Source organism: Streptacidiphilus sp. EB129 (assembly GCF_041262645.1).
Classification (GTDB): Bacteria; Actinomycetota; Actinomycetes; order Streptomycetales; family Streptomycetaceae; genus Streptacidiphilus.
In genome coordinates this window covers 1-57,523 of the sequence record NZ_JBGCCS010000008.1, presented here as the reverse complement: position 1 = coordinate 57,523, position 57,523 = coordinate 1, and the positions used below count along the sequence as shown (strand labels likewise).

Below are 57,523 nucleotides of genomic sequence, written 5' to 3'. Positions count from 1 at the left end.
GAGCCCGCCGACGAGCACTCCCAACCCGGTCGAGTCCAGGAAGTCCACGCCTTCCATGTCCACGATCAGGTGGTAGTGACCCTCGTTGACGAGCTCGACGAGCTGCTCTCGCAGCTTCGGGGCGGTGTACACATCGATCTCGCCCCCCACCTCGACGACCGTGCGGTCGCCAACGGTACGGGTCGACAGGGACAGGTCCACGGAACCTCCAGCACCTTGCTCTCGCTCCACCACGCCCCACCGGGACGGGGAGCGCGTTGCCGCGATGGCATCGTTGCGATTCTTGGCCGATGTCGAGGCTGGTACCTCGATGTACGGCCGCGATGGCATTCAACCACTTACGACCAGGGCAGCACGACGCCTTAGGGCGAATCTCCACCGCTCTGATGACAGACTGACTTCCGATGAAGCCGCGTCCGGACTCGCCCGCGACCGTTCTCAAGAGGCTCGCAGAAGCCCGAGGACGGCAAGATCGGCTCACTCATTCGGAGCATCTGCCCGCCCGTGCGGCCCGATTCGCGCCGTGGCCGGCCGGACTCAGGCCGGAGGTGCTGGCCGCCGTCGCGGCCGGTGGAATCGACCGGCCATGGACACATCAGGCAGAGGCGGCAAATCTGGCAAATCTCGGTAAACATGTGGTTATCGCCACGGGTACCGCCTCGGGCAAGTCGCTCGCCTACCTCGCCCCGGTCCTCAGCGCCCTGCTGGAGGGCACCGAGGCCGCCAACGGCCGCGGCGCGACCTGCCTGTACCTCTCGCCGACCAAGGCGCTGGCGGCCGACCAGCTGCGCCGTATCGGCGAGCTCCGCGCGGCGGAGGACGGCGCGCTGCAGCGGGTGCGCGCCGCCGCCTACGACGGCGACACCCCGTTCCAGCAACGCGAGTGGGTACGCCAGTACGCCTCGCTGGTGCTCACCAACCCGGACATGCTGCACCGGGGGATCCTGCCCGCCCATGCCCGCTGGGCCTCCTTCCTGCGCGCACTGCGCTTCGTGGTGATCGACGAGTGCCACACCTACCGGGGTGTCTTCGGCTCCCATGTCGCCCAGGTGCTGCGCCGGCTACGGCGGCTGTGTGCCCGCTACGGCGGCGAACCGGTGTTCCTGCTGGCGTCCGCCACCTCGGCGGATCCGGCGGTCTCAGCGGGGCGGCTGACCGGCCTGCCGGTCACCGCCGTGACCGACGACGGATCACCGCGCGGCGAGACGGTGTTCGCCCTGTGGGAACCGCCGCTGACCGAGCTCCAGGGCGAGCAGGGCGCGCCGGTACGCCGCTCGGCCACCGCCGAGGCCGCCGACCTGCTCACCGACCTCGTGCTGGACCGGATCCGCACGGTCGCCTTCGTCCGCTCCCGGCGCGGCGCCGAGCTGGTGGCGGTGATCGCGCAGGAGCGGCTCACCGAGGCGGCCGGTCCGGAGACCGCCCGCCGCGTCGCCGCCTACCGGGGCGGCTACCTGCCCGAGGAGCGCCGGGCCCTGGAACGGGCCCTGCACTCCGGCCGGCTGCTCGGCCTGGCCGCCACCAGCGCCCTGGAACTCGGCGTGGACGTGGCCGGTCTGGACGCGGTGCTGCTGACCGGCTACCCCGGGACCCGGGCCGGGCTGTGGCAACAGGCGGGACGCGCCGGACGCGCCGGGCAGGGCGCGCTGGCGGTGCTGATCGCCCGCGACGACCCGCTGGACACCTACCTGGTGCACCACCCCGACTCGCTGTTCCGGCAGCCGGTCGAGGCGACCGTGCTGGACCCCGACAACCCGCACGTACTCGCCCCGCACCTGTGCGCGGCGGCGTCCGAACTGCCGCTCACCGATTCGGACCTGGAGCTGTTCGGCCCCTCCACCGCGCCGCTGCTGCCGCAGTTGGAGCGGCGCGGGATGCTGCGCCGGCGCCCGGGCGGGTACTTCTGGACCCGGCGGGAGCGGGCCGCCGACCTGGTGGACATCCGCGGCAGCGGCGGGGCCCCGGTGCGGATCGTCGAAGCCGACACCGGCCGGCTGCTCGGCACGGTGGACGCGGGCTCCGCGCACACCGCCGTGCACACCGGGGCCATCCACCTGCACCAGGGCAGCAGCTACCGGGTCAGGGAACTGGACCTGGAGGAGTCCGTGGCCCTGGTCGAGGCGGCCGACCCGCCCTACAGCACGGTTGCCAGGGACACCACGTCGATCACCGTGCTGGCGACCGACCGGGCGGTCGCCTGGGGCGACGCCCGGCTCTGCTTCGGCTCGGTGGAGGTCACCAACCAGGTCGTCTCCTTCCTCAAACGCCGGCTGCTCACCGGGGAGATCCTCGGCGAGACCAAACTCGACCTGCCGCCGCGCACCCTCCGTACCCGCGCGGTGTGGTGGTGCGTGACGGACGATCAACTCGACGACGCCGGGCTGCTGCCCGAGGAGCTGCCCGGCGCGGCGCATGCCGCCGAGCACGCGTCCATCGGGCTGCTGCCGCTGTTCGCGACCTGCGACCGCTGGGACATCGGCGGCGTCTCCACCCCGCTGCACCCCGACACCGGACTGCCGACCGTGTTCGTCTACGACGGCCACCCCGGCGGTGCCGGTTTCGCCGAACGCGGGTTCCAGCGCGCCCGGGAGTGGCTTGGCGCGACCCTCGACGCGATCACCGCCTGCGAGTGCGAACGCGGCTGCCCCTCCTGTATCCAGTCACCCAAGTGCGGCAACGGCAACGAGCCGCTGGACAAGGCCGGTTCGATCCGCCTGCTGCGGCTGCTGCTCGGAACCGGCGGCCCGGAGGAGGCGGCGTCCGTGCCGGCAGTTGCGAAGGCGGCCGTTGCGAAGGCGGCCGGCTCGGCCCAGTCGCCCGAGCCCTCGGCGTAGACGGGGCCGGCCCTGGCTGCGGCGCGAGCCGGCGGCAGGGCGGCGAAGAGCACCCCGGCCATCCGCGCCTCCACGGTCACCTCGACCGCCTCCCCCTCCGGGCCCGGCCCGTGCCGGATCGAGCAGGAACTCAACCGCGTCCGCTCGGCCTCGGCGATCCGCGCGGCCTCCGCACAGGCGGTCTCGGGCTGCCAGAGCAGCCGACCCGCCGCCGCGAGCGCCGCCAGATCGGCGGCGGAGGCCGCCCGATGCCGCGCGGTGACCGCCGCGGCCAGGCCGAGCACCCCGACGAACAGGCAGCAGCCCAGCGACAGCAGCGCCACCAGCCAGATCGTCGCCGACCCGCGGTCGGTCCGGGCCGATCGCGCGCACCACCCGGCACCCCCGTCCGCCGCCCCGTCGGCGCAACCCGCACCGACGGAACCCGCACGGGGGATCATCGGGCTGCCTCCGGCTCGCGTACCGCCGTGGCGGAGCCCGATACCCGCAGCGACAGCAGACCGCCCAGCCCGCCGGGCCCGGTCGACACCGTCGACACCTCGACCCGCACCGTGCCGCCCTGTTCGCTGACGGCAACCGCCGCATCGCGCGGCGCCTCACGACGGGCGATGGCCAGCACCTGCCCGGCCGGGTCGCCCCGGGCCGCGGCCCGAGCCGCCTCCCGGGCCGCGTCCACGCAGCGCACCTGTGCGGCGCCGACCAGGACACCCCAGAGCAGCACCCCGGTGAGCAGCACCAGCACGGGCAGCGCCACCGCCGTCTCCGCCGTGACGTACCCGTGCTCACCGCCCCGGTCAGACCGCACCGAGCGCCCGACTGATCAGCCCGGACAGCGCGGCGGAGACGGCGCCGCTGGTGACAACCTTGTAGAGCAACGCGGCGAAACCACAGGCGGCAACAGTGCCGACGGCGTATTCGGCGGTGGTCATACCGGCGTCCGGGCGCCGCCTTCGGGCCAGGCGGCAACAGAGCAGATGCGAGAAGTGCAGCAGCCAGGCCTGGGCGACCACTGCGGCGAGCAACAGCACTGCCCGCACCCGGCGGCAGCACAGCTCGCTGATCGGCGCGGACCGGGGACGTGGACGGGAGTGCGGACGAGAGGTGAGGGTGCTCATCGAATGTCCTTGCCGGTGGGAGATGAGGGAAGTGATGGCTGTGCACGAGGGCACAGCTCTGCTGCGGCTGAGGTTGGGAGAACCGGGTCAGATCCGGACCAGGAATCCGCCGGCCAGGCCGGTGACCACCGGGACGACACCGACGAGCACGAACGCGGGCAGGAAGCAGAGCCCCAGCGGCGCGGTGGCGAGCACCCCGGCCCGCCGTACCCGGCTCTGGGCCGCGGTGGCCGCGGCCGTCCGGCAGCCCTCGGCGAGCCGGGCGAGGCCGGCGGCCGGGGGAGCGCCACTGGCCGAGGCCCGCACCAGGCAGCGGCCCAGCGGGGCGAGTACCGGGTCCGACGCGAAGCGGCCCCAGCCGTCCTCGGCGTCCGCGCCGGTACGGAGCTCGGCCGCGACGGTCGCCAGCCGGCTCGCCATCGGTTCGCCAACGGCATCGGCCACCGCTTCGGCGGCCTCCGCCGGCGAACACCAGGACGACAGACAACCGGCCAGCAGGTCGGCCGTGAGCGGAAGCTGCTCGCCCAGCGCCCGGCTCTCCTCCCGCGCGGCGCGGTGCTCGGCCGAGGGGGGATCGGGAAGCCAGCGGTAGCCGGCCGCCCCGGCCAGCACACCGAGGACCAGACCCCCGACACCGCCCGCGGACAGCGCCAGCCCCGCCCCGATCAGCAGTGCCGTCGCCGCCTTCAGCGCCTGCGGCGAGTGCCCCCGTCTCTGCGCCCAACTCCGCAACCGCGACCGCCGCGCGACGGGCCCGACCGGCAGTCCGGCGGCCCTCGCCCGTCTGCCCACCCTGCGTCTGTTCCGCGCGGCGAACGCGCCGACCAGCAACGTCGTCAGCCCGCTCGCCGACGCGGCGACCAGCCCCGACAGATCCATCTCCCGGCCTCCCCTCGGTCCACTCTCCTGGTAGTTCAGGCACTTCAGGCACTTCCGCGCCGCTACCGGACCGACTCCGCCCTGCGGGCGATCCGGGAGGTCCAGCTCAGGCCGCCCCACTCCAGCGCGGCGCCGAGGCCCAGGCAGGCCAGACCGCTCGGGGTGTGCAGCAGCATCCGCAGCGGATCCGCGCCGAGCGCCGCGCCGAGCAGCAGTCCGAACAGCGGCAGTGCCGCCAGCAGTGCCGCCGTGGAGCGCGGCCCGGCCAGTTCCGCCCGCACGTTCTCCTGCAGCGCCCGCTGGGCACGCAGCCCCTCGGCGACGCGGTCGAGCCCCGCCGCAAGCCCCGCCCCGCTGGACGACGCCACCTGCCAGCAAGCTGCGATGCCCGCTGCCCCCTCCGCCCCCGGCAGTTCCGCCAGTGCCCGGAAGGCTCCCGGGAGGCTCCCGCCGAAGCGTGCGGCAGCCAGCAGGACGGTGCAGTCCAGGGCCGTCCCGGCGACCGCGGCCCCCTCGGTGGCGAGGTACTCCCCCGCCGCCATCTCGACCGCCTGATGCGGGGTCGCGCCGGTGCGCAACTCCCCTGCCAGCGCGGCACACAGGCCCACCACCGCGGTCCGGCGCCGCTCGCGGAGAACGGCCGCCCGTCGCCTCCGGCGCAGCCGTATCGCCGGGACGACCGCCCCCGCGGCCGCGGCCGCCACCAGGGGGGACCGGGTCGGCCAGGCAGCCAGCAGCCCCAGCGGAAGCAGCAGCAGTTCCGGCGGCGGCAGCGTGCCTGCCGGCAGCCGTGCCCGCAGCCGGCTCAGTACCGTCGGCACCCCGCCGGCATCCCGGGACTCACCGGGAAAGAGCCGGCTCCGGCGGCGCAGGGTCACCTCCCGCGCCGAAAGCCGCCAGGCGGCCCAGCCCAGCAGGCAGAGTGCGAGCCCGGTCACCGTAGCCCGCAACACCGGCTCGGGCATTCGCAGCAGTTCCAGCAGCGCCATGGTCGTTCCTCCCTCGTAGCCAGCCGTCATGTCCCGTGCACCCCCTCGACCGCCGCGGACGCCGCCGTTCCGGCCGCCCGCCTCTGCGATATCCCGGCCACGGCGGTCGCGGCGACGCCGCAGCGTCGCACCAGCCACTCCCAGCCGTTGCCGTACCGGATCCGGCCCTCCGGGGTGAACAGGACCGCCGGTTCGGCGGCGACGAGTCCGTCCAAGCCCCGCCGCAGCATCCGGATCTCGGCGACCCGGCGCCGCCCGTCCCGCTCGCGGGTCATGTGGACGACCGCGTCCAGCGCCGCGCCCAACTGGCTGTGCAGGGCGTCGCGGCCCAGCCCCGTGGCTGAGGCCAGCGCCTCCAGCCGGGCCGGGACGTCCGCCGCGGTGTTCGCGTGGACCGTTCCACAGCCACCCTCGTGACCGGTGTTCAGCGCGGCCAGCAGGTCCAGGACTTCGCCGCCGCGTACCTCGCCGACCACCAGCCGGTCGGGTCGCATCCGCAGCGCCTGCCGGACCAGGTCCCGGAGGTCGACATTGCCCGCGCCCTCCTGGTTGGGCGGTCGAGCCTCCAGGCGCACCAGATGGGGATGGTCCGGGCGCAGTTCGGTCGAGTCCTCCACCACGACCAGCCGTTCGGTCGGGCCGACCAGGCCGAGCAGGGCCGCGAGCAGCGTCGTCTTCCCGGATCCGGTCCCGCCGCTGACCAGGTACGAGATCCTCGCCCGGACCATGGCCCGGAGCAGCACCGCGCCCGGCTCGGTGAGCGTTCCGGCGCCGACCAGTTCGGTGAGCGTGAACGGACGGGGCCGGCTGACCCGCAGTGAGATGTGGGTGCAGCCCACCGCGACCGGCGGCAGCACGGCATGCAGCCGGGTGCCGTCGGGGAGCCGGGCGTCGGCCCAGGGCCGGGCGTCGTCGAGGCGTCGGCCGGCCGCGGTGGCCAGGCGCTGCGCCAGCCGCCGTACCGCCTGCCGGTCCGGGAAGCGGACATCGGGCACCCGTTCGAGACCGGTGCCCCGGTCCACCCAGACCTCGGCCGGGCCGTTCACCAGGACGTCGGTGACGCACGGATCGGCGAGCAGCGGGTCCAGGGGCCCGGCGCCCACCATCTCGGACCGGAGCTGGCGCACCATGTCCAGGACCTCGGCGTCGCCGTACGGACGGCCCTGGGCCCGCAGCGCGGCCGCGACCCGGGTGGTGCTGGGCTCCGCCCCGGCTTCGGCCAGCCGCAGCCGTACCGCGTCCAGCAACGCGGCCCGCACCCCGCCCCGCTCGGACCGCCCCTGAGCCCCGCCGACGGCGCTCATGCGGCGAGCCCGGTCGCGCCCAGTGCCTCCGTCAGAAACGCCGCACAGAAGCGGCCGAGAGGCCCTCTGGGCCGTGCGCCCGGCGGTCGGCCCTGTTCCAGGTCGGCGGTCAGTCCCGGCTCGGCGGCGAGCTCGCCGGCCAGCGGCAGCCGCAGACCGCGGGCGATCTCCTCGCCCGCCATCCCACTCGGCGCGGGGCCGCGCACCACCGCCCGAAGGTCCGTCAGCCGCATCCGCAGCGCGGCGGCGACCCGGCTGGAGGCCGTCATCGCCCGCAGTTCCGCGGGCACCACCAGCAACCCCAGGTCCGCCTGGTCGAGTGCCTCTCCCGCCGCCTCGTCGAGCCGGCGCGGCAGGTCGAGGACGACCACGCCGCCCCGCCGCCGCGCGGCCCCCAGGACCGTACGCATGGCCTCCGGCGGGATGGCCAGGGCGTCGCCCCGGTCCCAGCTCAGGGCTGCGAGGGAGTGCAGCCGGGGCAGCGACTGCTCCAGCTCCACGGCGTTCACGCGGCCCCGCGCCCCGGCGAGATCGGGCCAGCGCAGACCCGCCGCGGTCTCGCCGCCCAGCAGTACGTCAAGGCCGCCGCCGAGCGGATCACCATCGACGATCATGGTGCGCCGGCCCTCGCGGGCGGCGGTGACCGCCAGCGCGCAGGCCAGTGTGGAAGCCCCGGCCCCGCCGCGGCCGCCGACCACCGCGACGGTCAGCGCCTGCGTACCGACGCCCTCCGCCGCGTCGGCGATCCGGTCGAGCAGCCAGGACTCGGCATCCGGCAGGAAGATCACATGACGGGCGCCGAGGACCACGCCGCGCCGCCAGACCTCGACGTCGTCCAGGTCCCGGCCGACCAGCAGCACGTTGTGGCGGCGGGGCAGCCCGGCCATCCGGTCCGCGACGTCGTCGCCGACCACGACCAGCGGGGCGGCCTCCCACGCCTGGCGCAACGGCGGCGCGCCGCAGACCACGTACGGGTCGGCGCCGGCGGCGGCGCAGATCCGCAGCAGCGTCTCGATCAGCTGCTCGTCCTCGGTGACCAGCAGCGGTCCGGCCAGCCCGGTCGGTCCGGTCGAGCCCACCGTCCCGGCCGCCCAGCCGCCGCCGACCGCGCCCTCCGCCCACGGGTCGACCGCCGGCCGCGCCGACTGCGGTGCCTGCACCGGCTGTTGTGGCGGTTGTGGCCGTGCCGACTGCTGTGGCTGTGGGGCTGGATGTGCTTGCTGCGTCAGGTATGGCTGATGTGCCTGTGGTGACTGACCGGCCCATCCAGCAGGTGGCTCTACGGACGACGTCCCCGTCATGACTGCCTCCCCGTACGACCGCGCCCCGGCTCAGGTGCTGCCCGGGTGCCGCGGTGAGACTGCGCTACACGGAAAACCCTGCCGCGCCACGGGAGGCGTGAGGTGCGATGGACGGCGGTCTGTGGACAAAGGAAGGGCTGTGGAAAAAGCGATCACTCGAAGAGGCGGTCACGGGCCCGCAGATTGACGGGGCCCGTCGGGAGCACGCGGGCAGAACACGGAAAGCCGCAGCAAAGTCACGCGGAGACGGTGCAGGCGCCTCCCCGGCACCGCATCGCGCCCCGGGCCGTGGCGACAGGTCCCGGACATGCGACGACCCCCGCCGGGGGGGAGAGCGGGGGTCGTCCTCCACAGTCCGACTCGGGGGGGAGGAGCCAGACCGGGGCAGCACGGTCGCGAACGATCCGTGACTTCCATGGTGTACCCGACACCCCTCTCAGGCAAACCCACGCGCCTGCGGCTTGGGCCGAATGGTGGGCGCATATCCTCGACCACGTGGACGACCACCGCCAGCCCCTGCCCGCGCCCGCACCGCACGCCCCCAGGGCGCCCCGGACGGCCGCGTTCTTCGACCTCGACAAGACCGTCATCGCCAAGTCCAGCGCGCTCGCCTTCAGCCGCCCGCTCTACCGGGGCGGTCTGATCAACCGTCGGGCGGTGCTGCGGAGCGCCTACGCGCAGTTCGTGTTCCTGGCCGGAGGCGCCGACCACGATCAGATGGAGAAGATGCGCGAGTACCTCTCCTCGCTCTGCCGTGGCTGGAACGTCCAACTGGTCCGGGAGATCGTCGCCGAGACCCTGCACGACCTGATCGACCCGCTGATCTACGACGAGGCGGCGTCGCTGATCGAGGACCACCACGCGGCCGGCCGCGACGTGGTCATCGTCAGCAGCTCCGGATCCGAACTCGTGGAGCCCATCGGCGACATGCTCGGCGCCGACCACGTCATCGCCACCCGGATGGCGGAGGCCGACGGCTGTTACACCGGCGAGATCGACTTCTACGCCTACGCCGCGAACAAGGCCAGCGCGATCCGCGAGCTGGCCCGGAGCGAGGGCTACGACCTGGAGCAGAGCTACGCCTACAGCGACTCGGTCACCGACCTGCCGCTGCTGGAGGCGGTGGGCCACCCGTACGCGGTGAACCCGGACCGCGCGCTGCGGCGCGAGGCGCAGTCCCGCGAGTGGCCGGTGCTGGTGTTCGACCGCCCGGTGCAGCTGAAACAACGGAGTTCGGCGCTGCGGGTGAGCAGCAGGCCGGTGCTGGCCGCCGCCGCGGTCGGTGCGGCGGCCACAGCGGCCGGAATCGTCTGGTACGCCGCGAAACGACGTGGAATGGCCACCTGACCTGCACAGACAGCTGGAAATCCGGCGCCCGCCCGGGCGCTGCCGAGGCGGCCCAAGGTAAAGAAAAGCGCCCCCCGGGTTCCGCTTACGGTCCAACCGCGCTACAAATGAAGAAGACGGCCCGCGAGACCGGATGGATCAGCAGTCGGGATCCATCAGAGTGTCAGGCCCCACGGACCGAGCACAGCGACTGAGCACCCACATGCAGCCGACCCGCGATCGGGCCGCCGCACCCGGACAACGGACATGGTTCCAGCCGGATGGGCAAAGAATGGCGCATGCACTGGTCACTTGGGATCTGTGCCAGCGGCGGCACCCCAGCGGTGCCGCCGCACTCATGTCAGGGCACCGTTCCCGGGCGCTCCGGTGGATCCGGACTCAGACCATCCCGCGCTGCATCGCCTCGCACACCGCGGTGCTCTCCCGGACGCCGAGGCGCAGCGCCCCGCCGCAGTGGGCGATCCACCCCGCCATGCCCTCCGCGGTCCCGGAGGCGTAGCCGCCCAGCGCGTTGCGGTAGGCGTCGGTGCCGAGTTCGGCCAGGCCGACCTCGATCGGGCAGATCGCCTGCGGGTCCATGCCCTCGGCGATCAGCACGATCCGCTGGGCGGCGCGCGCGACCAGACCGTTGTGGGCGGTGAAGGGCTGCAGCGTCAGCAGTTCGCCGTGCACCACGGCGGCCACGACCAGGGCCGGGGCGACCCGCTCGTTGGGGTGCTTCCGGCCGGGGCCGCCCGCGCCCCTGGCGATGATCATGCGGGCCAGGCCGTCCAGCCGGGCCGCCACCTCGTCGGCGCCGGGCGGGGGCGGCAGTTCGAACGACGGCACCCCGGTGGCGTCGAACCCGCCGACCTCCTCGGCCACCGGCAGGACCGCGCCGAAGCGCTCGGCCACCGCCTCGCCCGCCGCCCTCGGCCGTCCCGCGCTGCCCGCGCCACCGTCACCGCGCCCGCTGCCCTCACCGCCGGCGCTCTCGGTACCGCTGTCGCCGGAGGCCAGCAGATGCAGACGGGCCAGCACCTGGAGCGGCGAGTGCCGCCAGGTGCCCAGCAGTTGGCCGGCCTCGGCGTTCAGGCGCAGCGCGCCGCCGATGATGCGGGCCTCCGGGTCGGTGCCGAAGTCGGTGCGCCTGCGCACCTCCTCCAGCGGCCAGTCGGCTCCGTCGAGCGCGGCGGAGGCGCGGGCCCCGCGCAGCGCGGACTCGGAGGTGACCTCGGCGGCGCGGCGCCGCATGATCCGGTGCCCGTACAGCCGGTCGACGGCGCGCCGGGCGTCGGCGACGGCGTCGGCGACGCCCGGCAACTCGGCCAGAGCCGCCAGCGGGTCGGAGGACTGGGGTGCCGCGGAAGGTGTACTCACGGCACCGAGCGTACGTAATGCCAGGCGGGCGCCACGCCGCGGGGCGGGATCGACGGCAGTCTCACCCGAAAGGGTCAACAGAGTCCGGAAGCCGATCACCGATGACCCGTCAGTCGCTACCATGACCACTATCCGGTGACGATAACGATTACCAATAAGCTCGAACTCGCGTAGGGTCGAACTCGCGCCCCGACCCCGCCCCGGTATCACCGGGCGCCCCGGAATCACCATGCGGCAGTACCGCGCGCATGAACCACACTCGTGAACCATTCCCGGAGTCACCCATGAAGATCGCCTTCGTCGGCAAGGGCGGCAGCGGCAAGACCACCCTCTCCTCGCTGTTCGTCCGCCATCTCGCCGGCGCCGGACTACCGGTGCTCGCGGTGGACGCCGACATCAACCAGCACCTCGGCGCCGCACTGGGCCTGACGGAGGAGCAGGCGGCCGCGATGCCGTCGATGGGCGCGAACCTGCCGCAGATCAAGGAGTACCTGCGCGGCTGCAACCCGCGGATCCAGGACGCCGCGTCGATGATCAAGACGACTCCGCCCGGGCGCGGCTCGCGGCTGCTGCGGGTCGTCGAGGAGAACCCCGTCTACGCGTCGTGCGCACGGGAGTTCACCGTGGACGGATCACCGCTGCGGCTGATGGTGACCGGCACCTTCACCGAGGAGGACCTGGGCGTCGCCTGCTACCACTCCAAGGTCGGCGCGGTCGAGCTGTGCCTGAACCATCTGGTGGACGGCCCCCGGGAGTACGTGGTGGTGGACATGACGGCCGGCTCGGACTCCTTCGCCTCCGGCCTGTTCACCCGCTTCGACATGACCTTCCTGGTCGCCGAGCCGACCCGGAAGGCGGTCTCGGTCTACCGCCAGTACAAGGAGTACGCGGCCGACTTCGACGTCACCCTGCGGGTCGTCGGCAACAAGGTGCAGGGGCCGGACGACCTCGCCTATCTGCAGGAGGCCGTCGGCCAGGACCTGCTGGCGGTGTTCGGCCAGTCCGAGTGGGTCCGCCGCACCGAGCAGGGCCGCGCACCGCACCTCGGTGACCTGGAGGCCGACAACGACGCCGCGCTGCGGCTGATGCACCAGGCCGTGGACGGCGTCCACCCCTTGCGCGACTGGGACCGCTACACCCGCCAGATGATCGGCTTCCATCTGCGCAACGCGGAGAGCTGGGGCAACGCCAAGGCCGGCACCGACCTGGCCCTCCAGATCGACCCGGACTTCGTGCTGAGCGAGAGCGTCCGCGAGGAGGCGCTCGCGGTCTGACCTCCCCCGTGTGCGGGTATCGGCCGGGCGGGTGAACCTGCGCCTGCCATCCCTCCTCCAGGTAAAGGATTCATTACTCTTCATTTACCTATCCTTGAGGAGACGCGACCCATGCAGAGCACTGGCACGTCCTTCAGCTTTCTCGGCGGAGTGCGCGAGTTCCAGCGGCACACCGCACCGGGACTGCGACCCGAACTGGCCCGGCTGGCCCGCGAGGGCCAGTCGCCCACCCAGCTCTTCATCACCTGCGCCGACTCCCGGCTGGTCCCCAACGTGATCACCAGCAGCGGCCCCGGCGACCTGTTCACCGTCCGCAACATCGGCAACCTGGTCGCCCTGCCGGACGACTCGGTGGCCGCCGCCATCGAGTACGCCGTGGAGATCCTGCAGGTCCGGATGATCACCGTGTGCGGGCACTCCGGCTGCGGGGCGATGCAGTCGCTGCTGCACGGCGCGCACCGGCGGGACGGGCTGGCCCGTACCCCGCTGACGCGCTGGCTCCGGCACGGACAGGACTCGCTGCAGCGGGCCCGCAGCGCGCCGGCGCGACTGCGCGGTTCCGCGCCCTCGGCGGACCCGCTGGAACGGCTCTGCCTGACCAACGTCGTACAGCAGCTCGACAACCTGCGCGGGCACCCCTCGGTGCGGCGCGCGACGGACGCCGGCGCACTCCGACTCGTTGGGCTGTACTTCGACTTCGCCAGCGCGCAGACATACCTCTTGTCCCGGAACGGGCGTATCTTCGATCCCGTTCGACCATGCCTGGAGGACGCCGCCTGACCTGGACCTATGTTCGCCCGCAGGGGAATCGGGGTGCAAAAGACCAAAGGTCTACACCAATTCCGCGAAGGAGTCTTGTCAGCGCGCCTCCAGCCTGGTGAGCTAGGTCACGACATATCTGGGGCAGCGGGGCAAAACGGGTCACCCGCCGCCGAACACCTGATTGAGGAGTGCGCGTTGAGCAGCAATGAGAGTCTGGCCAACCTGCTCAAGGAAGAGCGTCGGTTCACGCCGCCTGCTGAGCTCGCCGCCGCCGCCAATGTCACCGCAGCCGCCTACGCCGAGGCGAAGGAGGACCGGCTCGCGTTCTGGGCGAAGCAGGCCCGCCGGCTGAGCTGGGCCACCGAGCCCACCGAGACCCTCGACTGGTCCAACCCGCCGTTCGCCAAGTGGTTCGCCGACGGCGAGATCAACGTCGCCTACAACTGCGTCGACCGCCATGTCGAGGCCGGCCACGGGGACCGGGTCGCCATCCACTTCGAGGGCGAGCCCGGCGACAGCCGCGCCATCACCTACGCCGAGCTCAAGGACCAGGTGTCGCAGGCCGCGAACGCGCTGACCGAGCTGGGCGTCGTCAAGGGCGACCGGGTCGCCGTCTACATGCCGATGATCCCCGAGGCGGCGGTGGCCATGCTGGCCTGCGCCCGGATCGGTGCCGCGCACTCGGTGGTCTTCGGCGGCTTCTCCGCCGAGGCCGTGGCCTCCCGGGTGCAGGACGCGGACGCCAAGCTGATCATCACCGCGGACGGCGGCTACCGCCGCGGCAAGCCCACCGCACTGAAGCCCGCCATCGACGAGGCGGTGCTCTCCTGCCCGACGGTCGAGCACGTGCTCGTCGTGCGCCGCACCGGCCAGGAGACGGCCTGGACCGAGGGCCGCGACGTGTGGTGGGAGGAGATCACGGGCCGTCAGTCCACCGAGCACGCCCCGCAGCCGCACAACGCCGAGCACCCGCTGTTCATCCTCTACACCTCGGGGACCACGGGTAAGCCCAAGGGGATCCTGCACACCACCGGCGGCTACCTCACCCAGGCCGCGTACACCCACCACGCCGTCTTCGACCTCAAGCCGGAGACCGACGTCTACTGGTGCACCGCGGACATCGGCTGGGTCACCGGCCACTCCTACATCGTCTACGGGCCACTCGCCAACGGCGCCACCCAGGTCATGTACGAGGGCACCCCGGACACCCCGCACCAGGGCCGCTTCTGGGAGATCATCCAGAAGTACGGCGTCACCCTCCTCTACACCGCGCCCACCGCTATCCGCACCTTCATGAAGTGGGGCGACGACATCCCGGCCAAGTTCGACCTGTCCTCGCTGCGGATCCTGGGCAGCGTCGGTGAGCCGATCAACCCCGAGGCGTGGATCTGGTACCGCGAGCACATCGGCGCCGGGAAGACCCCGATCGTGGACACCTGGTGGCAGACCGAGACCGGCGCCATGATGATCAGCCCGCTGCCCGGCGTCACCGCCACCAAGCCCGGCTCCGCGCAGACCCCGCTGCCCGGCATCTCGGCCACCGTCGTCGACGACGAGGCGCACGAGGTGCCCAACGGCGGCGGCGGATACCTGGTGCTGACCGAGCCGTGGCCGTCGATGCTGCGCACCATCTGGGGCGACGACCAGCGCTACATCGACACCTACTGGTCGCGCTTCGAGGGCAGGTACTTCGCCGGTGACGGCGCCAAGAAGGACGACGACGGCGACCTGTGGCTGCTGGGCCGGGTCGACGACGTGATGCTGGTGTCCGGCCACAACATCTCCACCACCGAGGTCGAGTCCGCCCTGGTCTCGCACCCCAAGGTGGCCGAGGCCGCCGTGGTCGGCGCCACCGACGCCACCACCGGCCAGGCCATCGCGGCCTTCGTGATCCTGCGCGGCACCGCCCACGACAGCGACGAGCTGGTCGGCGAACTGCGCAACCACGTGGCCAAGGTGCTGGGGCCGATCGCCAAGCCGAAGATGATCAAGATCGTCAGCGAGCTGCCGAAGACCCGCTCCGGCAAGATCATGCGCCGGCTGCTCCGCGACATCGCGGAGGGCCGCGAGGTCGGTGACACCACGACCCTCGCCGACTCCTCGGTCATGGACGTGATCCAGAGCCAGCTCCCGGCCGGAGAGTAGCCACGGAGTAGTCGCGACGTGGTTGCGGATCAGGGCGCGGGGAGCCGCTGACCGGACACCTCCACGGAGGTCCGGCCGGCGGCTCCCCGCGTCCCTGTGGCGTGGAATCTGGATACCATCTGACAAAGGGTGCAAACGATCAGTCAGACGGACGTCCGGAGGAGCCCCCCCGCGTGAGTGAGAGCCCCACGCCCCGCCGCCAGTTCCTGGGACGGCTGCCGCTCCCCGAACGGGCCTTCCTCGCGGACGCGCTGCGCGCGGAGACCGTGGGCGGGATCCTGCTGCTGGCCGCGGCCGTGGTCGCACTCGTCTGGGCGAACGTCTGGCCAGCCGCCTACCAGAGCGCGATCGACCAGACCGTCGGCCCGCACGGGCCGCTGCACCTGAACCTCAGCCTCAGCACCTGGGCGAACGACGGGCTGCTCGCCGTCTTCTTCTTCGTCGCCGGGATCGAGCTCAAGCGGGAGCTTGTGGCCGGGGAACTGCGCGACCCCAGGGCCGCGGCGCTGCCGGTGGTGGCCGCGCTGTGCGGGGTGGTGCTGCCCGCCGCGGTCTACTTCGTCGTCAACAGCGGGAGCGGCGGCAGCACGCACGGCTGGGCCATCCCCACCGCCACCGACATCGCCTTCGCCCTGGGCGTGCTCGCCGTCGTGGGTTCGCACCTGCCGTCCGCGCTGCGGGCCTTCCTGCTGACCCTGGCCGTCGTCGACGACCTGATCGCGATCCTGATCATCGCGATCTTCTACAGCCACGGCATCAAACTCTGGGCCCTGGGCCTGTCCGTCCTCGGACTGGTGGTCTTCTACGCGCTGCAGCGGCTGCGGGTGCGCGGCTGGTACCTCTACCTGCCGCTGGCCCTGGTGATCTGGGCGCTGATGCACGAGAGCGGGATCCACCCCACGGTGGCCGGCGTCGCGATGGGCCTGATGCTGCGCTGCACCAGGGATCCCGGCGAGAGCCACTCCCCCGCCGAGCACATCGAGCACCAGGTACGCCCCTTCTCGGCCGGCTTCTGCGTGCCCGTGTTCGCGCTGTTCGCGGCCGGGGTGTCGATCAGCCCGGAGGCGATCCGGCAGGTGTTCACCGAGGCCGCGCCGCTCGGGGTGGTGCTGGGGCTGCTGGTCGGCAAGACCGTCGGCGTCTTCGGCGGGGCCTTGGTCGCGGCACGGTTCACCCGGGCCGAGCTCAACCCCGAACTGGCGTGGGGCGACCTGTTCGGGGTCGCGGTGCTGGCCGGGATCGGCTTCACCGTCTCGCTGCTGATCTCGGACCTGGCCTTCGCCGGCGATCCCGCGCTGGTCGACCGGGCCAAGGCCGCGGTGCTGATCGGCTCGATGGTCTGCGCGGTGCTGGCCGCGGTGCTGCTGCGGCTGCGCAACCGCAGGTACCGGCAGCTCTGCGACGAGGAGGACGCCGAGAGCGCGCAGGCCGCGGGTGTCGGTGCCTGAGCGGTGAACGGGGCGCCGAGTGGTGCGGTCGCGGCGCCACGAGGCATGATCTGAGACAGTGACATGACGACACGACAGAACGCCGTGACCGGACCCACCGGAGGAGACGCCCCGATGTCAGCTGCGCACAGGTTCGAGCCCGCTGGAGCCGACCGCACGGTGGGTCAGCTCTTCGCCGCTGCCACCGCCGACCTGTCCGCGCTGGTGCACGACGAGATCGCGCTCGCCAAGCAGGAGATCAAGAAGGATGTGAAGCGGGGTTTCACCGGCAGCGTGGCCGGGGTGATCGCCGGGGTGATCGGGCTCGCCGCCATCCCCATGTTCAGCTTCGCGGCGGCCTACGGCATCCACGCCACCGGGCTCGGCCTGGCCTGGTCGTTCCTGATCGTCGCCGGCGCGTTCGTGCTGATCGCCGCGCTGGCCGCGCTGCTGGCCGTCCGCGCGTTCAAGAAGGTGTCACCGCCCGACCGGACCATCGCCTCGACCAAGGCCACCGTGGACGTGCTGAAGGGCGCGAAGCCGCACCCCGCCGTGCCCACCGAGGACCACAGGGCGCTGACCCGCTGACACCCGGCCTGCGAGGGCGCGGCCTGCGAGGAGCCGGACGCGCCGGGGCCGACCCGCGAACGGTCGGGGCCGGGCCGGGTGAGACTGTGACAGGCTCTCCTCATGTCGTCTGACCACACCCCCGGTGGGTCCCACCCCTCCACCGACTCCTCCTACACCTTCGATCCCCGGATCGAAGGACCGTGGACCCACCGCGACGTCGCCGCCAACGGCGGCCGCTTCCACATCGCCGAGGCCGGCGACGGCCCGCTGGTGCTGCTGGTGCACGGCTGGCCGCAGTTCTGGTGGACCTGGCGGCACCAGCTCACCGCGCTCGCCGAGGCGGGCTTCCGGGCCGTCGCGGTGGACCTGCGCGGTGTCGGCGGCAGCGACCGGACGCCCCGCGGCTACGACCCTGCCAACATGGCGCTGGACCTGACCGGTGTGATCCGCTCGCTGGGCGCCTCCGACGCGGCCCTGGTCGGGCACGACTGGGGCGGCTTCCTGGCCTGGACGGCGGCGGTGATGCGCCCCACGCTGGTGCGCCGGCTGGCCGTGGTGTCCAGCGCCCACCCGCGCCGGCTGCGCCGCGCGCTGCTGAGCGACCGCCGGCAGATCGGCGCGGCGGAGCACCTGCTCGGCTTCCAGCGGCCCTGGGTGCCGGAGCGTCAGCTCGTCGCCGACGACGCCAGGATCATCGCGGACTTCCTCATCGACTGGACCGCGCCCGGACACCGTCCGGACGAGAAGACCCTGCTGACCTACCGCCAGGCGATGCTGCTGTCCAACACCCGGCACTGCTCCATCGAGCCGTACCGGTGGCTGATGCGCTCCATGGGCCGCCCCGACGGCCTGCAGTACTCGCGCCGGATGCGGCGGGCCGTGAAGGTGCCCACGCTGCACCTGCACGGCGCCGCCGACCCGGTGCTGCTGGCTCGTACGGCGGCCGGCTCCGGCGAGTACGTGGAGGCCCCGTACCGGTGGCGGCTGCTGGACGGCATCGGGCACTTCCCGCAGGAGGAGGACCCGGACGGCTTCTCCCGCGAGCTCGTCGACTGGCTGCGGGATCCCGAACCCGACCGCTGAGGGCGTCAACCGTACTGCCACACCTACGGACTGACACCGTTGGACCGGATGGTTGGGCCGACACCAATGGTCTGAACAACCAGGATCTTGCCTGGGCCAAACGGAGGGTCGGCGAGGGATTACCGTGCCGTGCGGGCGGGCAGTGCTCTAGCTATGAGCTGGATGCACGACCGCGCCCACGCGCCACGATCCCGTCGCCGCTCGCCTCAGCAGACAGCGGCCGCGATCCCGCTCGGCGGCCCCACCGGGGCCGCCCCCGAAGGCTCCGCGGGCAGCGCGACGCTGCTCTCGCATGCCGGGATCCCGCACATCCTGACCCGCCGCGCGCGCTGGATGACCTCGCGGCTGCGCCAGCGCTGACGTCCTCCCCGAGCGGGTGTCCACCCCGTCGGGGCGTACACCCGCTCGGCGACCTGCGCGGGAGATGCCGGCCGGGCAAGGTTCCGGCAAAGTACCGCCCGCTCTACGGGCGTCGTGCGCACAACTCCCCGACATGCTCAATGCCCGGCGTTCACCTTCCCCATGTCCGGCCTTCGTGTCGCCGTGTCTGCCAGTCCGTCTGGAGACCGGACCGTCTCTCTCGGCCAGTGGCGTCGGGCGGGGACAAGGGAGCGCGGCATGGGGCAGACGAGATTCCTCATCGTCACAAGACCGGCCCGGGGCGGGACGGATGGCGCGGGCGCCCCCCGTACGGTGTGGCGCCTGCTCGGGGCCAACAACCGTGAACTGGGGCGCTGCCTCACCGACTTCCCCGACCAGGAGTCCTGCCGCCAGGCGGTGACCTTCCTCTGCGAGAACATCGAGCGGGCGAACCCGCTGATCATGCGTGCCCAGCCGGCCACCCTGTGGGTCTGGCGGCTGGAGGTGGACGAGGTCCCGCTGGCCCTCTCCGCGCGGGCCTACCGGCGCCAGCGTGAGTGCCTCTACAACCTGGCACTGTTCCGCGCCGCCGTGCTGAACACCGACACCACGAAGGTGCTGCCGCACCTGGTCCGCACGACGCTGCGGAACCGGGTCGAGCTGGCCGCCCAGTGAGCACTCCCACCGGCGCGCCGGACGCGCCCCACGAGACCGACCCGGAGACGACTACCCCGGAGACGACTCTGGAGACCATGGCGCAGACCGCCGCCGCGACGTCGGCCGGGACCGCGCCCGGTGCGGCTGCCCTGCCCGAACCGCCGGCCGTCCCCGGGCCGGTCCAGGACACGCCCCCGCCCGCCGACCGGGCCCGCAGGCTCCGGGCCAACCCCGGCCTGGCGGACCGTCTGTTCCTGCTGGGCGCCCGGGGCAGCGGGGCGACGGTGCTGGCGCTGATGCTCGCGGTCGGCAGCTTCCTGGCCTACCAGGGGATCAACGCGATGCGGGTCGGCGGCTTCGCCTTCCTGACCACCCCCACCTGGGAGCCCGACTCCGGTCGGGGCCACTTCGGCATCGAGGCGGTGCTCACCGGCACCGTGCTGATCGGCGTGGTCGCGGTCAGCCTCGCGCTGCCGATGGCGCTGGGGATGGCGCTCTACATCTCCGAGTACGCGCCGCAGCGGGCCAGGCAGACCCTGATCAGCCTGGTCGACCTGATGGCCGCGGTGCCCAGCGTGGTGTACGGGCTGTGGGGGTTCTTCTTCCTGGAGCAGTACATGACCGGGCTGGCCCGGTGGATCTCCACCTACTTCGGCTGGATCCCGCTGTTCAAGGTCGACGGGGTGTCGTCGAGCGACCCGCTGGCACCGGTCGCCACCTACACCTCGTCCACCTTCATCGCCGGGACCGTGGTCGCGTTCATGATCACGCCGATCATGTGCTCGGTGATGCGGGAGGTCTTCGGCCAGGCCCCGGCCGGCGAGCGGGAGGGCGCGTACGCGCTCGGCTCGACCCGCTGGGGCGTGATCCGCAGCGTGGTGCTCCCGTACGGGCGCGGCGGCATCATCGGCGGGACCATGCTCGGCCTGGGCCGGGCGCTCGGCGAGACGATCACCGTTTACATGATCATCTCCATGGTGTTCGCGGTCCAGCCGCACCTGCTGCAGAGCGGCGCCAGCACCGTGTCCGCGCTGATCGCCCTGCACTACGGGGACAGCTCGCCCTTCGGTCTCTCCGCCCTGATGGCCGCCGGACTCGCGCTCTTCCTGCTGACCCTGGCCGTGAACTTCCTCGCCTCGACCGTCGTCGCCCGCAGCCGCTCCGGAGCCAGCACATGAGCACCTCCACGCCCGTCGGGGCGTCCGCCGAACCGGCCCCGGCCGCACCCGCGACGCCGCCCGGCCCGGCACCGGCGGCCGGGGCCGCCCAGGCCACGCCCGTTCCCGCCGCGCGCACGGTGCTGCCCTCCCGCACCCAGGCCGCACCCGCGGGTCCGCCGCAGAGCCGGCGGCGGATCGAGGCCAACCGGGCCAGCGACCGCTACGCCGTGACCGGCGCGGCGGCCGGCTCGCTGGGGCTGACCAGCCTGCTGTTCTTCTACTTCACCCCGCTGAGCGGCGCGCTCGGCTTCGTGGTCACCTGGTGGGTGCTCAACCTGGTGTTCTACGGCGTGCTGGTGGCTCAGGACGAGAACAAGCTCGCGGTCCGCGACCGGCTGGCCTCCTCCGTGATCCACAGCCTGGCCGCACTGGTGCTCGCCGCGCTGATCATCGTGATCGGCTACACCCTGTTCAGGGGCTGGAGCGCACTGCCGCACGGCAACTTCTACACCCAGGACATGGGCCATGCCAGCGCGCTCACCCCGCTGACCGTCGGCGGAGTGCTGCACGCCCTGGTCGGCACCCTGGAGCAGATCTCCGCCGCGCTGGTCATCACCGTGCCGCTCGGGGTGAGCTGCGCGGTGTTCCTGACCGAGGTGCCGGGCGCCTTCGCACGCTTCGTCCGCACCATCGTCGAGGCGATGACCGCGCTGCCCTCGATCGTCGCCGGACTGTTCGTCTACGCCGTCATCCTGGTGCTCGGCGAGCAGCAGAGCGGCATCGCGGCCGCGTGCGCCCTCTCGGTGATGATGCTGCCGATCACCATCAGGGCCGCGGACGTGGTGCTGCGGCTGGTCCCGGCCTCGCTCAAGGAGGCCTCCTACGCGCTCGGTTCGAGCCGGCTGCGGACCATCTGGACGGTGGTCCTGCCCACCGCGAAGTCCGGGCTGGCGACCGCGGTGATCCTCGGCACCGCCCGGGGCATCGGCGAGACCTCACCGGTGCTGCTCACGGCCGGATACAACAAGGCGATGAACGCGGACCTGTTCCACGGCCCGCAGACCTCCCTGCCGCTGCTGGTGTTCACGCTGGTCAGGCTGCCCTCGCAGTGGCAGATCTCGCGCGGCTTCGGCGCGGCGGCGGTGCTGGTGGCGGTGGTGGTGCTGCTGTTCGCCGTCGCCCGGGTGCTCGGCGGCAAGGCGCCGGGCCAGCTGAGCCGCCGTCAGCAGCGGCGCAGAGCACGGGAGTCCCTGACGATCGCGATGCGCATCCTGCAGCGCTGGGCGGCCGAGAACCCGCCGCCGCCCGGCTCCGCACCGCCGGGATTCCCGCCGCCCGGGTTCCCGCCCCAACCGGGCTCGACACCGCCGGGCTTCGCGCCGCCGGGCTCGGTACCACCGGGCGGTATGCCGCCAGGCTCCCCGCCCCCCGGGTTCCCCCCGCCCGGGCCCCCGCCGCAGGGGGCCCTGCCGCCCGGGCCCCCGGCCCCCTGGTTCCCACCGCCGCCCGGGTTCCCGCCGCCCGGATCCCCGTCGCAGGCAGCCGTGCCGCCCGTGCCGCCCGTACCGCCGCCACCGGGGTCGCCGCCACCGGACGACCCGCCCGCTCCCGCTCCCCGCTCCGACCAGAAGGACACCACGGTGCGCCGCCGCAGCCTCACCTCCCTCCTCCACCGCGGGGTCGCCCCCGCCGCGGCGCTGCTCATGGTGTCCGCCGGCGTGCTGTTCGGCGGCACGCCCCGGGCCGCCGCCGCCGACTACGTGCCCATCTCCGGCGCGGGCTCCACCTGGAGCAGCAACGCCATGGACGCCTGGACCAGTGACGTGCTGGCCAACGGGATGAAGGTCAACTTCGCGGCCACCGGCTCCTCCGACGGCCGGCAGAAGTTCAAGAACCGGGCGGTGGACTTCGCGGTCTCCGAGATCCCCTACAACATCACCGACCAGGGCGTCACCGAGGCCCCGCCGTCGGACCCCTTCGCCTACATGCCGATCGTGGCCGGCGGCACCTCGTTCATGTACAACCTCAAGATCAACGGCCATATGGTGACCAACCTGCGGCTCTCCGGGCCCACCATCGTGGGGATCTTCACCGACACCATCACCCGCTGGAGCGACCCGGCGATCGCCGCCGACAACCCGGGGCTCACCCTCCCCAACGAGAAGATCGTGCCGGTGGTCCGCTCCGACGGCTCCGGCACCACGGCGCAGCTGACCACCTGGATGAGCGAGCGCTACCAGGCGCCCTGGGACGCCTACTGCGTGAAGGCCGGGCGGACGGCGCCGTGCGGGATCACCTCCTTCTACCCGACCGTTCCGAGCAGCGGCTTCATCTCGCTCAGCGGCTCCACCGGGGTCTCCGGCTTCGTGTCGCAGAACAACAACGAGGGCTCGATCACCTACGTCGAGTACTCCTACGCCCGGATCACCGGCTACCCGGTGGCCAAGATGCTCAACAAGGGCGGCTACTACGTCGAGCCGACCGCCGACAACGTGGCGGTCGCGCTGACCCAGGCCTCCATCGACCCGCACAACCTGACCCAGCAGCTCGGCAACGTCTACGACGACACCGACAAGCGGGCCTACCCGCTGTCGAGTTACAGCTACATGATCGTCCCGGTCGACTCGATCCCGGCGGCCTCGCACTTCACCACGGACAAGGGCCGGACGCTCGGCGCCTTCGCCTACTACTTCCTCTGCAAGGGCCAGTCGGAGGCGCCCGACCTGGGCTACTCGCCGCTGCCGGAGAACCTGGTGAAGTCGGCGCTGGCGGTGGTCGCCCGGATTCCGGGGGTCCAGCAGCAGAACATCCAGCTCTCCGGCTGCCAGAACCCGACGTTCTCCCCCGACGGCACCAACCTGCTGGCCAAGAACGCCCCCTACCCGCCGGCCTGTGACGCGAAGGGCGCTCCGGCGATCTGCACCACCGGCACCGGCGGCGCCTCGAAGACCCCGACCCAGGTGAACGGCTCGACCGCCAACGGCACCCCGATCGGGATCGGTACCGGCACGACGGGCGCGACCGGTTCCCCCGGCACCGGCACCGGCACCACCGCGGGAACCGGCTCCGGTACCGGTTCGGGTGCGGGCGGGGCCGGCGGCGGTGACCCGGGTCTGACCGGGGGCGGGGGCAGCAGCACCGGCGGCTCCAACGGGACCCCGGTGAACGCGGACCCGGTCGCGATCTCGGCCACCGCCGGCAGCGGTCTGCAGGACACGCTGATGGCGCTGGCCTGCCTGCTGCTGGCCTCGGTCGTGTTCGTTCCGCCGATCGTCGCCCGCCGCGCCGCCCGCCGGAAGGAGCTCAGCTGATGTTCCGCAGAACCCCGCCCCCCGCTACACCGGAAGGCTCCACGCCAGAGCCCTCCACGCCGGTACTACCGCTCCGGACGGGCCGCAGCCGGGCCACGTCCCGGGCGCTGCGCACCGCGCTGGCCGCGGGCGTGCTGCTCGCCGCGACCGCCGGGGTGCTGCTCTCCGGCGACCACCAGGCCCCGCTGAGCGCCTCGGCCACCGGGCCGAGCGCCACCCCGTCCATCGCGGTGGACCCGCTCACCGGCCCGGTCGGGATCGACCCCACCGGCCCGGCCGGCAGCGGCGGTTCGGGGACCGCCGGTTCGGCGTCCGGCCCGTCGGGCAGCGGGAGCGGCTCCGGCATCAGGACGCCTGCGGCGATGGCCGCCCTGCCCGGCCACCCGATGCTGGTCTCCGACGCCGCCGCGGGCTCCGCGGTCACCGTCCACGGCGGGCCCGCCTTCCCCAACCTGACCGTGACGGTCGCCCAGACCACCAACCTGGTCGACCAGGTGGTCCCGGTGACCTGGACCGGCGGCACGCCGACCACCCCGAACCCCAGCACCTTCGGCCAGAACTTCATGGAGCTGATGGAGTGCTGGGGCGACGCCCCGACCGGACCCGACCGGACCCAGTGCCAGTACGGCGCGTCCGTCGGCGACTCGCGCGGCGGCGCCTACATCGGCAGCCGGCAGCTCAACTACGGCTCGCTGGTGGACACCAAGGACCCCGCCCCGGCGACCAAGCCCGGCGTCAACGTCTACGTCCCGTTCGACAGCGTGCGCGGGACCGTCGACACCGGTTCCAGCAGCAAGTCCTTCGACGCCAGCTCCACCAACGAGGTCCCCTTCGCGCCGACCAGGGCCGACGGGACCGGGCAGGTCTTCTTCGAGACCGAGACCGCCGAGGAGGCCCAGGGCCTGGGCTGCGGCGCCGTCCCCGACTCGGTCAAGGGCGTGCCGAAGGAGGGGCGCCAGTGCTGGCTGGTGATCGTGCCGCGCGGCAACAAGGAGGTGGACGGCACCGTCCCCACCGCCAACTCCGGGATGCTGCAGTCCTCCCCGCTGTCCGCGAGCAACTGGGCGAGCCGCCTGGTGGTGCCGCTGCACTACAGCCCGCAGGGCGTGAACTGCCCGATCGGTGACACCGACCTGCACACCTACGGCACCGAGATGGCCGAGGAGGCCATGCTCCGCTGGTCTCCGGTGATGTGCCGGCAGACCACCACCAACTTCAGGTACACGAAGATCGACGACAACCTGGCCCGCGAGAAGATGAACACCGGCACCGACCCCGGCCTGGTCTTCGTCTCGGACCCGCAGCCGCCGAGCGCCGTGGCCCCCGGGCGCACCCCCGTCTACGCGCCGCTGGCGCTGTCCGGGGTGACCATCGGCTTCGACATCGAGAGCCAGTCCAACTCCCTGACGCCGCCGGACAAGCGCAGCAGGGATGGGCAGCGGATCACCACGCTGAACCTGACCCCGCGCCTGGTGGCCAAACTGCTGACCCAGACCTACCGCTACGCGGTCGACTACCGGGACTACAACGATCCCAACGACCCCACGAACCCGAACAACCCGAGCGTCCAGAAGGTCGACGACCACATCGCCGACAACCCGCTCGACCTCACCTCGGACCCGGACTTCCTGGCGCTGAACCCGGACTTCGCCGGCCTGTCCTTCCCCTCCCGGATCCCGGACATGATCGTCCCGCTCGGCCAGTCGGACGCGGCCCGGCACCTGTGGGCCTGGGTCGAGGCCGACCCGGACGCCCGTGCCTTCCTCAACGGGCAGAAGGACGCGGCGCAGGTCAACGCGTACTACACCACCCCGGGCGTGATGACCCTGCCCCGCGACGACTTCCCGAAGAGCGACCCGTACTGCAAGTTCCTCCCCACCGACCTGCACGGCAACGTGCCGCAGCTGTGCACCCTGGACGCCCATCCCTACGCCAACGACATGCACGACGCGGCCCGCTCCGCCTCCCGGGGCGACACCCTGGCGCGCACGGTGTGGGACCCGACCGCGACCCCGCCGCAGCTGACCAAGGGCGCGGCCCAGGCGCAGGGGCTGCGCGGCATCCTCACCGTGACCGACACCGCCACGGCCGCCCGCTACGGGCTGAACACCGCGAGCCTGTACAACGGCTCGGGCCGGTTCGTGGCCCCGACCACCGCCTCGCTGCTGGCCGGCGAGGCCGCCATGACCACGTTCCCCGGCACCACCGTGCGGACCCTGCAGCCGACCGCCAAGGGCGACGGCGTCTACCCGCTGACGATGCTGACCTACGCCGCCACCGCCCCGGCGCAGCTGCCGCGCATCGAGGCCACCTCGTACGCGTCGATGATCGGCTACGCGATGGGCGCCGGCCAGGTGGTCGGCTACGACAACGGGATGCTCAGCCCCGGCTACGTCCCGCTGCCGCAGAACCTGCGCACCGAGGCGCTGAGTGCGGCGAAGGCCATGGTCAGCGGCTCGTACCTGCCCTCGGCCACGCCCAGGCCGGGACACACCGGCGGCAGCGGCAGCACGACCACCCACAGCGGCGGAACGGCCGGCGGCACGGGCACCAGCTCCGGCTCGGGCGCCGGCTCCGGCTCCGGCTCCGGACCGGGCAGCGGCTCGGGCGCCGGAGCGGCGGCCTCGCCCGCCCACCAGGTGGTCACGGTCAACCCCGAGTCCCCCGCCCCGGTGGACGTCGCGCGGACCGCGGCGACGCCGGTCGGAGTGGCGCACTGGCTGCTGGCCGTGCTGCTCGGGGCCGGTGCGCTGGCCGCGCTGCTGGGGACGGTGCTGCCACCGCTGCTGCGGCGCCGTCCCCCCGCCTGACCCGGCCTCACCGCCCGGTCACCACAGACCTCTCCTTACCCCGTCCGGAACCCTCCGGCCGTGATCAGCTCCACAGTCGAAAGGGACACACCACCCTATGAACACCAAGCTCAAGGTCCTCGCGGGCGTTGCCGGTGTCGGACTGCTCGCGTTCGGTGCGGGCACGGCCTCCGCCGACCCGATCGGGAACCCGGCCGGGAACACCCGCCCGCTGATCGGCGTGGGTTCGGACACCACCCAGGGCGTCATGAACGCGATGTCGAACGCGGTCCTGGTGAACGGCCAGAAGGTCATCTCCTCCTGGGACGCGGTCGGCTCGACCACCATCGCCACCACCACCTCCCCCGCCTGTGCCGCCGTGGCCCGTCCGAACGGCTCCGGTGCCGGCCGCACCGCGCTGCTCAACTCGCTGGGCGCGGCCAACGGCTGCGTCACCTTCTCCCGCTCCTCCAGCCTGAACCTGGCCGCGGCCACCCCCGGCCTGACCTACGTCCCGTTCGCGGTCGACGCCGTGACCTTCGCGGTCACCCCGAACAGCGTCGTTCCGCGCACGCTGTCCATCGCCGACCTGCACGCCATCTACACCTGTGACCCGGGCTACGTGGGCACCGCGCCCAACTACACCATCCACCCGCTGCTCCCCCAGGCCGGCTCGGGCACCCGCGCCTTCTGGGAGACCACGGTCGGCATCACCGAGGCCGACGTGGTGGCCAGCAAGTACCCCTGCATCAGCGACACCAAGAACGGCAAGCCGATCGAGGAGCACGACGGCCGGGTGCTGGACGACACCTCCATCGCGCCGTTCTCCATCGCCCAGTACATCGCCCAGGGTGCCGGCACCCTGGCCGACCTGCGCGGCACCGCGGTGCTCGGCAGCATCGGCGGCACCCCGTCGCTGCTGCTCAACACCAGCTCCGCGGCCACCCGCGAGGTCTACAACGTGATCCCCAGCACCACCGTGGCCACCAGCCCGTACAGCGACGTCTTCGTCGGCCCGAACTCCGGCATCTGCCAGCAGCAGGCGCTGATCAAGACCTACGGCTTCGGCATCGACGCCAACTGCGGCGACACCTCGAAGACCACGGGCTGACCCTCCGGTCCACCCGCCAGGGCCGACCCACGCCCTGACAGCTCGTCACGCGGTCCGACCTGCTCTTCCCACTCCTGTCACAGAAGGCGAGTCCCACTCGTGTCAAAGAACCGCCTGCCGAAGCGCCTCGCGCTCGGCACCGCAACGCTGCTGGCCTCAGGTTTCGTGATGATCACCGGCGTCACCGCCGCGCACGCCGACGCCCCCGGCACCCTGACCGCCACCCCGGCGACCGGTCTCGACAACGACTCGATGAGCATGACCACCTCCGGCCCCTGCACCGGCGGAACCAACCTCATCATGAGCGTCACGGGCGCGGGCTTCCCCGCCACCGGCGCGAACGTGGTCGGCAACTCCCCGACCTCGATCTACTCGCAGAACGCCGCCGGCGGCTACATCGTGCCGCTGACCAACACCATGCGGGTGTTCGCCCAGCAGAACGGCATCACCGCGCTCGCCGGTCAGTACACCTTCACGCTGACCTGCAAGGCCGCGATCGGCGCCACCACCTTCAACACCTTCGTCGGCACCATCACGTTCACCGACCCGACGCACTACACCTCCGGTGTCACCCAGACCAGCACCACCCTGGCGATCACCCCGGCCACCGCCGCCCTGGGCGACGCCGTCACCCTCACCGCCACGGTCTCCCCGACCGCGGCCGGCACCGTCCAGTTCATGGACGGCACCACCCCGGTGGGCAGCCCGGTCGCCGTGGCCAACGGCGTCGCCGCCCTGACCACCTCCACCCTGGCCCAGGGCCCGCACCAGCTCAGCGCGGCGTTCACCTCCACCGACCCGACGTTCGGCAGCTCGGCCTCGACGGTCACCAGCTACACCGTCAGCCCGCCCAACGCGGTGAAGACCACCACCTCGCTCGCCGTCTCCCCGAGCGGTTCGGCCCCGGCCGGCACCGCCGTCACGCTGAGCTCGACGGTCACCCCGGCCGCCGCGGCCGGCACGGTGACCTTCACCAACGCCACCACCGGCACCGTCGTCGGCACCCAGCCCGTGTCCGGCGGCAGCGCCTCGCTGACGCTGAACAATCTGGCCCAGGGCGACTACTCGTTCACCGCCGCGTTCACCCCGACCGACTCCACCGCCTTCGCGGCCTCGTCGTCGACCGCGGTGCCCTTCACCGTCACCGCCGCGGGTGGCGGCGGTGGCGGTTCGGTGACCGGCACCGAGACCATCCACACCACGGTCGCCCCCGGTGCCCTGGCGCTCAGCGTGGCCGGTTCCAACGTGAACCTGCCCGCGCTGACCCTGAACACCACCAGCACCCTGTTCGCGGCGGCCGGTCCGATCCAGACCGTCACCGTCACCGACACCCGCGCCGGCGCCCCCGGCTGGGCGCTCAGCGGCCAGGTCGCCGACTTCACCTCCGGCACCAACGCCATCAGCGCCCAGAACCTCGGTTGGGCGCCGAACCTGGTGAACAAGGGCGACGGCCTCAAGGTCGCCCTCGGCGGCACGGTGGCCCCGGCCAACGCCGTGTCCCCGACCGACACCGGTGTGCTGGGCCTCAAGTCCTCCCGCACCCTGGCCACCGCCACCGGCCTGGGCACCGCCCAGATCGGCGCCGACCTCTCCCTGGTCGCGCCGACCAGCACGGTCGCCGGCTCCTACACCGGTGTGCTGACGCTGACCGTCATGTAACGATCCGTCACCGCCGGGGACCGGGGCCCGCCTCCGGTCCCCGGCACCCCGGCCACCGGTAGCCGGTGATCGGTGTCCATGCCCGCCGCGCGGCAGCCGGCCGCGCGGCAGGAACCGGACCCCGCAGGTGTTCCACCCGACTGCTCCGCTGCCCCGAAGGACGAGCCCGCGATGAGACGCACCGTTCCGATCCGGCCCCTCAGGGGCCTTGCCGCGCTCGGCGCGGCGCTGCTGCTCGGCCTCGGCGCGGCCTCCGGCGCCACGGCGGCAGTGGCACCGGCCCTTTCCCCGGCCCTCGCGCCGGCTGCCGCTCCGGCCTTCGCCTCAGCCCTCGCCCTGTCCGGGGCCCCCGCCCTCGCACCGGCCGGGACGCAGCAGCAGACCTTCGGCATCCAGCCCGCCACCGCGAGCGGACCGGACAGCCGCAACGCCTACTCCTACTCCGCCACCACCGGCGCGCAGGTCAAGGACTACGTCGCGGTCTGGAACTACGGCGACCAGCCTCTGAAGCTCAGCGTGTACGCGGCCGACGCCTTCAACACCGACACCAGCGGCTACGACGTCCTGCCCGCGGACAAGCCGTCCGTCGACGTCGGCGCCTGGGTGCACCTGGCCACTGAGACCGTCACCCTGCCGGGCCGCTCCCGGCAGATCGTCCCCTTCACCCTGGCCGTGCCGGCCACAGCCGGTCCCGGCGACCACTCCGGCGGCATCGTCCTGGCGCTGCGCCGCCAGACCCTCGACGCCAAGGGCAACGCCGTCGCCGTCGACCAGCGGGTCGGCGCCCGCATCCACGTCCGGGTCGCGGGGGCGCTGCGGCCCGAGCTCACCGTCGAGTCCGTGCACACCGCCTACCACGGCACCCTGAACCCCTTCGGCAGCGGCAGCACCACCACCAGCTACACCGTCCGCAACACCGGCAACATCCGGCTCGCCGGGCGGCAGGCGGTCCGGGTCCGCAACGTCTTCGGCAGCGTCGCCACCGCGGACGGGCCTGCGGCGCTGACCGAGCTGCTGCCCGGGAACACCGCGACCTACTCGGTGTCGGTGTCCGGTGTCTTCCCCACGCTGTGGTCCACCGCCTCGGTCACCATCGACCCGCAGGCGGTGCCCGGGGACGTCGACCCCGCGCTGCCCAGCGCCACCAGCAGCGTGAAGTACGCGACCATCCCGTGGACGCTGCTGGCGATCGTGCTGCCGCTGCTCGCGCTGGCCGCACTGGTCTGGGTCCAGCGCCGGCGCAACCGCCGTCCCGGCGCGGGCAGGCCGGGAGGCCCCGGCGGCTTCCCCCCGCCGCACACCCCTGCGGGCCCGACCGCCCCGGCCGCCTGGCCGAGCGACACGGCCGCCCCGGCCCCGACCGGCACCCAGGTCCCGGTACCCGTCCCGGCCCCCCGCACACCCGAACCCGCCTCGGCGACCGTCAGCGCGGCAGCAGTCCCCGTACCCGTCCCGACCGTGGGCAGCGCAGCGGCAGTACCCGTGCCCGTACCCGTACCGGCCGTAGGCGGCGCGGCTGCGGGAGAGGGGTCCGCGGACGGTGCGGCAGAGGCGGCGGCGGGCGACGGTGGGTCGAAGGGCGCCCCCGGCGGGGCCGCGGCTGCGACGGCCGTGCTGCTGCTGGCCGGACTGGTGGCGTTCGGCGGACTGACCGCCACCGCTCCGCGCGCCTACGCGGATCCGTCGGCGCCGGGCGGAGCGTCCGCCGCGCCCGCGACCGGGCCGGGGACGCTCGCGTTCGACTACGTCAACGGGCATGTGGACGACCCGATCGACGTGCTCACCTCCGGACCCTGCCCGCACGCCAGCGACTTCATGTCCGCCGACATCAAGGGCGCGGGCTTCCCCGCCGCCGGGGCCTCCGTGGTGGGGCTGTCGCCCGCGTCGATCTTCCCGCTCGCCGCCAACGGCGGCTACGTGGTGCCGCTGAGCAACAGCCTGCTGGCGATCGCTCACCAGAACGGCGTCAGCAGCCTGCGCGGCGGCTACGAGGTGGACGTGTTCTGCAAGGGCCGGTTCCTGCCCGCCCACTTCAAGGACTTCAGCGACACCCTCACGGTGGCCGCCGACGGCTCCTGGAAGGCCGGCGGCACCGCCGCCACCGTGCTGATCCACGGCAACGCCGCCACCCCCGCACCGCAGCGCCCGGCGCCCTCGCCGGCGCTGCCCACGGCGGCCCCGGCCGCCTCGGCGCAGGGCGGCGGGGGCATGCCCTCCGACTCGGTGGCGGCACTGGTCGCCGGCGGCGGGCTCCTGCTGCTCCTGGGCGGTTCGTACCTGCGCCGCCAGCGCGAGAAGGTCAAGGCGGTGCGGGGCAAGACCCCGGGCGCGACAAAGGCCCCCGCAGACAGCGCCACCACCGCGAAGGCCGGCACGGAGAAAGTCACTACGGCGAACGTCACTACGGCGAAGGTCACCGCGCCCGCCGCCAGCGCGAAGGCGGCCAAGGGATGACGCTCACCGCACCGCCGCCGCCGAACCCGTGGGCGGTCCCGCCGCCGCCCCCCGTCGCGCCACGGATCCCGTCGCCTCCCCCGCCACCGCCGCCGTCGCGCACGGGGATCGGCAGGCCGGACCTGGCCAGTGTGTACGGAACCGCGCTCTGCATCCTCGCCGCGATGCTCTTCGGCCTGCTGATGGACATCGGCCCGATCGGGGACCTGCTGCACGCCCGCGACCGGGAGACCGGCTACAAGGAACTGCGGCTCGAACTCGCCAAGGGCACCGTCCCGGTCGGGCAGACCGACTCCAACGGCGCCCTGCTGACCCTCGGTCAGCCCGTCGCGCTGCTCACCATCCCGGAGCTGGGCCTGCGCGAGGTGGTCCGTGAGGGCACCACCTCGGGCGTGCTGGAGTCCGGTCCTGGGCACCTGCGGAACAGTCCGATGCCCGGCCAGGCCGGCACCGCCGTGCTGATGGGCCGCCAGGCCGGTTTCGGCGGCCCCTTCGCGCACATCCGCCAGCTGCAGCCGTCGGAGACCTTCACCGTGGTCACCGGCCAGGGCACGCAGACCTTCCGGGTCCTGGACGTCCGCCGGGCCGGCGACCCGTTGCCGCCGCCCCCGGCGTCCGGGGCCGGGCGGCTGGAGCTGGTCACCGGCGTCGGCAACGCGTTCATGCCCACCGGCACCCTGCTGGTGGACGCCGACCTGACCAGCACGGTGCGGCCGGCCCCGGGCCGTCCGCTGGGCGACACCGTCAACCCGGCCGAGGCCGCGATGGGCACCGACCCGTCCGCCTGGGTGCCGTTGGTGCTGTGGGGCGAGGCGTTGCTGCTCGCCTCGGTGCTGCTGACCCTGTCCCGGGTCCGCTGGGGCCGCTGGCAGACCTGGATCGTGGGAATCCCGGTGCTGCTGGCGCTGGGACTGACGGTCTGCGACCAGGTCGTCCGCCTGCTGCCCAACCTGATCTGAACCGAACCGAAGTGCCGAAGTACTGGTGAGAGGTAGTCACATGTCCGTCATCGACAGCAGCGCAGCCACCGTCGCGATCCCGGTCCAGCGAACGGTCGGGGCGAGCCTCCCGGGCAGTCTGGAGGCCCGCGAGGTGTCGGCCTGGTTCGGCGACCACAAGGTGCTGGAGCGGGTCTCCCTCGGCATGCCGTCCGGTCAGGTCACCTCGCTGATCGGCCCCTCCGGCTGCGGCAAGTCCACCTTCCTGCGGATCCTCAACCGGATGCACGAACTGATCCCGGGCGCGTCGCTGGGCGGCGAGGTGCTGCTGGACGGCGCGGACGTCTACGCCCCGGACCGCAGGCTGACCGACGCCCGGCGGCGGATCGGGATGGTGTTCCAGAAGCCCAACCCCTTCCCGGCGATGTCCATCTACGACAACGTCACCGCGGGCCTCAAGCTCACCGGCATCCGCGCCTCCCGTACCGAGAAGGACCGGCTGGTCGAGGAGTGCCTGACCAAGGCCGGGCTGTGGATCGAGGTCAGGGACCGGCTGAAGCAGCCCGGCGGAGCGCTCTCCGGCGGCCAGCAGCAGCGTCTCTGCATCGCGCGCTCGCTCGCGGTCCGGCCCCAAGTGCTGCTCATGGACGAGCCGTGCTCCGCACTGGACCCCACCTCGACCCGGCGGATCGAGGAGACCATCCGGGAGCTGGTCGCGGACGTCACCATCGTCATCGTGACCCACAACATGCAGCAGGCGGCCCGGGTCTCGGACCAGTGCGCGTTCTTCCTCGCCGCACAGGGCGTCCCCGGCGGCATCGTCGAGTACGGGCCCACCGAGGCGATGTTCGGCGCACCCCAGGACCCGCGCACCGCCGACTACGTCAACGGCCGCTTCGGCTGAGCACAGGGGTTGATCAGGCGCGGCGGTGGAACCGGCGCGGCGTCAGAACGGGGTGGTGGGCGAGAGCGCGGTGAACCAGAGCAGGGCGACGGTGGCCACGCCCATGATCGGGACGAGTATCTCCGTCTCCAGCTTGTTGCCGCTGCTCTTGATCACGACGATCTCGTAGCGGTTCTTCAGCGGCCACAGCCACGGCGCGCCCTGCTTGGTGATGGAGTCCCCGAGCAGGTGCGCCAGGCAACCCAGGCCCACCGCGTAGGGGAGCCAACCGGGGGCGGAGGGAATGAACTTGGCGATCACGCCGGTGCCCAGCAGGGCCATGGCCACGATCGTGCCCCAGGCGGAGAATCCGTGGCCGGGCGGGCAGAGGTTCAGCGCCCGCACCGCCAGCGCCAGCAGGAAGAAGGTCACGCCGAGGGTGAACGGGCGGCCCAGGTGGCTGACCCCGGCCCAGGTCCCCAGCGTCATCAGCGCGATGAAGAGGACCGAGTGGGTCGCGTGCCGGTGGCCGCCGGAGATCCACGCCACAAAGCGGCACAGCAGCTTGGAGACCGGACCCAGGAAGTTGGCGATGGTGCCGTCGTGGTGGTCCAGGTCCGGCAGCAGCGCCGCGCCGGCGCACAGGACCGTGCCCATCAGCAGTTCCGCCGGGCTGAGGTGATGGTGCATCACCAGCGGTGGCAGGTACGGAGCGGTGGCCGCGAAGAGCAGCGCCCCACTCACCGCGTGCGAATGACCCATCATGGTGTGTCGTCCTCCCCCTCGTACGGCCCGGCGCCCTCGACCTCACGGCACCTTGATCCGTTCGGGTGAGCGCCACAGACGCTACCACTGGCTCCACCCTCCGCACCGCGTCGGCGCTCTGGCGCTCTTCCGGCCTCGCCCCGGACGGATTCGCGGGAAAATTTCTCGCGCGGTTGTCCGGCAGCTGTCCGGAAGGAGGCCTGCTGATCGTCACCATGGTGACCAGTCAGAGCGGCGGCCGTCGGAACGTGGCCGTCAGAAGCAGGGGAGAACGCAGCCATGAAGTACATGATGTTCGTCTGCAGCGACACCGAGCCGGACACCGACCCCGCCCCCACGACCGACATCGACGTGTGGGTGGACGAGCACGACGGTTCGGGCCGGCGCCTGCAGGGCATGGCGCTGGCACCGACGTCGACGGCGACCACGGTGCGCGTGCGCAACGGCCGGACGCTGGTCTCCGACGGGCCGTTCGCCGAGACGAAAGAGGTGATCCTGGGCTTCGACCTGCTGCAGTGCGCGGATCTCGACGAGGCGATCGAGGTGGCCCGCACGCATCCGATGGCCCGCCACGGACGCATCGAGATCCGCCCGTTGGCAGACTTCGAGCAGTGACCCACCCCACTGACGCCGGGGCCGGTCCGGAGGGGACCGACCGGGCACGGGTCGCGGCGGCGCAGGTCGCCGCGGCCACGGCCGCCGACACGTACCCGCGCATCGTGGCGGCCCTGATCCGGGTCACCGGGGACTGGACCCTGGCCGAGGACTGCGCACAGGAGGCCCTGGCCCAGGCGCTGGCCCGCTGGCCCGGCGACGGGGTGCCGGCGAACCCGGGCGGCTGGCTGATGACGGTGGCCCGCAACCGCGCCTTCGACGTGCTGCGGCGGGCCACCGTGGAGCGGCGCAAGCTCCGGGACCTGGCGGTGCTCGCCCTGACCGCCGCCACCGAGCAGCCGCCGGCCGAGGAACTCGTGGACGACCGGCTGCGGCTGGTCTTCACCTGTTGCCACCCGGCGCTGCCGCTGGAGGCCCGGGTCGCGCTGACGCTGCGGACCATCTGCGCGGTGCCGACCGCCGAGATCGCCCGGGCGTTCCTGGTCACGGAGTCCACCATGACCCGGCGGCTGACCCGGGCCAAGACGAAGATCACCGACGCCGGCATCCCCTACCGGGTGCCGAGCGGCGTCGCGCTGACCGAGCGTCTGCCCGGGGTCCTGGCCGTGCTCTACGTGCTGTTCACCCACGGCTACAACGCCGACGGGGAACCCGCCTTCGCCGAGGAGGCGATCCGGTTGGCGCGTCTGCTGGCCCGGCTGATGCCCGGCGAGGCGGAGGTGACGGCGCTGCTCGCGCTCTTCCTGCTGCAGCACTCCCGGCGCGACGCCCGCCGGGACGCCGAGGGCGAGCTGCTGACCCTGGACCGGCAGGACCGCACCCGCTGGGACCACGCCGCGATCGCCGAAGCCACGGCCCTGCTGTTCGACCTGACGCAGGTCGGCCCGTACGCGCTCCAGGCGAGGATCGCCGCCTGTCATGCCACCGCGACGTCCACCGAGGACACCGACTGGCACCGCATCGCCGACTGCTACGACCAGTTGGTCCGGCTGCAGCCCAGCCCGGTGATCGAGCTGAACCGCGCCGTCGCGCACGGGTACGCGCACGGGCCGACGACCGGGCTGGTGCTGCTCGCCCGGGCCCGGGCCGGCGGCGCCCTCGACGACTACCCGCTGGCCCTCGCCGCGGAGGCCGACCTCACCGCCCGGGACGGCGACCCCGGCCGCGCGGCCGTCCTGTTCCGGGAGGCCGCCGCCGGTACGCACAGCGAGTCCGAGCGGCGCGCGCTGCTCGCCCGCGCCGACGAGTTGTAGCGCGGGGCGTGACGGGGGCGCGCGGCGAAGCTCGTGCCGGGGCATACAGGCACGTGCGCGTGGGCGCAGGTGCGCCCAGGCACGTGCATGCGGGCATGAGCGCGCAGACGCGTCGCCAAGCGCAGACGCAGGGCGCGCAGGCGTCAGAGCGCGCAGGCGTCGCTGTTGACGCTCTGCGTCGCGGTCGACCCGCTGTCGGCGTCGCTGCGGATCTCGTCCACCGTGAGCGCGTAGCCGGTCTGCGCGTCGTCGAGCGACTTCGCGAAGACCACCCCGTACACCTGGCCGCTGGGGGTCAGCAGCGGGCCACCGGAGTTGCCCTGGCGGACCGTCGAGCGGATCGCGTAGATGTCCCGGGTGACCGTGCCGCGGTGGTAGATGTCCGGGCCGCTGGCCTGGAGCCGTCCCCTGACCCTGGCGGCCTGGACGTTGAACGGGCCGTTCTCCGGGAACCCGGCCACGATCGCGTCCGAGCTGGGCTGGGCCTGTCCGGCGAACGCCAGCGGGGTGGCCTGCAGGCTGGGGACGTCGAGGACGGCGATGTCCCGCTTCCAGTCGTACAGCACCACCTTCGCCTCGTACACCCGGTCGCCGAGCTGCACGGTGGGGGCGGTGACGCCGCCGACCACGTGCGCGTTGGTCATCACGCGCTGCGGCGCGTAGACGAAGCCGGTGCCCTCGATGACCTTGCCGCAGCTGGAGGCGGTGCCCTGGACCTTGACGATGCTGCGGTGCGCCTGGACCACCGAGGCGCTGCCGGCCAGTGCCGGGTCGGGGGCCGGGACGTCGGTGATCGGCTCGTTCTGGAACGGGTTGAACACCTGCGGGAACCCGTTGCGGGCCAGCACCGAGGTGAATTCGGAGAACCATTCCGGCGCGTCGGACGGCAGCGCCTGCTGGACCCCGCCGAGCACCTTGGAGGTCCGTACCTCGTGCGAGACCGTGGGCAGCGAGGTGCCCGCCAGCGCGGAGCCCAGCAGCCAGGCCACCAGCAGCATCGCAACCACGTTCACCACCGCGCCGCCGGCCGCGTCCAGGATCCTGGCCCTGCTGCGGTCGATCGGGCCGCGCAGCTTCCAGCCCCAGTGCGTGGTGAAGGCCTGCCCGACCGAGGCGAAGACGATCACCACGATCACCGCGACGACCGAGGACACGGTTCCCGCCGAAAGGTGCTGGAGCAGCAGCGGAAGCAGCTGGACCGCTATCAGGCCGCCTCCGAGGAAGCCGATCAGCGAGAGCACGCCCACGACGAAGCCCTGCCGGTAGCCGGACACGGCGAAACCGACGGCGGCGGCGAGCAGCAGGATGTCGAGAACGTTCACGGCATCTTCCCGGGCAGGTAGTGGGGCATCGGTCCACCTTCCCACGGGACAGGGGACAGCCCGCCCGTCAGGGGCGGGCTTGTCTTCTTCTCACCTTTTCTCACGATCCCGCAGGCCGGATCGGTTCCCGAATGCCCGGTCTACGACCGCCTCGGGTCGTTACCGGCCAGCAGCGCCGCCTCGTCCGAGAACTCGATCACGCGGCTGGTGTCCCAGGGCTGCTCCAGGCCGCTGTGGTGCAGGATCCTGTCGATCACCCCGGCCGTGAAGCCCCAGACCAGCCGTCCCTCCACCAGGAAGGCCGGGCCGCGGAACCCGCTGGGGTGCCGCAGTTTGGCCCGCCGCTCCGGGTCGGCCAGCTCGGCGAGCGGCACCCGGAACACGGCCGCCACCTCGGCGGGGTCGCCCGGACCGACCGGGCTGGGGGTGTGCCACCAGCCCAGCACCGGGGTGACCACGAAGTTGCTGACCGGGATGTAGAGGTCCGGCAGCACGCCGAAGACCTGGACGCCGGCCGGGTCGAGCCCGGTCTCCTCCCAGGCTTCGCGCAGGGCCGCGTTCACCGGTCCGGCACCGCTCGGGTCACCGTCCTCCGGATCCAGGGCGCCGCCGGGGAAGGAGGGCTGCCCGGCGTGGGAGCGCAGCGAGCGGGCCCGCTCGATCAGCAGCAGGTCCGGAACGCCGTCCCCGGCCTGGGCGGGGACGCGGTCCCCAGCGTGACCGGTGCCGGCGTGGGCGGTGCCGGTCTGATCGGTGCCGGTCTGATCGGCGGTGGCCTCACCGAACAGCACCAGTACGGCGGACCGCCGCCCGCCCTCGGCCGGCGGCAGGAACCGGCTGAGCTGCTGCGGCTCCAGCCGCTCGGCCGCGTCGCGGATCGGGAGCAGCCAGCTCGGCAGACCGTCCCGGCGGATCTGCCCCGCCCCCGCCGCGCCCCGGGCCGCCCGAGCAGCCGCCGCGCCGCCGGCCGCGTGCCCCGCCCCGGCTTCGCCGCCGGTGGCGCCGGCGTTGGCCGTGTCACCGGCGGAAGCCGATTCGCCGCCGGCGGCCGTGCCGCTCTCCGTGCCCTGCTCCGCTGCCGTCATGCTCAGCCCTCCCCGTTCCCGGACACGCCCGTGAGCCGGGCCGCCGCCTCGCCCGGGTAGTCCGCCGGGGGCTTCAACCGCTGGCCCGGCTGACCGCCCTTCTCGTACTTCAGCAGCTTCTCGGCCTTCACCGGGTCGATCTCGCCCTCGCCGTAGGAGGGGCACAGCTCGGCGATCGGGCACGCGCCACAGGCCGGCCGCCGGGAGTGACAGATCCGTCGGCCGTGGAAGACCACCCGGTGCGACAGCATCGTCCACTCGCTCTTCGGGATCAGCTCCGCGACCTGCTGCTCGACCACCACCGGATCCTCCGACTCGGTCCAGCCGAAGCGCCGGGCCAGCCGGCCGAAGTGCGTGTCCACCGTGATGCCGGGCACCCCGAACACGTTCCCCAGGACCACGTTGGCGGTCTTGCGGCCGACGCCGGGGAGGGTGACCAGCTGCTCCAGCGTCTTCGGCACCTCACCCCCGAAGTCGTCCCGCAGCGCGGCCGACAGGCCCAGCAGCGCCTTCGCCTTGTTCCGGAAGAACCCGGTGGGCCGGATGATCTCCTCCAGCTCCTCGGGGTTCGCCTCGGCCATCTCCTGCGGCGTCGGGTACTTCGCGAACAGCGCCGGCGTCGTCTGGTTCACCCGCAGGTCGGTCGTCTGCGCCGACAGCACCGTCGCCACCAGCAGCTCGAACGGGTTCTCGAAGTCCAGCTCCGGATGCGCGTACGGATACACCTCCGCCAGCGCCCGATTGATCTTCCTCGCCTGCCGCACCAGGCCCGTGTGCGTAGGCGGCACCTTCGCCTTCTTCAACCCCGGCCCACCAGCAGCCACCGCATCGCCACTCTTCGCCATACCGGCCAGCCTAAGGCCCACCACCGACACCCCGACGCCAGATCCCACAGCGCGCACGCCGCGGCGGCGGAAGGCCGGCGGGCTGGTGTCGTTGCCGGGCGGGGGCGTGCGGAGGCGGGGAGAATGGGCGCGGACCGTCGAAGAAGGAGGACGCGATGACCGTCACGCTGCGGCTCGCGCAGAACCCGGACGCCGACGCGCTGCTCAGTCGCAGCCCGCTGGCGGCGCTGATCGGCATGCTGCTGGACCAGCAGGTCCCGATGGAGTGGGCGTTCTCCGGCCCCTACACCGTGCTGCAGCGCCTCGGCGGCAGCGATCTGGACGCCAGGCTGATCGCCGGATACGACCCCGAGGCGTTCGCGGCCGTGCTCTCCGACAAGCCCGCCGTGCACCGCTATCCGGGCTCGATGGCCAAGCGGGTGCAGCAGCTGTGCCAGTACCTGGTCGAGCACTACGACGGCGACGCGAGTGCGGTGTGGGCGGATGCCGGCACCGGCGCCGAGCTGCTCGCGCGCCTGGTCGAGCTGCCGGGCTTCGGCAAGCAGAAGGCACAGATCTTCCTGGCCCTGCTCGGCAAACAGTTCGGTGTGCGGCCCAAGGGCTGGCGGGAGGCGGCCGGGGCGTACGGCGAGAAGGACAGCTTCCGCTCGGTCGCGGACATCACCGGCCCGGAGTCCCTGGACAAGGTCCGCGCCTACAAGCAGGAGACGAAGCGCGCGGCCAAGGCTGCCAAGGAGTCCAAGGAGTCCAAGGCCTGACCGGCGGGCGGCGAGCGGCGGGTCGCGTCACAGGAGGTGTACTGAGCATTTTCGGCGAGCCGCAACTGCTGACAAATCGTCACAATATAGGGTCGGGCCATGTCCCAGCGCCGTCGCCTGGCATCCCGGCCGAGTCTCGCCGTCACGCTGCTGGCCGCCGCGTTGCTCGCCGCCTCCCTGGCGGTCACTCCGGTCGGCCCGCATCGGGCAGCCGCGTCGCGACCGCCCCACAGCGACTCGGCACCCGACGGCTCGGCCCCCGGCAGCTCGGGACCGGGCAGCTCGGGTCCGGGCGACCCGGCGCGGGGCACCGCCGCGCGCCGGGACGACGACCCGACCGTACTGCCACCCCATCCGGTGCCCGCCGGCGCCTTCGTCGGCTCCACCGAGTCGGACGACCGACTGGTCCAGTTCGCGTCCTGGCTGCACCTGCCGGACGTGCAGGTCGGGCACACCTACCTGCCGGGCAACTACTGGAGCGACATCGAGGGCAGCGTCGAACTGCTCGGCCCCTGGGCGCGCTGGCGGCTGGCCCGGCCGGACCGGATGCTGGTACTCGGCGTCCCGATGCAGCAGGACAACGAGGGCGGCCTGGACGACGACACCGTGCGCAGCCTGCTCAGCCAGGGCGCGGACGGCGGCTTCGACGACCACTTCCAGGAGCTGGCCCGGCGGCTGGTGGCCCTGGGCGCCACCGACACCGTGATCACCCTCGGCTGGGAGATGAACGGCGACACCTACTCCAGCCGCTGCCACCCCGATCCGGCCGCCTGGCGGGCCTACTGGCGTCGCATCGTCACCGTCATACGCAGCGTCCCCGGCCAGGCCTTCCGCTTCGACTTCGACCCCACCAGGGGCCAGGACGACAACCCCTGGACCGAGTGCTACCCGGGCGACGACGTCACCGACGTGATCGGCATGGACAGCTACGACATGGACCCCGGGCAGAGCTTCGACGACTTCGTGAGCCAGCCGTACGGACTGGAGCAGCAGGTCACCTTCGCCGAGGCGCACCACAAGCCGGTCTCCTACCCGGAGTGGGGGATGTTCCGGTACGGGGACGACCCGGAGTACGTCCGGCGGATGCTGATGTGGATGGCGACCCACAACACGCTGTACGAGACCATCACCGACTACTGCCCGCACGGTGTGTGGGAGTGCTCGTCGAACCCGATGGCCAGCACGGTCTACCGGTCCCTGCTGCTCCCCCTGCTCACCCCGACACCCACGCCCACGCCCAGTCCCACCCCGACGCCGGTACCCACGCCCACACCGGTTCCGACGCCGACAGCGACCCCGACGCCCACTCCGAGGCCCGTGCCGGTCCCCGTGCCCGTCCCGATCCCCGTGCCCGTGCCCGTCCCCGTGCCGGTCCCCACGCCGCCGGCCTCGGCCGCGCCCGTGCCGCTGTCCCCGGGGCTGCCGCCGTGCCACCACCGCCGCTCCGCCTCGCCCTGTGTCGAGCCCTCGACACTGACGGGTGCGACTTCACGGGAAACGCCGGTGCCGACGCCCAGCCATGCCCGATCATGGCGATGAGCACCCCTGTGAGTGCCTTCGCACGCACCCGCGTGCGAAGGGCGTGGTTCGATGAGCCACAATTGTTGTGATTGATCGCACTGTTTCCCGGTCGGGCATGATGGGGATCGCACCTCAAGCCTGCACGGCCGACAAGGAGGACCGAGTGGACGACGTTCTGCGGCGCGCCCCGCTCTTCACTGCCCTGGACGACGAGCAGGCTTCCGAGCTGCGTGCCTCCATGACGGAGACCACGCTCGCGCGCGGCGAGTCCCTGTTCCACGAGGGCGACCCCGGCGACCGGCTCTACGTCATCGTCGAGGGCAAGGTGAAGCTGCACCGCACTTCGGCTGACGGACGCGAGAACATGCTGGCCGTGGTCGGCCCCAGCGAGATGATCGGCGAGCTGTCGCTGTTCGACCCGGGACCGCGCACCGCCACCGCCTCCGCGCTGACCGAGGTGAAGCTGCTGGGCCTGGGCCACGGCGACCTGCAGCCGTGGCTGACGACGCGTCCCGAGGTGGCGATCTCGCTGCTCCGGGCCATCGCCCGACGCCTGCGCCGCACCAACGACGTGATGTCGGACCTGGTGTTCTCGGACGTGCCCGGCCGCGTGGCCAAGGCCCTGCTGGACCTGTCGCGCCGCTTCGGCGTGCAGTCCGACGAGGGCATCCACGTGGTGCACGACCTCACCCAGGAGGAGCTGGCGCAGCTCGTCGGCGCCTCCCGGGAGACCGTCAACAAGGCGCTGGCCGACTTCGCCGGCCGCGGCTGGCTGCGGCTGGAGGCCCGCGCGGTCATCCTGCTCGACGTCGAACGCCTGGCCCGTCGCTCGCGCTGACTCTCGACCGACCGGCGGAGCATCGTCACCCGTACGAGTGCCTTCGCCGTTCTGGCGCCGGGAACGTCGCATTTCCCCGGTGCGTGGGCTTCCGCTCACGCACCGGGGAAGTGCGATGTCTCCTCCGGCTCAGATTCTCCGGCGGCTCAGACCAGCCCGTGCTCGCCCAGATAGTCCAGCTGCGCCCGCACCGACCACTCCGCGGCCGGCCACAGCGCCCGGTCCACATCCGCGTACACGTGCGCGACGATGTCGGTCGGCGTGCGGAACCCGGCCTCCACCGCCGTCTCGACCTGCGCCAGGCGGGACGCCCGGTGCGCCAGGTAGTACTCCACCGTGCCGAGCGCATCGGCCAGCACCGGGCCGTGACCCGGCAGCACGGTGGACACCTGGCGCTCGGCGGCCAGCGTGCGCAGCCGGCGGAGCGAGTCCAGGTAGTCGCCCAGTCGGCCGTCCGGGTGGGCCACCACGGTGGTCCCCCGGCCGAGCACCGTGTCGCCCGTCAGCACCGCCCGGTCGGCGGGCAGTTGGAAGCAGAGCGAGTCCGAGGTGTGGCCCGGGGTGCCGATGATCCGGACTTCCAGGCCGCCGATCTCCAGCACCTGGCCGTCCCGCAGCCCCTCGTCCCCCAGCCGCAGTCCCGGGTCGAGCGCGCGGACACCGCTGCCGGACAGCTCCGCGAAGCGGGCCGCGCCCTCGGCGTGGTCGGGGTGGCCGTGCGTCAGCAGCGTCGCCGCGACCCGGCGCCCGGTCTGCTCCACGTGGTCGAGCACCGCGCGCAGATGGCCCTCGTCCAACGGCCCCGGATCGACCACCACGGCCTGCTCGGAACCCGGCTCGGCCAGCACCCAGGTGTTGGTGCCGTCCAGGGTCATCATCGAGGCGTTGGGGGCGAGCACGCAGAACGCCCGCGCGGTGGCCTGGCCGGCGATGGAGCTCATCGCCCGCCCCGCATGGTCAGTTCCGGATGGCCCGGCCAGGTGACGTGGGCCCGTCCGTCCTCGATCCAGGCCTCGGCCATGATCGGCGAGACGGTCCGCTGCCGGGCCGCCGCCAGCGCGTCCGTGGTGGTGGGGTGCGGCGCCAGCTCGCGCAGGGTGGTGATGGTCGGCGGCAGCATCAGGAACTCGCCGCTCTCGGCCCGCCGCACCGCCGCCCCCGGCGCCAGCCACTCCACCCGGTCCGCCTCGCCCGGGACCTCCGCCGTCCGCTGCCCGTCCGGCACCGCCGCCACGAAGAACCAGGTGTCGTAGCGGCGCTCCTCGAACTCCGGGGTGATCCAGCGGGCCCAGCCGCCCAGCAGGTCACTGCGCAGCACCAGCCCACGCCGGGTCAGGAACTCGGCGAAGGTCAGCTCGTGCGCCTCCAGCGCCGCCCGGTCGGCGCGCCACTCGGCGCCGCTGACATCCGCGACCACCGACGTCTCGTCAGCGCCCGCCAGCAGCACGCCGGACTCCTCGAAGGTCTCCCGCACCGCCGCGCTGACCACGGCCCGCGCCGTATCCGGCGCGCAACCCAGCCGCTCGCCCCACTCCTCGGCCGTCGGCCCGGCCCACCCGGTGGCGACGGCGCCGTCCCGCGGGTCGACTCCCCCGCCCGGGAACGCGTACATCCCGCCGGCGAACGCCATCGTCGCCCGTCGGCGCAGCAGATACGCCGCGGTGCCCTCCGGCGTGTCCCGGAGCAGCACCACCGTGGCGGCCAGCCGCGGCTCCACCGGAGTCAGCTCACCGCTCCGCAGCGCGGCGATGCGCTCGGCCCAGGACGGCGGCAGCGAAACCTTCTGATCACCCATGCCCCGGATGGTACGGGGAGGCCCGCGACAGAACCACAGCACGCAGGGCCCCGGCAGGCAGGGGCGGGGGCTGAGCCCCCGCCCCTGCCTGCCGACGCGAGTGCGCTATTTGCCGCTTACGCGACAGTGTCACTCTCCGCTGACGCGACTGCGTTATTCGCCGCTGACGCGGACCTGGATCTCCACCTCGACCGGCGCGTCCAGCGGCAGCACCGCGACACCGACCGCGCTGCGAGCATGCACCCCGGCCGCGCCGAGGACCTCGCCCAGCAGCTCGCTCGCGCCGTTGACGACGCCGGGCTGGCCGGTGAAGTCGGGGGCGGAGGCGACGAAGCCGACGACCTTCACGACCTGCTCGATCCGGTCCAGGTCACCGATGACGGACTTCACCGCGGCGAGGGCGTTCAGCGCGCAGATCCGCGCCTGCGCCTTGGCCTCCTCGGCGGTGACCTCCGCACCGACCTTGCCGGTCAGGGTCAGCTTTCCGCCGACCATCGGCAGCTGGCCCGAGGTCAGGACGAACTCGCCCGAGCGCACGGCCGGGACGTAGACCGCCACCGGCGGCGCCACCGGCGGCAGTTCGAGGCCCAGCTCGGCGAGCCTGGCCTCCACCTTTCCGAGGCCGCCCATCAGGACTTCTCCCGCTTCAGGTAGGCGACGAGCTGCTCCGGGTTGTTCGGGCCCGGCACTACCTGGACGAGCTCCCAGCCGTCCTCGCCCCAGGTGTCCAGGATCTGCTTCGTCGCGTGCACCAGCAGCGGCACGGTCACGTATTCCCACTTGGTCATGGGTGGACTCTAACGGTTCGCCAGGGTGGGCACCCGCTTGTGATCTGCAACACAAAGGGGTGCAAACCGCTCCTCCGTGTCCGGCGACGCCCGACACCCGGCGCGGCTGCTGGTTACGCTCGCCAGAAGGCCCATCCGACTTTCCATCGATTCCGCCGGACCAGACCCGTCGGCCCCGGACACAGCAGACACGACACAGCGGACGGAGACGCATCCATGCCGGACTGGGAGGGCGTGCGACTGCACGTCGTCAGCGGCAAGGGCGGGACGGGGAAGACGACCGTCGCCGCCGCGCTGGCGATGGCGCTCGCCGCCGAGGGCAAGCGCACCCTGCTGATCGAGGTCGAGGAGCGGCAGGGCATCGCCGAGCTCTTCGGCATCTCCGCGCTGCCCTACGAGGAGCGCAAGGTCGCCAGTGTCGGCCCGGGAGCTCTCGGCCGCAGCATGTCCAAGCAGGGTGCCCGCGAGGGCGAGGTGTTCGCGCTCGCCATCGACATCGAGCAGGCCCTGCTCGAGTACCTGGAGATGTTCTACAAGCTCGGCCGCGCCGGGAAGGCGCTGCGCAAGGTCGGCTTCATCGACTTCGCCACCACCATCGCCCCCGGCCTGCGCGACGTCCTGCTGACCGGCAAGGCCTGCGAGGCGGTCCGCCGCAAGGGCCCTGACGGACGACGGGTGTACGACGCGGTGGTGATGGACGCGCCGCCGACCGGGCGGGTCAGCCGATTCCTCAACATCAACACCGAGGTCGCCGGGCTGGCCAGGTTCGGGCCGATCTTCACCCAGTCGCAGGCCGTCATGCGGGTGATCCAGTCCCCGGAGACCGCGGTCCACCTGGTGACGCTGCTGGAGGAGATGCCGGTGCAGGAGACCGTGGACGGCGTGGCCGAGCTGCGCGCCGCCGGGCTGCCGGTCGGCGGGGTGTTCGTCACCATGGTGCGTCCGCCGATGCTGGACGAGGCCGCGGTCCTCGCCGCCGACGGGGACGATCACCGTGAGGAGCTGGGCCTGCTGCTGGCCGAGGCGGGCGTGGGCGCCCGTCCCGGCAGCCGGGCCAGGAAGACCGTGCCCGCGGCGACCAGGAAGCTGGTCGAGCCGCTGCTGGAACAGGGCCGGGAGCATGCCGCGCGAGTGCTGCTGGAGCGCGAGCAGCGCACCGACGTCCTCGCGCTGGACCTGCCGACGTACGAACTGCCGCTGCTCAGCGGCGGGGTGGACCTGAGCGGGCTGTACCGTCTGGCGGCGGTGCTCAAGGAGGAGGGGGCCGCGTGACCACGGCGAAGAACGACGACCCGCTGGCCGCCGTCCGGCTGGACGTGGACGCGCTGATCGACGACCCGGCGACGGCGATCATCGTCTGCTGCGGCTCGGGCGGGGTCGGCAAGACCACCACGGCCGCGGCGCTCGGGCTGCGCGCCGCCGAGCGCGGACGGAAGGTGGTCGTGCTGACCATCGACCCGGCCCGACGGCTGGCGCAGTCGATGGGCCTGACCGAGCTGGACAACACCCCGCGCCTGGTCAAGGGCATCTCCTCGGCGCAGGGCGGCGGCGAGCTGCAGGCGATGATGCTGGATATGAAGCGGACCTTCGACGAGGTCGTGCTCGCCCACGCGGACCCGGAACGGGCCCGGCAGATCATGGAGAACCCGTTCTACCAATCGCTGTCCTCGGGCTTCGCGGGCACCCAGGAGTACATGGCGATGGAGAAGCTGGGCCAGCTCCAGGCCAGCGGCGACTGGGACCTGATCGTGGTGGACACCCCGCCGAGCCGCTCCGCCCTGGACTTCCTGGACGCCCCCAACCGGCTCGGCTCCTTCCTCGACGGGACGCTGATCCGGGTACTGATGGCGCCGGCGAAGGTCGGCGGGCGCAGCGCGATGCGGTTCCTGAACGTGGGGATGACCATGTTCACCGGCGTCCTCAGCAAGGTCCTCGGGGCGAACGTGCTGCGCGACGCCTCGACCTTCGTCGCGGCCATGGACTCGATGTTCGGGGGCTTCCGCGAGCGCGCGGACCGCACCTACCAGTTGCTGCAGGCCCCCGGGACGGCGTTCCTGGTGGTGGCGGCACCGGAGCGGGACGCACTGCGCGAGGCGGCCTACTTCGTGGACCGGCTGGAGACCGACCGGATGCCGCTGGCCGGCCTGGTGCTGAACCGGGTGCACCGGACCGGCGCTCCGCAGCTGACCGCCGAACGGGCGCTGGCGGCGGCGGAGACCCTGGAGAGCACCGACACGTCTGACGACGAGGCAGACACCACCGCCCTCGCGCCGGAGTCGGAGCTGCTCGCGGCGGGGCTGCTGCGGCTGCACGCCGACCGGATGCGGACGATCACGCACGAGCGGCGGATGCGCGACCGGTTCGTCTCGGTGTATCCGGACGTGCCGGTGGTGGAGGTGCCGGCGCTGGCCGGAGACGTGCACGACCTGGAGGGTCTGCGCGAGATCGGGGAGCGGCTCGGGGCAGGCTGACCACCGGGGTGAGCACGGGGCCTGCGGCGCAGCACGGGGTCCGCCGCGTAGCACGGCAGTCCGGTGCAGCGGTCCAGAACGGTGCAGCGGTCCAGCACAGCGACCCGGTCCATCACAGCGACCCGGTGCAGCGCTCCAGCGCGCAGGCCGGAGCGGCCCGCGGGTCCGGCCTGACCAAACTCAACGTGCGGCGAACTCACCAGAGGTGAACCCTCCGCACCGATGGCCGGATCGCGCGGGACGTGCTCGCGTCAACTATCTGCGTCGACCGCGCCTACTACGTCAACTTCGTTCCCAGTTCGCCCCCGCGGAGATTCAGCCCGCCTCGGCGAAGTCCGCAGCGGTGAGATCCGCGATCGAGAACGTCTGTTCGTACTCGGTCCGCGCGGTCTCCAGTAGCTTCCGCCAGGAGATCACCGTGGGCCGACGACGGAGCAGGGCTCTGCGCTCGCGCTCCGTCATCCCCCCCCACACGCCGAACTCCACGCGGTTGTCGAGGGCATCTGCCAGGCATTCCGTCCGCACCGGGCACCCGGTGCACACTGCCTTGGCGCGGTTCTGCGCCGCCCCCTGAACGAACAGTTCGTCCGGATCACTGGTGCGGCAGGCAGCCTGCGCACTCCAGTCGTCAACCCAGCCCATGCTGGTGCCGTCCTCTCCCGAATCGAGGCTCCCCCACGGCGGCAACGGCATATTCGCTGTTGCCAGTTGAGGACGTTACGGAAGAAGAGCAGGTTGCAACAGCCCCCTGGGGCCCAATCCTGTATGGCCCGTTCGGACTATGCGTGCGGAATAGATCACCCAGTGGAGTGACCGCAGGTAGGAGGGCTGGACAGGCTTCGGGGACCTGTGTTCCCTGGTTCCAGCGGCGCGAGTTCCTGGCATATGCCCGCGATCCGGACAGATCTCATCACCCACAAGAGTGAGATCAGGGAGCGCACAGCAACTTGTCGCAAGCTTGTGACAAGAGTAGGCGAACAGATGCCCGCCTGTCCGGCTAACGGCCACGTAAGGTTCTGCCCATGGCAGCGAAGCGCTCTGGTTCCCCCCTCCGCAATGTCGGCCTCGGTGTACGCCTGCTCGGCGCAAGCGTGCTGGCCGGCACCCTGGTCGCGGGGTTGTGCCTGCCCGCAGTCGGTGCTCTGGGGCTCAGCGCGAAGTCAGCGGCGAGCGACTTCAACAACATCCCGGACGACTTCACCGCGCCCCCGCTGTCGGAGGCCTCGACCATCTTCGACGCCAACGGCGGCGTGATCGCCAAGGTCTACTCGCGCGACCGCACCGTGGTCCCGCTGAGCCAGATCGCGCCGGTCATGCGCAGCGCACTCGTCGACATCGAGGACAACCGCTTCTACCAGCACGGCGCGATCGACCTGAAGGGCACGCTGCGCGCGCTCACCAAGAACGCCGGCTCCAGCGGCGTCTCCCAGGGCGGATCGACGCTGACCCAGCAGTACGTCAAGAACGTCTTCGTGGAGGAGGCCGGCAACGACCAGGCCAAGGTCCTCGAAGCGCAGCGGCAGACCTTCGGCCGCAAGATCCAGGAGCTGAAGTACGCGATCAAGCTTGAGGAGACGCTGTCGAAGGACCAGATCCTCACCGACTACCTGAACATCACGTTCTTCGGTGAGCAGGCCTACGGCATCGAGGCCGCCTCGGAGCGGTACTTCAGCGTCCACGCCAGCCAGCTGAGCATCCCGCAGGCGGCCCTGCTGGCCGGCATGGTGCAGTCGCCGACCGGCTACGACCCCATCGCGTTCCCGATCGCGGCGAAGACCCGCCGGGACCAGGTCCTCGACGACATGGCGAAGTACGGCACCATCACCGTCGACCAGGCCACCGCCGCGAAGGCCACCCCGCTGAACCTCAAGGTGAGCCGCCCGCAGGAGGGCTGCATCACCGCGAAGAACGGCGAGGGCTTCTTCTGCGACTACGTGCAGCACATCGTCCTCAACGACCCGGCCTTCGGCGCCACCGCGCAGGCGCGGCAGGCGCTCTGGGACCAGGGCGGCCTGGCGATCCACACCACGATCGACCCGAAGGACCAGGCGGCGCTGCAGAAGTCGGTCACCAATCACGTCTATGCGAGCGACAAGGCCGCGACGGCGATGACCATGGTCCAGCCGGGCACCGGCAAGATCCTGGCCATGGGCCAGAGCCGCCCCTACGGCCCCGGTGACCACCAGACCGAGCTGAACTACAACGTGGACCGCTCGATGGGCGGCGGCAACGGCTTCCCGACCGGCTCCAACTTCAAGCCGGTCACCGCCGCAGCGGCGCTGGAGAACGGCATCGGCATGGGCCAGGTCTACGCCTCGCCGTACCAGGACGACTACCCGGAGATGAAGGACTGCGCCGGGGAGACGGAAGCTCAGGTCTCCGGGGACCAGAACGACAGCGTCACGCTGCACGGCCCGTTCAACATGCCGACCGCCATGGCCAAGTCGGTGAACACCTACTTCGTCGCACTGGAGGCCCAGACCGGGCTCTGCAACGTGGTCCGGATGGCGCAGAAGCTGGGCCTGTCCAACACCGCCGTGATGGACGGCAAGACCGGCAAGCTGGTCCCGCTCAAGCAGGTCCAGTCGCTGACCCTGGGCGTCAACAACCTGACCCCGCTGCAGATGGCCAACGTCTACGCGACCTTCGCCGCCGACGGGCTCTACTGCTCGCCCACCGCGATCACCTCGGTCATGACCAGCTCGAACAAGAGCCTGCCGGTGCCCCAGGCCAACTGCAACCAGGCGATGTCGCAGACCACCGCCCAGTCCGTGACCAGCATGCTGAAGGGCGTGGTCTCGGACGGCGGTACCGCCAACAACATCAGCATCGGCTACGACGACGCCGGTAAGACCGGTACCACCGACTCGCACCTGCAGGTCTGGTTCACCGGCTTCACCAAGCAGATCTCCGCCTCCACCGTGGTCAGCGAGACCAAGGCCCCGCTGGAGTCGCTCAGCGGCCAGACCATCGGCGGCCAGTACGTCGGCACCGCCTTCGGCAGCACGCTGGCCGGTCCGATCTGGCAGGACGCGATGGCCGGGGCGCTGTCCGGCGCCTCCAACATCAACCTGGACACGGTCCCGCTGCCGGCGCCCGTCGCCGCCACCCCGGCCAAGGGCACCACCGGCGGCGCCACGGCCGGAGCCACCGCCGGTGCGGCCGGCGGCGCCAACGGCGGCCCCGGCAACCCGACGACCGGCGGCGGCATCATCGCCGGCCTGATCGGCGGCCCCGGCGGAGGCAAGGGCGGCAAGACCGGCGGCCACTGACGCCGCCGGCAGGTTCGCACAGCAGCAGACGGGAGGGGCGCGGGGCCAGGTTCGATGAACCCGGCCCCACGCCCCTCCCGTCTCATCCGCACCCACCCCGCGCGCACCGCGCCGCGTGCGGCACATCCGTCCGTACGAGCCCCATGCATCGCGCCGCGTGCGTCAGGTTCCGTCCGTACGCGCCGCTGCGCCGCACCGAAGGGCGGGCGCCGCGCGGCCCGTGCGCCGTCCCCCGGGCTTCCCGCTCCGGGCGGAGGCGGAGGCCCTACCCCGCCAGGGCCTGCTTCACCGCGGCGGCCACCCGGCCGCCCTCGGCCAGCCCGGCGACCTTCGGGTTCACCAGCTTCATGACCGCACCCATCGCCCGCGGCCCCTCGGCCCCGTCCGCCTTCGCGGTCGCGACCGCCTCCGCGACGATCGCGGTCAGCTCGTCGTCGGTCAGCTGCTTGGGCAGGTACGCGGCCAGGATCTCGCCCTCCGCGCGCTCCCGCGCCGCCGACTCCGGGCGACCGCCCTGCTCGAAGGCCTCAGCCGCCTCCCGGCGCTTCTTGGCCTCGCGGGTGATCACCTTGAGCACCTCCTCGTCGGAGAGCTGGCGCGCCACCTTGCCGGCCACCTCCTCGTTGGTGATCGCCGACAGGGTGAGCCGGATGGTGCCGGAGCGCAGTTCGTCCCTGGCCCGGATCGAGGCCGTGAGGTCCTCCTGCAGCTGCTTCTTGAGCGTCGTGGTCATGGGCGCAAGTCTCGCATCCCAGGTATCGCCGTGCCCGCCATTAACCCGCCCCCGGCCCGCCATCAACCCTCCCGCACCCACTCTGCGACGATGGTGCAATGCGACCGCTCTACGCCGTACCCCTGGGAATCGCCGCGACCGGCGCGGCTTGCGTGGCCTATGCCGCCGGATACGAGGTGCGGTCGTTCCGGCTGCGCCGGGTCAGCGTCCCGGTGCTGCCCGTCGGGGCGCGGCCGCTGCGGGTACTGCAGCTGTCGGACATTCACATGGTCAACGGCCAGGGCAAGAAGCAGCAGTGGCTGCGCGACCTCGCCGCGCTCCGGCCCGACCTGGTGATCAACACCGGCGACAACCTCTCCGACCCGGAGGCCGTCCCGCAGACCCTGGACGCTCTCGGGCCGCTGCTGGACTTCCCCGGCGCCTACGTCTTCGGCTCGAACGACTACTACGGCCCGGTACCGAAGAGCCCCACCCGCTACCTCGGCGCGATGCTGACCGGCGACCACGGCATGAACCGCGCGGACGGGACCGCCCGGCGCGGCGTCACCGGCGCGATCCACAACCCGTGGGAGGAACTGCGCGACGGCTTCGACCGGGCGGGCTGGCTGAACCTCACCAACGCCCGCGGCCGGCTCAAGATCGAGGACCTGGACCTGGACTTCGCCGGCGTGGACGACCCGCACATCCGCCGCGACCGCTACGCGGAGATCGCGGGCGGGCCCGACCAGGCCGCCGACGTCTCGATCGGCGTGGTCCACGCACCGTACCTGCGGGTGCTGGACGCGTTCACGGCCGACCGCTACCCACTGGTGCTGGCAGGCCACACGCACGGCGGGCAGCTGTGCGTCCCGTTCTACGGTGCGCTGGTGACCAACTGCGACATCGACCGACGCCGGGTCAAGGGCCTCTCCCGCCACTCGGCCGGCGGCCAGCGCTCGTACCTGCACGTCTCGGCCGGCTGCGGCACCAACCGCTACACCCCGATCCGCTTCGCCTGCCCGCCCGAGGCCACCCTGCTCACCCTCACCGCCCGCGAACGCTGAGCCCGGCGGGGCCGACCGGCCGGCCCCGCCGGTCGGTCCGCCCGCGCGGGCCGGTCGGGGCGACCGGGTCCCGCACCGCCGGGCCAAGCCCGCCCGCGGTCGGCGAACACACCGGCGGTCGCCAGACGCACCCCGCCCAGCACCGGAATCCCCGATCCCCTCCGCGCGGCTCAGCGCCGAGCGGCTCAGTTCCGAGCGGCTCAGCCCTGCGGCCGCAGCCAGCCGTGCTGGCCAGCGGTGTCCACCGCGACCTTCAGCAGGCGCTCGATCGCCGGCGACCGGTTCAGCCCGCGCGTGATCAGGTGCACCTCGACCGCCGCGGCCGGCTCCAGCGGCAGCCAGACCAGGCCGGCCGGAAGCCCGACCCGACCGGTCTCGCCGACGATGGTGACCGCCGCACCCGAGGCGACCGGGGTGTAGGAGGCGTCGAAGTCGAGTCCACGGACCAGAACCTCGGGCTTGGCCCCGGCCTGCGCGCAGATGTCCATCAGCTGGTCGTAGTGGCCGGGGTTGTGGTCCCTGGCGTGGAGCAGCAGCTTCAGACCGTCCAGGTCGGCGGGGTTCACCGACGTGGCGGACCCCTGCGCCAGCGGGTGGTCGCGGCCGACGATCACGCCCTGGCGCTCCAGCCTCAGCAGCGTGAGCGCCAGCTCCTGCTGCGGCGGAGCACAGCGCACCAGCCCGACGTCCAGGGTTCCGGCGGCGACCCCGTTGACGATGTCGGTGAAGGACATCACCCGTGCCGACACCTCGATCCCCGGCGCCTCCTCGCTCATGGCGAGCAGCAGCTGCGGGGCCGTGTCATAGCCCGCGCTCATGCCGTAGCCGAGGCTGACACTCCCGAGCCGGCCGTCCGCGAAGGCCCGCACGCCGCGCCAGAGGCTGTCCGCGGCCTCCAGCAGCGCCGGACCACGCTCCATCAGCATCCGCCCGGCCTCGGTGGGCTCCACCTTGTGGGTGGTACGGCTCAGCAGCTCCACCCCCAACTCCCGCTCCAACTCCCGAACCTGGCGGCTCAGAGCGGGCTGGGCGATGTGCAGCCGCTCGGCGGCGCGAGTGAAGTTCCGCTCCTCGGCGACGGCGAGGAAGTAACGCAGGCGACGCAGCTCCGACATGCGCCCATCCTAGGCGCGCGGTCATGCCGTGACGGCATGGACGGATGAGAAACAGGTCTTTCCCTCCACCGTGCACCCCTCGATAGATTTCCTGATGTCGGCAGAAATGGATGACACAAGGGGCGAGAAATGAACACCACGGAAATCAGCCGGACCGCTGCAGTCGAAACCGTCGTGCGGAACTACGTCGACGCGATCGCCGGAGGCCGCATCGAGGACGCGAAGGCGCTGTTCGCCACGGACGCGAGCTGGACGCTGATCGGCAGCCTGCCGATGTCCGGCACCTGGCACGGCCACAAGGGGATCTTCGAGGACTTCCTCGGCCTGGCCTTCGCCCGGATCGACGCCACCGACCTGGACCTGGTCACCACCAGCCTGATCGCCGCCGGGGACACGGTGGTGGTGGAGTGGGAGTCCCACGCCGGCGTGATCGGCGGCGGCCGCTACGACCAGCACTGCATCGGCGTCTTCACGGTCCGCGACGGGCTGATCACCTCCGTCCGCGAGTACTTCGACACCGACCACGCCCGCACCGTCCTCTTCCCCGCCGCCTGACCGCCCGAGTCCCGCACCGCAGGAATTCCACCCCACCAGCGCCGCCGATCGCGCCGCGGAATTCCCCACCCCACGGCTCCCCGCACCGCCGGAGCACGGACCGGCCATTCCCACCGCCCCAGCCCAGCCACCGGCACCCAGCCATCCCACCCCGGGAACCCGGGCCCCCGATGCCCGCCCGGCACCCACCTCACCCGTCCGCTCCTCCGCCGGACGCCGACGGCACACCGGCCAGCCCCCGGACGCCGCTCGCTCACCCCTCCCCCACCCCTGACCAGCACCACCTCCCACGCCCCAGCCGAAACCGGATTTCGTCCCACGGCTCGGGTCCGCTAGAGTAATCCTCGTTGCACCGGGGTGTGGCGCAGCTTGGTAGCGCGCTTCGTTCGGGACGAAGAGGCCGTGGGTTCAAATCCCGCCACCCCGACCCAGGTCAGGGCCCCTGTCGAGATCATCGACAGGGGCCCTGCTCGTTCCCGGGAGCCGAACGGGGAACCGTCGGGCTTTCGCTCAGCTCTCCAAGGTAGATCCAGTCGCCGTCGATGAACTCGGCGCAGCACTCCATGGGTGGTCTCCTAGGCTTCTTCAAGCAGCGGGATTGTTCAGGTTGGCATGAGGGCTGTTCAGGGCAGGCCTCTTGCAGTTGTGCTGTGGGAATGCCGCGCCCGGCGGCTAGGTTGTGGGGCCGGTGGCGCAGGCGTAGTGCCGCGCGGCGGGATTGGGGGCGCTATGGGCTCGGGATGGCTAGTACTGGCGGTCGAGGACGACGATCGGACGCACGGGAGCAACGGGGGTTACGACGACCAGCCGGACAGGCACTACAGCTGGGACAGCACGGTGCCGAACCACGCCAGGCTGGCGGCGGGGGACGTGATCGCCCTGTGGGACAAGCGGGCGCTGCTGGGGGTGTCCGTGATCGACTCGATCACTGTGGGCAACGCGGTCAAGGACCGGTACTCCTGCCCGGTATGCGGGAAGGCGGACATCAAACGGCGCAAGACCAGGCGGCCGGTCTACCGCTGCGACTGCGGGGCGGAGTTCGACCGGCCCGTCACCACACCGACGCCGGTGACGACCTATCGGTCGGACCACGAGGCCGCATGGGTTGACCTGGCCGGCGCCGTCGACGGTCCCACCCTGCGTGCCCTGTGCGACTCGCCCGACTCACAGCACAGCTTGCGCCCGATGCGCTGGGACCGGCTGCGCACTGCACTGGAGGACGCCGGCGCGGGCGTGCCGACGAGCATCGTCGAGAACACCCTGGCCCAGATCGTCGGCGGGCACCGCCTGGCCACCACCCGGGCCCGGATCGGGCAGGGCCAGTTCCGCCGACGGCTCCTGGCCGAGCAGGGCGAGGTCTGCGCGTTCACCGGGCCAGCCCCGGCCGCTGCCCTGGAGGCGGCGCACCTGTACAGCTATGCCTCCCTTGCCCAGCACGACCAGGACGGCGGCCTGCTGCTGCGCCGGGACGTCCACAGCCTGTTCGACCTGGGGTACCTCGCGGTGGACCCGCAGCCCCTGGTCCTGGACGTCGTGCCGCAGGTGCGGAACTTCCCGCTGTACGCGGGACTGCACGGAGCACCCGTGGCCGTCCGCCTCTCCAGGGGCCAGCGGGCATGGCTGGCAGACCACTGGGCCCTGCACCGCACCAGCACCGCCTGACCAGCAGCGGCCTTCTGCTCCACTCCTGGTCACGCTGCATCCATGAGGGTCAGCGTCCTGCACTACTCCCACCGCAATCGCCGTCTCCAACGGCCGGGCCACTGACAGGGTTTGCCCGGGGATATGCTCGCCGGCTATGGACTGGCTGGAGCGCGCCGCGCGGTTGAGGCAGTGGACCGGGAACGGGGTCCGGGCTCCGCACAAGCCTCTGTTGTTCCTCTACGCGCTTGGCTGTTTCCAGCGGGACCCCGACGGCGAACTGGCCTACAGCGCGGTGGAGCAGGACCTGAAGCAATTGCTCACCGAGTACGGCCCGACAAACCGCACGACTCCCGCCTACCCGTTCCACCACCTGCAGAGCGACGGCGTCTGGGAGGTGGACACGAATAGCGGTCCCGGCAGCCCCGGCAGCGGGGTCCTCGAACTGCGCGCCACCGGCGCGAAGGGTCGGCTCGCCGCAGACTTGAGATCGGCCATCCGGCGCGACCCTTTCCTGCTCGGGCGCCTGGCGAGGGTCCTCCTGGACCTGCACTTCCCACCTTCACTCCACGGTGAACTGTGCGACGCGGTGGGCCTGGAGCTGGAACTGACCGAGACGCCGCTACGACCGCACATGGCCGGGCGCCGGCGGCGGGACGGACGGATGCGGGAGCTGGTACTGACCGCCTACGAGTACCAGTGTGCCTTCTGCGGTTACGACGGCCGCATCGGGACTATGCCAGTCGGACTGGAAGCTGCCCACGTGCGCTGGTGGGCGTTCGAAGGCCCGGACGAGATCGACAACGCTCTTTGTCTGTGCTCGCTCCACCACAAGCTCTTCGACAAGGGTGTCCTCGGCCTCAACGCCGAGCACCGCATCATGGTCTCCCAACAGTTCGTCAGCCGCAGTCCGACCGCCGTCACGCAGGTGCTGTCGCTCACCGATCAACCGCTCACCGGACCGCAGCCCGGGATAAGCCCGATCTCGGCGCACCACCGCGCATGGCACACCAGCCAGGTCTTCCACGGCGCTCCACGGGTCAGGGTGGAGCGGTAGTCCACCTCTCCCGTTCAAGTGGGTAAGGAAGCTGGAGATAGGGCGTGCAAGGCAGCGATCGTGGCGTTTGATCTCGAATCGCCAACTCCCAGCCATGCGATCACCAGCGCCACACTAGTGACGTAGTGTTCGAACACCGAACACCCGAGCATCGTTGCTCAAGTGGGGAGACTTGATGTCCTCGTGGCTCTTGACCTGCAACCCTGCGGCCTTCAACATCACGAACTTCCGCAGAGACGGGCGTGGGGGCTTCCCCCCAATCGGTGGACATCACGGACACTGGATCTCGTGGATTCAGAGGAAGAGATGGCACCGATGGTGCACAAGTACTACTCAGCGG

Annotated in this window: 48 protein-coding genes, 1 tRNA gene and 2 pseudogenes (1 of these 51 cut by a window edge); 31 read left to right on the top strand and 20 right to left on the bottom strand. The window is 72.2% G+C overall.

Annotation, left to right across the window (positions count from 1 at the left end; genetic code table 11):
- Nucleotides 1-201: the 5' portion of an anti-sigma factor antagonist BldG gene (gene bldG / locus ABH925_RS12490; protein ID WP_030253930.1), read on the bottom strand. The gene continues 141 nt to the left of window position 1, outside the view; 201 of the gene's 342 nt are visible here — the first part of the coding sequence; its start codon is at nt 199-201; its stop codon lies off the left edge, out of view.
- 203 nt (nt 202-404) lie between these two features.
- On the opposite strand from bldG, the gene ABH925_RS12485 reads away from it, so the two are divergent.
- Entirely contained in the window at nt 405-2,834 is a 2,430-nt protein-coding gene (locus tag ABH925_RS12485; protein WP_370147499.1) for a DEAD/DEAH box helicase, read from the top strand.
- 62 nt (nt 2,835-2,896) lie between these two features.
- Here ABH925_RS12485 and ABH925_RS12480 read toward each other — a convergent pair.
- From ABH925_RS12480 to ssd, 7 genes and pseudogenes are all read right to left on the bottom strand, one after another.
- Nucleotides 2,897-3,274: pseudogene (locus ABH925_RS12480) on the bottom strand (Rv3654c family TadE-like protein); the annotation flags it as partial.
- The gene (locus ABH925_RS12475; RefSeq protein WP_370147498.1) at nt 3,271-3,639 is read right to left on the bottom strand and encodes a TadE family type IV pilus minor pilin; all 369 of its coding nucleotides are present in this window, start codon (nt 3,637-3,639) and stop codon (nt 3,271-3,273) included. The pseudogene ABH925_RS12480 and the gene ABH925_RS12475, both read right to left, overlap by 4 nt.
- Nucleotides 3,629-3,826, bottom strand: coding sequence for a DUF4244 domain-containing protein (locus tag ABH925_RS12470; RefSeq protein ID WP_370147725.1), 198 nt, complete (start codon nt 3,824-3,826; stop codon nt 3,629-3,631). The genes ABH925_RS12475 and ABH925_RS12470 overlap by 11 nt, the downstream gene beginning before the upstream one ends.
- A gap of 210 nt (nt 3,827-4,036) precedes the next feature.
- Nucleotides 4,037-4,828, bottom strand: coding sequence for a type II secretion system F family protein (locus tag ABH925_RS12465; RefSeq protein WP_370147497.1), 792 nt, complete (start codon nt 4,826-4,828; stop codon nt 4,037-4,039).
- A 62-nt stretch (nt 4,829-4,890) separates the two neighbouring features.
- The gene (locus tag ABH925_RS12460) at nt 4,891-5,847 is read right to left on the bottom strand and encodes a type II secretion system F family protein (protein WP_370147496.1); all 957 of its coding nucleotides are present in this window, start codon (nt 5,845-5,847) and stop codon (nt 4,891-4,893) included.
- A complete protein-coding gene (locus ABH925_RS12455; protein WP_370147495.1) occupies nt 5,844-7,121 on the bottom strand; it encodes a TadA family conjugal transfer-associated ATPase in 1,278 nt (425 codons plus the stop codon). Before ABH925_RS12455 ends, ABH925_RS12460 begins: the two co-directional genes overlap by 4 nt.
- Nucleotides 7,118-8,281 carry a septum site-determining protein Ssd gene (gene ssd / locus ABH925_RS12450; protein ID WP_370147494.1) on the bottom strand — a complete coding sequence of 388 codons (1,164 nt, stop codon included), beginning with the start codon at nt 8,279-8,281 and terminating at the stop codon, nt 7,118-7,120. The genes ABH925_RS12455 and ssd overlap by 4 nt, the downstream gene beginning before the upstream one ends.
- A 636-nt stretch (nt 8,282-8,917) precedes the next feature.
- Between ssd and ABH925_RS12445 the strand changes: the two genes are divergently transcribed.
- A complete protein-coding gene (locus tag ABH925_RS12445) occupies nt 8,918-9,769 on the top strand; it encodes an HAD family hydrolase (RefSeq protein WP_370147493.1) in 852 nt (283 codons plus the stop codon).
- Between the two features lie 378 nt (nt 9,770-10,147).
- On the opposite strand, the gene ABH925_RS12440 is transcribed toward ABH925_RS12445, so the two are convergent.
- A complete protein-coding gene (locus ABH925_RS12440) occupies nt 10,148-11,128 on the bottom strand; it encodes an oxidoreductase (RefSeq protein ID WP_370147492.1) in 981 nt (326 codons plus the stop codon).
- Between the two features lie 284 nt (nt 11,129-11,412).
- Between ABH925_RS12440 and ABH925_RS12435 the strand changes: the two genes are divergently transcribed.
- The 16 genes and pseudogenes from ABH925_RS12435 (at nt 11,413) to ABH925_RS12360 (ending at nt 33,732) form a co-directional block, all read left to right on the top strand.
- Nucleotides 11,413-12,402 carry an ATP-binding protein gene (locus tag ABH925_RS12435; RefSeq protein WP_370147491.1) on the top strand — a complete coding sequence of 330 codons (990 nt, stop codon included), beginning with the start codon at nt 11,413-11,415 and terminating at the stop codon, nt 12,400-12,402.
- Between the two features lie 147 nt (nt 12,403-12,549).
- A pseudogene (locus ABH925_RS12430) lies at nt 12,550-13,182 on the top strand (carbonic anhydrase); the annotation flags it as partial.
- Between the two features lie 177 nt (nt 13,183-13,359).
- Nucleotides 13,360-15,309, top strand: a complete 1,950-nt coding sequence (acs, locus tag ABH925_RS12425; RefSeq protein WP_370147490.1) for an acetate--CoA ligase — start codon at nt 13,360-13,362, stop codon at nt 15,307-15,309.
- 173 nt (nt 15,310-15,482) lie between these two features.
- Nucleotides 15,483-16,757, top strand: coding sequence for a Na+/H+ antiporter NhaA (nhaA, locus tag ABH925_RS12420; RefSeq protein ID WP_370147489.1), 1,275 nt, complete (start codon nt 15,483-15,485; stop codon nt 16,755-16,757).
- A 114-nt stretch (nt 16,758-16,871) separates the two neighbouring features.
- Nucleotides 16,872-17,324 (top strand): phage holin family protein, encoded by a 453-nt coding sequence (locus ABH925_RS12415; RefSeq protein ID WP_370147488.1) that lies wholly within the window; start codon nt 16,872-16,874, stop codon nt 17,322-17,324.
- A 102-nt stretch (nt 17,325-17,426) separates the two neighbouring features.
- The gene (locus ABH925_RS12410) at nt 17,427-18,389 is read left to right on the top strand and encodes an alpha/beta fold hydrolase (RefSeq protein WP_370147487.1); all 963 of its coding nucleotides are present in this window, start codon (nt 17,427-17,429) and stop codon (nt 18,387-18,389) included.
- A gap of 153 nt (nt 18,390-18,542) precedes the next feature.
- Nucleotides 18,543-18,749, top strand: coding sequence for a hypothetical protein (locus ABH925_RS12405; protein WP_370147486.1), 207 nt, complete (start codon nt 18,543-18,545; stop codon nt 18,747-18,749).
- A 258-nt stretch (nt 18,750-19,007) separates the two neighbouring features.
- Nucleotides 19,008-19,424: a hypothetical protein gene (locus ABH925_RS12400; RefSeq protein ID WP_370147485.1), complete on the top strand. Its 417-nt coding sequence runs from the start codon at nt 19,008-19,010 to the stop codon at nt 19,422-19,424.
- On the top strand, nt 19,421-20,584 hold the full coding sequence (gene pstC / locus ABH925_RS12395; RefSeq protein ID WP_370147484.1) for a phosphate ABC transporter permease subunit PstC: 1,164 nt from the start codon (nt 19,421-19,423) through the stop codon (nt 20,582-20,584). The genes ABH925_RS12400 and pstC overlap by 4 nt, the downstream gene beginning before the upstream one ends.
- Nucleotides 20,581-23,877, top strand: coding sequence for a phosphate ABC transporter permease PstA (pstA, locus tag ABH925_RS12390; RefSeq protein WP_370147483.1), 3,297 nt, complete (start codon nt 20,581-20,583; stop codon nt 23,875-23,877). Before pstC ends, pstA begins: the two co-directional genes overlap by 4 nt.
- Entirely contained in the window at nt 23,877-26,687 is a 2,811-nt protein-coding gene (locus ABH925_RS12385; RefSeq protein WP_370147482.1) for a hypothetical protein, read from the top strand. Before pstA ends, ABH925_RS12385 begins: the two co-directional genes overlap by 1 nt.
- 97 nt (nt 26,688-26,784) lie before the next feature.
- Nucleotides 26,785-27,777, top strand: a complete 993-nt coding sequence (locus tag ABH925_RS12380) for a substrate-binding domain-containing protein (protein WP_370147481.1) — start codon at nt 26,785-26,787, stop codon at nt 27,775-27,777.
- Between the two features lie 99 nt (nt 27,778-27,876).
- Nucleotides 27,877-29,436, top strand: coding sequence for an Ig-like domain repeat protein (locus tag ABH925_RS12375; protein WP_370147480.1), 1,560 nt, complete (start codon nt 27,877-27,879; stop codon nt 29,434-29,436).
- Nucleotides 29,437-29,607: 171 nt separating this feature from the next.
- Nucleotides 29,608-31,890 carry a hypothetical protein gene (locus ABH925_RS12370; RefSeq protein ID WP_370147479.1) on the top strand — a complete coding sequence of 761 codons (2,283 nt, stop codon included), beginning with the start codon at nt 29,608-29,610 and terminating at the stop codon, nt 31,888-31,890.
- Nucleotides 31,891-32,021: 131 nt separating this feature from the next.
- Complete coding sequence (locus ABH925_RS12365) at nt 32,022-32,849, top strand: sortase domain-bontaining protein (RefSeq protein ID WP_370147478.1); 828 nt, start codon at nt 32,022-32,024, stop codon at nt 32,847-32,849.
- Between the two features lie 40 nt (nt 32,850-32,889).
- Nucleotides 32,890-33,732, top strand: a complete 843-nt coding sequence (locus tag ABH925_RS12360) for a phosphate ABC transporter ATP-binding protein (RefSeq protein WP_370147477.1) — start codon at nt 32,890-32,892, stop codon at nt 33,730-33,732.
- Between the two features lie 42 nt (nt 33,733-33,774).
- On the opposite strand, the gene ABH925_RS12355 is transcribed toward ABH925_RS12360, so the two are convergent.
- Nucleotides 33,775-34,476, bottom strand: coding sequence for a metal-dependent hydrolase (locus ABH925_RS12355; protein ID WP_370147476.1), 702 nt, complete (start codon nt 34,474-34,476; stop codon nt 33,775-33,777).
- A gap of 279 nt (nt 34,477-34,755) precedes the next feature.
- On the opposite strand from ABH925_RS12355, the gene ABH925_RS12350 reads away from it, so the two are divergent.
- Complete coding sequence (locus ABH925_RS12350) at nt 34,756-35,091, top strand: YciI family protein (RefSeq protein WP_370147475.1); 336 nt, start codon at nt 34,756-34,758, stop codon at nt 35,089-35,091.
- Nucleotides 35,088-36,344 (top strand): RNA polymerase sigma factor, encoded by a 1,257-nt coding sequence (locus tag ABH925_RS12345; RefSeq protein ID WP_370147474.1) that lies wholly within the window; start codon nt 35,088-35,090, stop codon nt 36,342-36,344. The genes ABH925_RS12350 and ABH925_RS12345 overlap by 4 nt, the downstream gene beginning before the upstream one ends.
- 143 nt (nt 36,345-36,487) lie before the next feature.
- On the opposite strand, the gene ABH925_RS12340 is transcribed toward ABH925_RS12345, so the two are convergent.
- From ABH925_RS12340 to nth, 3 genes are all read right to left on the bottom strand, one after another.
- Nucleotides 36,488-37,666 carry a MarP family serine protease gene (locus ABH925_RS12340; RefSeq protein ID WP_370147473.1) on the bottom strand — a complete coding sequence of 393 codons (1,179 nt, stop codon included), beginning with the start codon at nt 37,664-37,666 and terminating at the stop codon, nt 36,488-36,490.
- Nucleotides 37,667-37,806: 140 nt separating this feature from the next.
- Nucleotides 37,807-38,751: a CoA pyrophosphatase gene (locus tag ABH925_RS12335; protein ID WP_370147472.1), complete on the bottom strand. Its 945-nt coding sequence runs from the start codon at nt 38,749-38,751 to the stop codon at nt 37,807-37,809.
- Nucleotides 38,752-38,753: 2 nt separating this feature from the next.
- On the bottom strand, nt 38,754-39,596 hold the full coding sequence (gene nth, locus ABH925_RS12330) for an endonuclease III (RefSeq protein ID WP_370147471.1): 843 nt from the start codon (nt 39,594-39,596) through the stop codon (nt 38,754-38,756).
- A gap of 155 nt (nt 39,597-39,751) precedes the next feature.
- Between nth and ABH925_RS12325 the strand changes: the two genes are divergently transcribed.
- From ABH925_RS12325 to ABH925_RS12315, 3 genes are all read left to right on the top strand, one after another.
- Entirely contained in the window at nt 39,752-40,354 is a 603-nt protein-coding gene (locus ABH925_RS12325; protein WP_370147470.1) for an HhH-GPD-type base excision DNA repair protein, read from the top strand.
- Nucleotides 40,355-40,453: 99 nt separating this feature from the next.
- Nucleotides 40,454-41,893 carry a glycoside hydrolase family 26 protein gene (locus tag ABH925_RS12320; protein ID WP_370147469.1) on the top strand — a complete coding sequence of 480 codons (1,440 nt, stop codon included), beginning with the start codon at nt 40,454-40,456 and terminating at the stop codon, nt 41,891-41,893.
- A gap of 145 nt (nt 41,894-42,038) precedes the next feature.
- On the top strand, nt 42,039-42,713 hold the full coding sequence (locus ABH925_RS12315; protein ID WP_370147467.1) for a Crp/Fnr family transcriptional regulator: 675 nt from the start codon (nt 42,039-42,041) through the stop codon (nt 42,711-42,713).
- Nucleotides 42,714-42,859: 146 nt separating this feature from the next.
- Here ABH925_RS12315 and ABH925_RS12310 read toward each other — a convergent pair whose 3' ends face one another.
- The 4 genes from ABH925_RS12310 to ABH925_RS12295 form a co-directional block, all read right to left on the bottom strand.
- Entirely contained in the window at nt 42,860-43,654 is a 795-nt protein-coding gene (locus ABH925_RS12310; RefSeq protein ID WP_370147466.1) for an MBL fold metallo-hydrolase, read from the bottom strand.
- Nucleotides 43,651-44,508: an NUDIX hydrolase gene (locus ABH925_RS12305; RefSeq protein WP_370147465.1), complete on the bottom strand. Its 858-nt coding sequence runs from the start codon at nt 44,506-44,508 to the stop codon at nt 43,651-43,653. Before ABH925_RS12305 ends, ABH925_RS12310 begins: the two co-directional genes overlap by 4 nt.
- A 153-nt stretch (nt 44,509-44,661) precedes the next feature.
- Nucleotides 44,662-45,138, bottom strand: coding sequence for a RidA family protein (locus ABH925_RS12300; protein WP_370147464.1), 477 nt, complete (start codon nt 45,136-45,138; stop codon nt 44,662-44,664).
- The gene (locus ABH925_RS12295; RefSeq protein ID WP_095874066.1) at nt 45,138-45,296 is read right to left on the bottom strand and encodes a DUF4177 domain-containing protein; all 159 of its coding nucleotides are present in this window, start codon (nt 45,294-45,296) and stop codon (nt 45,138-45,140) included. Before ABH925_RS12295 ends, ABH925_RS12300 begins: the two co-directional genes overlap by 1 nt.
- A 216-nt stretch (nt 45,297-45,512) precedes the next feature.
- On the opposite strand from ABH925_RS12295, the gene ABH925_RS12290 reads away from it, so the two are divergent.
- Together ABH925_RS12290 and ABH925_RS12285 are read left to right on the top strand one after the other, a co-directional pair.
- Nucleotides 45,513-46,568, top strand: a complete 1,056-nt coding sequence (locus tag ABH925_RS12290) for an ArsA-related P-loop ATPase (RefSeq protein ID WP_370147462.1) — start codon at nt 45,513-45,515, stop codon at nt 46,566-46,568.
- On the top strand, nt 46,565-47,767 hold the full coding sequence (locus tag ABH925_RS12285) for an ArsA family ATPase (RefSeq protein ID WP_370147460.1): 1,203 nt from the start codon (nt 46,565-46,567) through the stop codon (nt 47,765-47,767). Before ABH925_RS12290 ends, ABH925_RS12285 begins: the two co-directional genes overlap by 4 nt.
- Before the next feature lie 315 nt (nt 47,768-48,082).
- Here ABH925_RS12285 and ABH925_RS12280 read toward each other — a convergent pair whose 3' ends face one another.
- Nucleotides 48,083-48,409 (bottom strand): WhiB family transcriptional regulator, encoded by a 327-nt coding sequence (locus tag ABH925_RS12280; protein ID WP_370147724.1) that lies wholly within the window; start codon nt 48,407-48,409, stop codon nt 48,083-48,085.
- Between the two features lie 380 nt (nt 48,410-48,789).
- Between ABH925_RS12280 and ABH925_RS12275 the strand changes: the two genes are divergently transcribed.
- The gene (locus tag ABH925_RS12275; protein WP_370147459.1) at nt 48,790-51,039 is read left to right on the top strand and encodes a transglycosylase domain-containing protein; all 2,250 of its coding nucleotides are present in this window, start codon (nt 48,790-48,792) and stop codon (nt 51,037-51,039) included.
- Nucleotides 51,040-51,304: 265 nt separating this feature from the next.
- On the opposite strand, the gene ABH925_RS12270 is transcribed toward ABH925_RS12275, so the two are convergent.
- Entirely contained in the window at nt 51,305-51,772 is a 468-nt protein-coding gene (locus ABH925_RS12270; protein WP_370147458.1) for a GatB/YqeY domain-containing protein, read from the bottom strand.
- Between the two features lie 98 nt (nt 51,773-51,870).
- On the opposite strand from ABH925_RS12270, the gene ABH925_RS12265 reads away from it, so the two are divergent.
- Nucleotides 51,871-52,815, top strand: a complete 945-nt coding sequence (locus tag ABH925_RS12265; protein WP_370147457.1) for a metallophosphoesterase — start codon at nt 51,871-51,873, stop codon at nt 52,813-52,815.
- 200 nt (nt 52,816-53,015) lie between these two features.
- On the opposite strand, the gene ABH925_RS12260 is transcribed toward ABH925_RS12265, so the two are convergent.
- Nucleotides 53,016-53,930: a LysR family transcriptional regulator gene (locus tag ABH925_RS12260; protein ID WP_370147456.1), complete on the bottom strand. Its 915-nt coding sequence runs from the start codon at nt 53,928-53,930 to the stop codon at nt 53,016-53,018.
- 129 nt (nt 53,931-54,059) lie between these two features.
- Between ABH925_RS12260 and ABH925_RS12255 the strand changes: the two genes are divergently transcribed.
- From ABH925_RS12255 to ABH925_RS12240, 4 genes are all read left to right on the top strand, one after another.
- Entirely contained in the window at nt 54,060-54,485 is a 426-nt protein-coding gene (locus tag ABH925_RS12255) for a nuclear transport factor 2 family protein (RefSeq protein WP_370147455.1), read from the top strand.
- Nucleotides 54,486-54,838: 353 nt separating this feature from the next.
- A tRNA-Pro gene (locus ABH925_RS12250) sits at nt 54,839-54,912 on the top strand.
- Nucleotides 54,913-55,214: 302 nt separating this feature from the next.
- On the top strand, nt 55,215-56,147 hold the full coding sequence (locus ABH925_RS12245; RefSeq protein WP_370147454.1) for an HNH endonuclease: 933 nt from the start codon (nt 55,215-55,217) through the stop codon (nt 56,145-56,147).
- Nucleotides 56,148-56,283: 136 nt separating this feature from the next.
- Nucleotides 56,284-57,183 carry a phosphorothioated DNA-binding restriction endonuclease gene (locus ABH925_RS12240; RefSeq protein ID WP_370147453.1) on the top strand — a complete coding sequence of 300 codons (900 nt, stop codon included), beginning with the start codon at nt 56,284-56,286 and terminating at the stop codon, nt 57,181-57,183.
- Nucleotides 57,184-57,523 lie beyond the last annotated feature (340 nt).

Excerpts from the sequence above, each read along its gene's own strand:
- ABH925_RS12465 (WP_370147497.1), bottom strand. The coding sequence starts at position 4,828 with ATGGATCTGTCGGGGCTGGTCGCCGCGTCGGCGAGCGGGCTGACGACG.
- ABH925_RS12255 (WP_370147455.1), top strand. The coding sequence starts at position 54,060 with ATGAACACCACGGAAATCAGCCGGACCGCTGCAGTCGAAACCGTCGTG.
- ABH925_RS12260 (WP_370147456.1), bottom strand. The coding sequence starts at position 53,930 with ATGTCGGAGCTGCGTCGCCTGCGTTACTTCCTCGCCGTCGCCGAGGAG.
- ABH925_RS12310 (WP_370147466.1), bottom strand. The coding sequence starts at position 43,654 with ATGAGCTCCATCGCCGGCCAGGCCACCGCGCGGGCGTTCTGCGTGCTC.
- ABH925_RS12385 (WP_370147482.1), top strand. The coding sequence starts at position 23,877 with ATGTTCCGCAGAACCCCGCCCCCCGCTACACCGGAAGGCTCCACGCCA.
- ABH925_RS12335 (WP_370147472.1), bottom strand. The coding sequence starts at position 38,751 with ATGACGGCAGCGGAGCAGGGCACGGAGAGCGGCACGGCCGCCGGCGGC.
- ABH925_RS12295 (WP_095874066.1), bottom strand. The coding sequence starts at position 45,296 with ATGACCAAGTGGGAATACGTGACCGTGCCGCTGCTGGTGCACGCGACG.
- ABH925_RS12485 (WP_370147499.1), top strand. The coding sequence starts at position 405 with ATGAAGCCGCGTCCGGACTCGCCCGCGACCGTTCTCAAGAGGCTCGCA.
- ABH925_RS12305 (WP_370147465.1), bottom strand. The coding sequence starts at position 44,508 with ATGGGTGATCAGAAGGTTTCGCTGCCGCCGTCCTGGGCCGAGCGCATC.
- ABH925_RS12415 (WP_370147488.1), top strand. The coding sequence starts at position 16,872 with ATGTCAGCTGCGCACAGGTTCGAGCCCGCTGGAGCCGACCGCACGGTG.
- ABH925_RS12290 (WP_370147462.1), top strand. The coding sequence starts at position 45,513 with ATGCCGGACTGGGAGGGCGTGCGACTGCACGTCGTCAGCGGCAAGGGC.
- ABH925_RS12265 (WP_370147457.1), top strand. The coding sequence starts at position 51,871 with ATGCGACCGCTCTACGCCGTACCCCTGGGAATCGCCGCGACCGGCGCG.
- ABH925_RS12320 (WP_370147469.1), top strand. The coding sequence starts at position 40,454 with ATGTCCCAGCGCCGTCGCCTGGCATCCCGGCCGAGTCTCGCCGTCACG.
- ABH925_RS12360 (WP_370147477.1), top strand. The coding sequence starts at position 32,890 with ATGTCCGTCATCGACAGCAGCGCAGCCACCGTCGCGATCCCGGTCCAG.
- ABH925_RS12355 (WP_370147476.1), bottom strand. The coding sequence starts at position 34,476 with ATGATGGGTCATTCGCACGCGGTGAGTGGGGCGCTGCTCTTCGCGGCC.
- ABH925_RS12405 (WP_370147486.1), top strand. The coding sequence starts at position 18,543 with ATGAGCTGGATGCACGACCGCGCCCACGCGCCACGATCCCGTCGCCGC.
- ABH925_RS12460 (WP_370147496.1), bottom strand. The coding sequence starts at position 5,847 with ATGACGGCTGGCTACGAGGGAGGAACGACCATGGCGCTGCTGGAACTG.
- ABH925_RS12350 (WP_370147475.1), top strand. The coding sequence starts at position 34,756 with ATGAAGTACATGATGTTCGTCTGCAGCGACACCGAGCCGGACACCGAC.
- pstA (WP_370147483.1), top strand. The coding sequence starts at position 20,581 with ATGAGCACCTCCACGCCCGTCGGGGCGTCCGCCGAACCGGCCCCGGCC.
- ABH925_RS12325 (WP_370147470.1), top strand. The coding sequence starts at position 39,752 with ATGACCGTCACGCTGCGGCTCGCGCAGAACCCGGACGCCGACGCGCTG.
- ABH925_RS12240 (WP_370147453.1), top strand. The coding sequence starts at position 56,284 with ATGGACTGGCTGGAGCGCGCCGCGCGGTTGAGGCAGTGGACCGGGAAC.
- ABH925_RS12280 (WP_370147724.1), bottom strand. The coding sequence starts at position 48,409 with ATGGGCTGGGTTGACGACTGGAGTGCGCAGGCTGCCTGCCGCACCAGT.
- ABH925_RS12300 (WP_370147464.1), bottom strand. The coding sequence starts at position 45,138 with ATGGGCGGCCTCGGAAAGGTGGAGGCCAGGCTCGCCGAGCTGGGCCTC.
- ABH925_RS12380 (WP_370147481.1), top strand. The coding sequence starts at position 26,785 with ATGAACACCAAGCTCAAGGTCCTCGCGGGCGTTGCCGGTGTCGGACTG.
- nth (WP_370147471.1), bottom strand. The coding sequence starts at position 39,596 with ATGGCGAAGAGTGGCGATGCGGTGGCTGCTGGTGGGCCGGGGTTGAAG.
- ABH925_RS12245 (WP_370147454.1), top strand. The coding sequence starts at position 55,215 with ATGGGCTCGGGATGGCTAGTACTGGCGGTCGAGGACGACGATCGGACG.
- ABH925_RS12370 (WP_370147479.1), top strand. The coding sequence starts at position 29,608 with ATGAGACGCACCGTTCCGATCCGGCCCCTCAGGGGCCTTGCCGCGCTC.
- ABH925_RS12270 (WP_370147458.1), bottom strand. The coding sequence starts at position 51,772 with ATGACCACGACGCTCAAGAAGCAGCTGCAGGAGGACCTCACGGCCTCG.
- ABH925_RS12455 (WP_370147495.1), bottom strand. The coding sequence starts at position 7,121 with ATGAGCGCCGTCGGCGGGGCTCAGGGGCGGTCCGAGCGGGGCGGGGTG.
- ABH925_RS12435 (WP_370147491.1), top strand. The coding sequence starts at position 11,413 with ATGAAGATCGCCTTCGTCGGCAAGGGCGGCAGCGGCAAGACCACCCTC.
- ABH925_RS12410 (WP_370147487.1), top strand. The coding sequence starts at position 17,427 with ATGTCGTCTGACCACACCCCCGGTGGGTCCCACCCCTCCACCGACTCC.
- ABH925_RS12275 (WP_370147459.1), top strand. The coding sequence starts at position 48,790 with ATGGCAGCGAAGCGCTCTGGTTCCCCCCTCCGCAATGTCGGCCTCGGT.
- ABH925_RS12400 (WP_370147485.1), top strand. The coding sequence starts at position 19,008 with ATGGGGCAGACGAGATTCCTCATCGTCACAAGACCGGCCCGGGGCGGG.